The organism is Pararoseomonas baculiformis (assembly GCF_017813395.1).
GTDB lineage: Bacteria > Pseudomonadota > Alphaproteobacteria > Acetobacterales > Acetobacteraceae > Roseomonas > Roseomonas baculiformis.
The window spans coordinates 114,653-169,088 of record NZ_JAGIZB010000008.1; the positions used below are offsets into that span (position 1 = coordinate 114,653).

The window sequence follows — 54,436 nt, forward strand, 5'->3', positions numbered from 1 at the left end:
CGGCCCCTCCATGGAGAGGTCCGAAACCTTGTGAACCGGCACCAGCCGGTCGAGCTGCGCCTTGATCTGCTCGATGATCATGTCCGTCCCGGTGGTGACGACGGTGATGCGCGACAGGCGCCGCTCCTCGTCCACCGGGGCCACGGTCAGGCTCTCGATATTGTAGCCCCGGCCGGAGAAGAGGCCGATCACGCGCGCGAGCACGCCCGCCTCATTCTCCACCAGCACGGCGATCGTCGCCGTGCGCTGCATCAGGTCGGACATGCTCAGACCAGCACCTTGCCTTCATCGGTCACGCCCGCGACGCCGCCCGCCTGGCCCGGCCCGAGGATCATCTCATTATGCGCCGCGCCCGAGGGGATCATCGGGAAGACATTCTCCTTCTGGTCCACCGCGATATCGGCGATCACCGGCCCGGGATGCGCGATCATCTCGCGGATCACCTCGTCCAGATGGCTTGCATCCGTCGCGCGCAGGCCGCGGGCGTGGAAGCTCTCGGCCAGCTTCACGAAATCGGGCAGCGCGGCGGAATAGCTCTCGGAATAGCGGGAGCCATGCAGCAGCTCCTGCCACTGGCGCACCATGCCCATGTATTCGTTGTTCAGGATGAAGACCTTCACGGGCAGGCGGTACTGCGCCAGCGTGCCCATCTCCTGGATATTCATCAGGATCGAGGCCTCGCCGGCGATATCGATCACCAGCGCATCTGGATGGGCGATCTGCACGCCGGCGGCGGCAGGCAGGCCATAGCCCATGGTGCCCAGCCCGCCCGAGGTCATCCAGCGGTTCGGCTTCTCGAAGCCGAAATACTGGGCGGCCCACATCTGGTGCTGGCCCACCTCGGTGCTGATGAAGGTATCGCGGCCGCTCTCACGGGTCAGCTCGTACAGGCGCTTCACGGCATGCTGCGGCTTGATGATGCTGCCGCTCTGCTCGTAGCGAAGGCAGTCCCGCGTCCGCCAGCTGTCGATCTCGCGCCACCAGCCGGCCAGCGCCTCGCGGTCCTGCTCGGCGCCATCGGCCTGCCAGGCCTCGATCAGGGCGCGCAGCACCTCGGCGGCGTCCCCGACGACGGGAACATCGACCTTGACGTTCTTGTTGATGTTGGACGGGTCGATATCGGCATGGATCTTCTTCGATCCCGGGGAGAAGGCATTCAGCCGCCCGGTCACGCGATCATCGAAACGCGCGCCGATGTTGAACATCACGTCGCAGCCATGCATGGCGAGGTTCGCCTCGACCGTGCCGTGCATCCCAAGCATGCCGATGAAGCGGGGATCGCTCGCAGGGAACACGCCGAGCCCCATGAGGGTGTTCGTGCAGGGCATGTTCGCCATGCGCACGAACTTCGCCAGAAGCTCGCTCGCCTCGGGGCCCGCATTGATCACGCCGCCGCCCGCATAGACCACGGGCCGCTTGGCGCCCTTCAGCAACGCGACGGCCTGGCGGATGGACTCCGCATCCGGGCGGGTCTGGGGCCGGTAGGAGCGGTGCTCCTCCTTCGGCGCCTCCTCATACCCGCCCTTCGCCAGGAGAATGTCCTTGGGCAGGTCGATCACCACCGGGCCCGGACGGCCGGACCGGGCCACGTAGAAGGCGTCATGCACCGTACGAGCGAGGTCGCCGATCTTCTTGACGAGGTAGTTGTGCTTGGTCGCGGGGCGCGTGATGCCGGTCGTGTCCGCCTCCTGGAAGGCGTCGTTGCCGATCAGATGGGTCGGCACCTGCCCGGTAAGGCAGACGATGGGGATGCTGTCGAGCAGCGCGTCCACCAGCCCCGTCACCGCATTGGTGGCGCCGGGACCTGATGTTACCAGCACGCAGCCCACCTTGCCGGTCGAGCGGGCATAGCCTTCCGCGGCATGCACGGCGGCCTGCTCGTGCCGCACCAGGATGTGGCGGATGGCGTTCTGTTGGAACAGCGCATCGTAGATCGGAAGTACCGCGCCGCCCGGATAGCCGAAGATTACCTCTACGCCTTGATCCTTCAGCGCACGAAGGACGATCTCGGCGCCCGTCAGGGTGCTCTGATCAGTCTGGGCAGGAAGGGTCGCGGACATGCGGCTTTTCCTCGGAGAGGGTTGCGCGGGCCGGTGGTCTACGGGTCTGCTCTGCCGGGGTCAATGCATGTTTTTCAGAAATGATAAGATTTCCCCGTTTTGACTTTCCGAAAATTGCGCGAGACCACCGATTCGCGCATTGATGATATGCGTGGCGCTCGGGTCAGCGAGCGGCTGGTTCCGGAACCACGTGGCCTGGCGCTTCGTGTACTGGCCGATGGCCAGGCAGGCGCGCCGCCCTGCCTCGGTCAGCGCCATGCGGCCATCCAGCACCGCCGAAAGCTCCGGCACCCCATGGGCGCGCATGGCCGGCAGCGAGGGATCCAGCTCCTGGGCGCGGAGGGCGCGCACCTCCTCCATCGCGCCGGCGTCCAGCATGGCCTGCCAGCGCGCGCCGATCGCGGCCCGCAAGGCATCCCGCGGCGGATCGATCAGGATCGCCCGGAAGGCATAGGGCGCCGGGCCGGTTGCCGGCGCCACCGCCTGCCATTCGGCCAGTCCGCGCCCCGTGCCGCGCCACACCTCCCAGGCGCGCGCCAGGCGCTGGCTGTCCCCGGGGCGCAGCTTGGCGGCGCTGCGGGGATCCGCGGCCTGCAGCCGGGCATGCAGGGCGACGGGTCCTTCCTCCGCTAGCAAGCGCCGCGCCTCCTCCCGCACCTCCCGGGGTATGGGCGGCATCTCGGAAAGGCCCCGGGTCAGGCTGCTGAAATAAAGCCCGGTCCCGCCGCACAGGATCGGCAGCCGGCCGGCCGCACGGGCACGCCCCATGGCCTGCAGCGCGGCGTCCCGCCACCAGGCGACGGATGCGGCCTGGGCCGCCGGATGCACGCCATAGAGGTCATGCGGCACCATGGCCTCCTCTTCCGGAGAAGGCCTGGCCGTCAGGACGCGGAGCTCGCGATAGACCTGCATGGAATCGGCATTGATCACCACCCCGCCCAGGTGCTGTGCGAGATTGAGGGCAAGGGCGGATTTGCCGGAAGCGGTCGGTCCGGCAATCAGGAGGGCAGGCGGTTGCTCCATTTCGGGTCCAGGGGCATGAACCGCGCCCATGTCGCATGTCCTCACCCTTATCGCACCCCCAGGCCAGATCTCGCCGGGCATGATCACCCGCATCCGCGATGCCCTCGCGGCGCTCGGGGCCGACCCGAGCGCGCCGGACTGGCTGGCCGAGGGCGAGGCCGTGGACCTGCCCTTCTCGGGGCTGGATCCTGATCAGGCCGCCGCCGCCGCCCGCGCCGCCCTGCAGGCCGCGCCGGTGGATACCATCGCCCAGCCTGTTGAGGGACGCCGCAAGCGCCTTCTGATCGCGGACATGGACAGCACCATCGTCACCAGCGAGACGCTGGACGAGCTGGCTGCCTATGCGGGGCTGAAGGAGCGTGTGGCCGAGATCACCCGCCGCAGCATGAATGGCGAGCTCGACTTCTCCGCCGCGCTGCGGGAACGCGTTGCCATGCTCAAGGGCCTCGCGCTGGATGCGCTGGAGGCGACCTGGAGGGAAACCCACCTCATGCCGGGTGCCCGCGCCCTGGTTCGGACCATGTCGGCCAATGGCGCCCATTGCGCCCTTGCCTCAGGCGGATTCACCTTCTTCACCGGGCGGGTCGCGGAACTCTGCGGTTTCCAGAGCCACCATTCCAACACGCTGATCGATGACGGAAAGGTCCTGTCCGGCACCGTGGCCGAGCCGATCTTCGACCGGGACGCGAAGCTGGCCACCCTCACCCGCCTCGCCGCCGAGAAGGGACTTTCGATGTCCGCGACGATTGCGGTGGGCGATGGCGCGAATGACCTTGCCATGATCGGCGCGGCCGGGCTGGGCGTGGCGTACCGGGCCAAGCCCGTGGTCGCCAGCGCGGCCCGCGCCAGGGTGGACCATGCCGATCTCCGCGCCCTGCTCTATGCCCAGGGCTACCGCGCCACCGAGATCCTGGCGGACTGAACCCCGAATCCAGCCCCCTCGCTCACGGGGCAGGCGCCGGGACCAGACCGAAGGCTTCCCGCAGCCCGAGGCGCCCGGCGGGGGTGATGCTGAGCGCGCGCGAACCCTCCAGCCGCCGGATCCATCCCAGTTCGAGGCAGCGCCGGCACAGCGCCGCGCCCAGCGCCCCCGCCAGATGCGGGTGGCGCTCGCTCCAGTCCAGGCACGGGCGGCAGAAGGGGCGGCTCCTCGTGGCCGGCACGGCGACGCCCAGCCTCGCCAGGAAGCGTCCGCCCTCCTCCGTCAGCACCCCGCCATCGGGGGAGAGGTCCAGATGGCCCCGCTGCACCATCGCGTCGGCCATGCCCACCGCCACGCGCCCGGCCAGGTGGTCGTAACAGGTGCGGGCCTCACGCAGGGCCGAGTCCCGCGGCCCCGTGCGTGGCTGCGGCCGGGGCCGGGTGGCCGAAAGGGCCATCAATCCTTCCAGCACCCGCGCCACATCCGGCGATGCCAGCCGGTGATACCGATGCCGCCCCTGCTTTTCCACCGCCAGCAGCCCGGCATCGAGCAACCGCGCCAGATGCCCGCTGGCCGTCGTCGGCGCCACGCCGGCCACGCCCGCCAACTCTCCCGCCGTCAGGGCCCGTCCGTCCATCAGCGCCGCCAGCATGTTCAGCCGGGCGGGGTCGCCCAGGGCGGCAGCGGTCTCGGCAAGGGCGGCGGTGCTGACCATAATGCATCCGCATAGCCCGGCCCGGGCAGCCCATGCTACGGCACGCACCGCAGCATCGCCCGGGCGAGCCCTTCCAGGATGGGCGGCATCGCACCGTCCCCGGAGAACACATGGACCCCGCGCTGATCGCCGCCATTGCCGCCGTCTTTACCCTGGCCGGCTTCGTGAAGGGTGTTATCGGGCTCGGCCTGCCCACCGTCGCCATGGGCGTCCTCGGTTCGCTCATGGCGCCTGCGGCGGCGGCGGCCCTGCTCGTCTTCCCTTCGGTCGTCACGAATATCTGGCAGATGGCCGGCGGGCCCGGTCTGCCCGCCCTCCTGCGCCGGCTCTGGCCCATGCTCGCCGGGGTTTGCCTCGGAAGCTGGGCCGGTGCCGGGCTGCTGACCGGTGACAACACCCGCGCTGCCATGGCGGGCCTCGGCGCCGCGCTGCTGGCCTATGCCGCGATCGGGCTCCTGCCCTGGAAGCTCCCCCGGATCCCGCCCCGGCATGAGGGCTGGGCCGGGCCGCTCACCGGGGCCGCCACGGGGCTGGTCACCGGCGCGACCGGCGTCTTCGTGATCCCCGCCGTGCCCTATCTCGGCGCCCTCGGCCTTACGCGGGACGAGCTTGTCCAGGCCCTCGGCCTTTCCTTCACTGTCTCCACACTGGCGCTTGCGGTGGCGCTCGGCGGTGCGGGCGTGTTCAACGCGGATCTCGCCTGGGGGTCCCTCGTCGCCCTCATCCCTGCCCTGGTCGGGATGTGGCTCGGCACGGCGCTGCGGCGGCGCGTGAGCCCGGAGGCCTTCCGGCGCTGGTTCTTCCTTGGGCTTCTCGTGCTGGGGGTGCAGCTCGTGGCGCGCGGACTGGGCTAGCCAGCGCGGGACCGGGGGAAGCCCGCTTCCCCCGGTCGGCCGGCATCACAGCATCCGCAACGCGGAGCAGACCTTCTCCAGCTGCGCGTCGGTCATCTCCGGGAAAACCGGAAGGCTCATCACCTCCCGCGCCGCGCGGGAGGTCTCCACACAGCCCGAGGGGCCCGTCGCCACCCGCCCGGTATAGGCGCCCTGCTCATGCACCGGCACGGGGTAATGGATGGCGGTCATCACGCCCAGGGCGCGCAGCCGCTCCATCACCGCCTCGCGGTTCGGCACGCGCACCACATACTGGTGGAACACATGCTCCACCCCCGGGGCACGATAGGGCACGGCAAAGGGGCTATTCGCCAGAGCGGCGTCATAGGCCGCGGCGATCTCCCGGCGGCGGGCATTGCCCTGGTCCAGAAGCGGCAGGCGCACCCGCAGGATGGCAGCCTGGATCTCGTCCAGCCGGGTGTTCACGCCCACCTCGTCCGAGATGTAGCGCTTGTGCCAGCCATACTGGCGAATGGCGGACATGCGCTTGGCCAGCTGCGCATCCGGCGTGGCGGTGATGCCGGCATCGCCCAGGGCGCCGAGATTCTTGGTGGGATAGAGGCTGAAGGCCGCGGCATCGCCGATGGTGCCGAGCATCCGCCCGTTCAGCCGGCCGCCATGCGCCTGGGCCACATCCTCCACCACCGCGATCCCGGCCTCGCGGCAGGGGCCGAGGATGGCATCCATGTCGCAGGCATGGCCATAGATATGCACGGGGATCACCGCGCGGATCGGCGGCAGCCCCGGCGGCGGGTTGCGGATCGCTTCCAGCAGCTCGGCCGGATCGATGCAGAAGGTCTTCGGGTCGATATCGATCAGCAGCGGCGTCGCGCCGGTCATCTCGATGGCGGCCACGGTCGCGACGGCGGTGTGGGACACGGTCGCGACCGTGCAGCCCGGCCCGATGCCCAGTCCCCGCAGCACCAGCGCGATGGCATCGGTGCCATTGGCGCAGCCCACCGCATGCATGGCGGGCGCATCGCCGCCGGCAGCGAGCCAGGCCGCGTATTCCGCCTCGAAAGCCGCGCCCTCCTGGCCCAGGATGTACCAGCCGCTGTTCAGCACGCGGCTGACGGCGGCGTCGATCGCATCCTTCTGGGCGCGGTAGGCGGCGCCCAGATCGGCCTGCGGCACGGTGATGTCCTGTGCGTTCATCGGACGGCGGTCCTTAGGTCTCGTCGGAGAGATAGGCGGGAAGGCGGGGGCGGAACCAGTCCACGGTGCGGCGCAGCCCGTCCCCCAGCGTGACGCGCGGCGCCCAGCCCGTCACGGCCCGGAACGAACGGTCATCCGCGTGGTAGGAGCCGATATCGATGGCGGCGCGCTCTGCGGGGAAGGATTTGAGCACATAACGCCCCTCCCCCGCCGCGGCCACCATGGCGTCGCCCAGGTCCTGCAGGCTGATCGGGGCATCGCCGCCCAGGTTGAAGGCGCGGCCGGCCACCTGGTCCGGCTTCGCCGCCAACGCCTCGGCCGCGGCGATGAAGGCCGCCACGACGTCATCGACATAGGAGAAGTCGCGCAGCTGCGCGCCGCCCCAGATCTCGAAGGGGTCGCCCTCCAGCACGCGGCGCACCCAGATGCCCAGGAAGGTCTGCCTGGCATCCACCACCCGCATGCGCGGGCCGTAGCAATTCGTCAGGCGCAGCGCGGCCACGGGCCGCCCGTGCACGCGGTGCTCCAGCAGCCAGTACTGCTCAGCCGCGAACTTCGAGACGCCGTTGTTGTCCGGCGGCACGATCGGGTGGCTCTCCGGCACAGGCAGGACCTGCGGCCGGCCGTAGAACTGGCGGGTGGAGGCATGCACCACCCGCGCCCCCGGGGCCACGCGCTGCAGCGCCGCGATCAGCCGCAGCTGCGCATGGCCGTTGATGGCCAGGTCGGTGAAGGGGTCTGCCTGGCTGCCCGCATGGCTGGTCTGGCCGGCCATGTTGAACACGACCTCCACCCCTTCGGCGAGGGGATGAAGATCCGCGTCCCGCAGGTCGTCCTCCACCAGCCGGGCGCCGCTGCCCTCCAGATTGGCCCGGCGCGCGCCTGTTCCCGGAAGCAGTGCGTCCAGCGCGATCACCTCGGCGCCCGCCGCCCCCAGCGCATGGCACAGCGCCGAGCCGAGGAACCCCGCCCCGCCCGTGACCAGCACCCGCCTGCCACGCCAATCACCCACCATGCCGCGCACCTCGTCCTGCCAGGATTCCAGGGTTCCCGAATGCCGTCATCCCGGCTGGCCCGTCCTCATCTCAAACTGGCCCTGCCCAAGGGCGGAACCGGGACCGAATTACGGCGCTCCCTGGGCGCCTGCCCTGGGCGCCCTCCTCAACGCGTCTCGTCGTCGCGGCCAGGCAACTCCTTCGCGGAGAGGCGGCTGCGCGTGATCTCGTAGAAGCCGAACAGCAGAAGGATCTGCCCCGCCAGCACCTCGGCCGCGCCGAGAAGGCGGACGCCGTCATCGACCGGCCATATATCGCCATAGCCGACGGTGGAAAGGGTCACGACCGAGAAATGGAGCGCATCGCGGAAGGTGAGCTCGATCGCCCCTCCCGGACCGGCGAAGAGCGGCGCGCGGGAAAGCCCGTCCGCGATCCGGAAAAGGCAGGCAAAGACCACCGCGATCAGCGAGAACAGGGCCGCATAGGTCGCGATGGGCACCATCAGCGCCACGGCGCGCCGGCTGATCGCATCCATGACCTGCGCCATGTCCACCAGCAGCCGCACCAGTTCCCGAACGGAACGGGCGGCGAGCAGGCTGATCACCGCTGAGCCCGCGACCATGGCCACGCCCTGCATCGAGGGGCCGAGCCGGTTTGCAGGCAAGGAAAGGCTGGCCACCGCGACCAGGGCCGTGAGCAGCAGGAACCGGCCGATGCGGCGCAGATGCTCCGTGTCCGGCGGCTCCCCTCCCGCCACGATGTAGCGCAGCCGTGCCCTGTTCCGCCGGACCGCCCAGAGGAAGGCCAGCACCGGCAGCAGGAAGGCCGTGCCCTCCGCCAGCTCCGACGCATCGGGGTAGGCGGACTGCCCCACCACCGTGAACAGGGCGGCATAGGTCGCGAAGCCCACGGCGGTGCCCAGCGCGAAGTCCAGCCCCTCCGGGAAGAGGCGGAACAACATCCCGAAGCCAAGCGCGGCCGCGGCCAGCACCACCAGCGGGAAGAAGAGCCCGCCATCCCCCACCCCACCGGCCACCACCACCGCCAGGCCCATGGTCGCCAGAAAGGGGCGGAGCCAGGCCCGGTCCCCAGCAAAGAGCCTCATCGCCGCGCTACGGCGCCCGGGCGATCCCGGTGATCTCCACCTTCCATTGCGGGTTCACCAGCGCCGCCTGGATGGTCATGCGGGCCGGCTTGGCCGAACGGTCGAGCCAGGCATCCCAGGCGCGGTTCATGGCCGGGGCGTCATTGATATCCGCGAGGATGATCTGCACGGACAGGAGGGCGCGCTTGTCCGTGCCCGCATCCTCCAGCAGCGTGTCGATCTGGGCGAGGATGTCGGCCGTCTGCCCCTCGGCGTCCAGGCTCGGGTCGTCGGCCACCTGCCCGGCCAGGAAGATGAAGCCACCGGAGATCACGGCGCCACTCAGGCGCTCCTCCTCAGCGATGCGGCGGATGTCCATGCGAATCATTCCTCAGCTATGGCGGTCCAGGGTGGCACGGGCGCCCCGAACGGCAAGCCGTCAGCTGACCGGCGCGCCATCCGGCCCGCGCTCCTGCCGGAACCCGACCCGCATCCCGTTCGCCGGGGCACGGTCGAGCTGCGGGCGCAGCCCCTGGCGGGCGCCCACCGCTTCCGCCGCGGCGGCGATCTCGTCCTTCTCGCCCTCCAGGCAGGTGAAGGTCACCGTGCCCCTGGCGGCCAGGGCCTGTTCCAGCTGGCTATCCCATTTCGTCGCCATCACGCCGCTCCCTGCTGGCCGGTCATCTTCCGCCACAACGCACAAGGCGCATGGAAGGCGATGCCGGGAGCGCCCGGCCTAGCCTGCCAGATGGCGCCGGCGCATGACCCGGGCGAGCACTCCATCCACCGGGCCCGCGAGCACGGAGACGATCCAGGCAGCCCCGGCGGCGAGCACCACAGCCGGCCCGGTGGGCACATCCAGATGATAGGAGAGAAGGATGCCGGAGGCCGAGGCAAGCACGGCGATGCCCACCGCCGCATAGACCATCCCGCCCACGGCGCGCGCCCAGTGCCGGGCGGCGACCGCGGGAAGCATCATCAGCCCCACCGCCATCATCGTGCCCAGCGCCTGGAAGGCCGCTAGGACGTTCAGCACCACCAGCCCCATGAACAGGAGGTGCCAGGCCCCGCCCCTTGCCCCTTCGGCCGCCGCAAAGGAGGGATCGAAGCATTCCAGCACCAGGGGGCGCCAGGCGAAGGCCAGCGCGCCGAGGGTGAAGGTCGCGACCCCCGCCATCATCAGCAGCGCCGGATCATCCACGCCCAGCACGCTCCCGAAGAGGAGATGGGTCAGCTCCACGGAACCGGCCGAGGCCGAGATCATCGTCACGCCCAGCGCCAGCGCCACGAGATAGAGAGCGGCGAGGGCCGAGTCCTCCCGCCCGCCCGTGGCGCGTGACAGGGCACCGGCCCCGAGGGTGACGGCCAGCCCCGCCACTAGCCCGCCGACCGACATGGCCGTGACTGACAGCCCGGCCAGGATGAAGCCGGCGGCCACACCGGGCAGGATGCCATGGGCCAGCACATCGGCCGTCAGGCTCATCCGCCGCAGCATCAGGAACACGCCGAGCGGCGGTGCCGCGACGGACATCACGAGGCACCCGACAAGGGCGCGCCTGAGAAAGCCGAATTCGGCGAAGGGCGCGATCAGCAGTTCGTAGAGCAAGGGATCAGGCAGCGCGTTCGCAGGCGGCGGCAGCTTCGTCCCAGCCCTCGGCCATCATGCGGGCGCGCAGTCGGTTCGCGGCCGCCAGGGCCTGCTCCGTGGCGCCCCAGGCCACGGGATCACGGGCCAGCAGCAGGGTCTCCGGGAACTCCCGCCGCACCAGTTCCAGGTCATGCAGCACCGCCACGACAGTCCGCCCCTGCCCATGCCAGTCCCGGACCAGCCGCAGCAGATCAGCGGCGGTGCGGGCATCCACGGCGTTGAAGGGCTCGTCCAGCAGGATGACCGGTGCGTCCTGCACCAGCAGCCGGGCGAAAAGCAGGCGCTGGAACTGGCCGGCCGAGAGGCTGCCCACAGGCCGGCGCGCGAAGCCCCCCAGCCCCACAGCCTCCAGCGCGGCCTCCGCCTGGGCCCGGCTCGCCCGCCCGATGGCCCCCAGCGCGCCGCAGCGCCGCCAGTGGCCAAGCATCGCGACGTCGAGGCAGGCAATGGGGAAGCTGCGGTCCAGCGCGGACATCTGCGGCAGCAGCGCGATGCGCTCCACGGGGCGCTCGATCCGGCCCTCATCCACCGGATGCAGCCCGGCGATGGCGCGCAGCAGCGTCGTCTTGCCCGCGCCGTTGGGGCCGACAATGGCCGTCAGGCTCCCCGGCGCGAACTCGCCGGACAGGTGGTGCACCGCCGGATGCCGGTCATGCGACAGGGTGACGTCGCGCAGGCGGATCGCGCCGCTCATGCGGAAAGGGCCCAGAACACGGCGCCCCAGAGCGCGGCGGCGACAAGCATCGCCCAGCCCAGGCGCGGCAGCACGCCGGCTGAAAGGGCAAGGGGATCCTGCGGAAGGGCGAGGCGGCTGGTCATGGTGTTACGACATAACATACCGATGGGGCTCCGTATCTTCAACGCCCCAGGCCTGGAGAAGCCACCCGCGCATCGCCACTCTCCCCGGCACGATGCACATGTCCCCCCCTCCGGTCCCCCCTGGTTCCGACGAAGCCGAACTGCGCGCCCGCCTGGCCCGGCACAAGGCCCTGGCCACCGGCCTGCTCGCCGGCATGGCCGGCGTCACCCTGGGTTCCTATGCCCTGCCGCCGGGCTACTGGACCAACCTGCTCCAGGCCTCGGCCAAGGCCGGGCTCGTGGGTGGCCTGGCGGACTGGTTCGCCGTCACCGCCCTGTTCCGCCATCCGCTGGGCCTGCCCATCCCCCACACGGCCATCATCCCCCAGCAGAAAGCCCGGCTCGGCCAGGGCCTGGGCCGCTTCGTGGCCAACCATGTGCTGACCGAGGCGGAGGTGCGGCGGGTGGCCGGGCGGATCGACGCCCCCGCCCTGCTCCGCCGGTTCCTGTCCGACCCGGCGCAGGTCCGCCCCGCCGCGGAGGCGCTGGCGGCCTCCCTGCCCCGCATCCTGCGCAGCCTGGAGGATGCGCGGGCCAGGCGGATGCTTCTGCGGCTGCTGCCCCGCATGGTGTCCGGCCCCGCCGCCGCGCGCCTCGTCGCCCGCGCGCTGCGCCTGCTGGTGGAAGGCGGCCGGCACCAGGACGTGTTCGGCCTGGCGCTCTCCCAGATCAAGGTGCTGGTCGCGGCGAAGGAGGAGAGCCTGAAATCCGCCATCTCCCAGCGCGTGCGGGCCGAGGGCGGGGCGCTGGTGGGATGGGTGGCCGGCGCCGCCGTGGCACGCCGCGTCCTGACGGCGCTGAACGCCGAGCTGGACAAGATGGAGCCGGATGACAGCGAACTGCGCGCCGCGTTCGAAACCTGGGTCCATGCCGAGATCGACAAGCTGGAGACCGATCCGGCCCGCGCCGAGGCTATCGGCGCTGCGCTGCGGGGCGCCCTGGCCCATCCCGCCGTCTCGGCCTGGCTCCTTGATGCGTGGGCAAGGCTTCGCACGGCGCTGGAGGCCGATGCCGCCCGGCCCGAGGGGCGGACGGTGACCCTTCTCGCGGGCTTCCTCTCCAACCTGGGCGACCTGCTGGAGCAGGACGAGGCGGCCCGCGCGCGGGTGGACCGATTCATCGAGACCACGCTGCTCACGGTACTTCCTGCCGCCCAGGGCCGCATCGCCTCCTTCATCGGGGAGGTGGTGGCGGGATGGGACACGGCGACGGTCGTGGACAAGATCGAGCTGCGCGTGGGCCGGGACCTGCAATATGTGCGGATCAACGGCACGGTGGTCGGCGCCCTTGCCGGCGGCGTGCTCTTCGCGCTGCTTCACGCCCTGTTCGGGCATGTGGCCTTCTGAAGGGCGCGCCGCGCTCAGCCCGGGCGCGGCGCGGAGGCATCCTCCGCCACCCCGCGCGCGGCGCGGAGCTCGTCCCGGATCTCTTGCAGAAGCACCTGGTCCCGCGTGGGCCCCACCACCACTTCCGGCGCGACATAGAGCCGGCGCACGAGCCGGACGAGCCAGAAGATGGCGAAAGCCACGATGGCGAACTTGATGACCGCGTTGATAAAGCGGCCGATGGCCAGCACCGCCGCGCCGGATTGCCGCGTCGCGTCCAGCGAGGGCCCGCGCTCCCCCGAGAGCACGACGAACAGGTTCGAAAAATCAATCCCGCCCACCAGCAGACCGATCAGCGGGTTCAGCAGGTCCTCCACCACGCTGTTCACCACCGTGGTGAAGGCCGCGCCGATGACCACGCCGACCGCGAGGTCCACCACGTTGCCGCGTGCGACAAAAGCCTTGAAGTCGTTGAGCCAGCGGGGCGCTTGCAGATCCATGCTCAGGCGAGCTCCGTCTTTTGCTGGCGCAGCCAGGCGATGTGGCGCCGCAGCTCATAGACCCGGTCGGCATAGCTGTCGGGCAGGTTGAGCTCGGCCGCCTCCTTGTCCAGCGCATCGAGCTTCGCCGCGGTCTGGATGGAAAGGCCCGTCGCGCTCTCCTCCTCCACCTTCCGCACCTTGCTGTAGACATTCCAGATCCGGCGCTCGATCTGCCATGTGTAGATGGGCGGCGCGATGCGGGCGAGCGGCAGCAGCAGGGTGACGAGCGGGATCAGCAGCACCCAGAGCCGCTCCACCGTTACCGCCGCCCAGAAGGGCAGATAGGTCTGCAGGAAGGGCACGCCGGAGTCGTAGAAGCGTTGCGCGTCCTGCTGCAGCGGAACCTCGGGATTCAGGCCGGAGGGGAAGCGCCCTTCCGGGGCAAAGAGCGTGCGGCCCTTATGCGTGTCCCGCAGGATCCGCATCATCAGCGCCGCGACCTGCGGGTTCAGGTCATCCCGCGCCAGCAGCGATGCCGCCGGCGCCATCAGGACCACGTCGCCCCGCGGAAGGTCCTCCTGCAGGCTGATGCTGCCATTGGGCAGGCGCACCGGGGTGAGATAGGGGATATGCGTGGCATAGGCATCGGCGCGCGACGCGAAGTTCAGCAAATCGAATCCAGGGGTCCGGATCAGCCGGTTGATCGCCTCGTTGGGGCGGGCGGCGACAAGGATCGCGGCCTGGATCTGCCCGGCCGCCAGCGCCTCCGCCGCCTCGTTCCCGGCCAGGGGGACGGGCTGGATGGCCTCCGCGCCCAGGCCGTTCGCCTGCAGCAGCGCCAGGGCCAGGACCCGCGTGCCGCTGCCCTCCGGCCCGACCGCCACGCGCTGCCCGCGCAACGCCTGTACGGGGCTGCCGCCTTCTGGCAGGCGCCGCACGAACACCCAGGCCGGCTCGAAGAAAACCTGTCCCAGCGAGACGAGTCGTTCCTTCCCGGCCGCGCTGGGCACGCCGCCCTGCACGAGCGCAAGATCCACCCGGCCCTCACGCAGCAGGCGGATGTTCTCGACCGAGCCCTGGGTGGGCACGCGCTCCACCTTGAAGTCTTCCGCCTCCAGGCCCTTCGCATATGCCTCCACGGCAAGGGTGTAGGCGGCGCGCGGGTTGTCCGAAACGGCGAAGCGCACCGTGTCGGGCGGTGCGGGGGAGACGAAGCGCCACGCGATGGCGAGTCCCACGAGGGTCGCGATGAGCACGAGGCCCCAGGAGCGCAGAAGGGCTTTGATGGCTTGCCACATGCCTTCGCAACGACGCGCCCCGGAGAGGGTTGCCGCTGCCGAGGAGGACGCCTGCAACCGATGCGGCGGCGCCACGTTGCGTTTCCGATCCGCATGTCGGCCGCGCCGGCCCACACCGGACCCAGACCGAACAGGAGACATCGATGTCCCGCAAATTCGCGCTTCTTGCGGCGGCCTTCGCCTTCACGGCGTTCATGGGCGCCGGCTCGGTGGCGCATGCCCAGGCGCAAAGCGACATGATCCCGCCGGGCGCCTCGCTGCCGGGCGGCTCCACGCAGCGTGGCGCGGTGGAGAACAGCAGCGTCATGCCGAACGGGCGCACTGCCTATTCCGGCTCCTCCACCCGCTCCGGTGCCCGCATGGGCCAGCACCACCGTATGCACAGCGGCCGCCACGCCACGCGCGGCGAGCGCCGGGCAATGCGCCGCGACATGCGCCAGCAGCGCCGCGCGAGCGCCTCCTCCGAAAGCGTCTACATGGGCGGCGGCGGCGTGTTCGAGCGCATGCCGGACGGCTCGCTGCGCGCCGTTCAGTAAACGGAAGCCGGCTGCGGCTTCGACGATGAGCGCCGCCGGAGAGATCCGGCGGCGCTCCCCGTGAGATGGGCGGGCTTTGCGCCGCACCTCAACGGTTCAGCAAGGCATCCGGCAGCCAGGTCGCGATCTGCGGCCAGACCGTGATGATGGCCACCGCTGCCACCAGCATGAGGAAGAAAGGCAGGGCCGCCCAGGCCACTGCCGTCTGCTCCCGCCCAGTCTGCGCCTGCATGACGAACAGGTTGAACCCCACAGGCGGCGTCACCTGCGCAATCTCCACCAGCAGCACGATGAAGATGCCGAACCATACGAGATCGAACCCGGCCTGCTGCACCATGGGCACGACGATCGAAGTGGTCAGGACGATCATGGAGACGCCGTCCAGGGCCGTGCCGAGCATGATGTAGATCACCGTCAGCATGGCAATCAGCCCGAAGGGACCCAGATCCAGCGCCGCGACTCCCGCGGCGAGCGCGCCCGGGATTCCGGTCAGCGCCATCGCCTTCGTCAGGTAGGCCGCTCCGGCCAGGATGAACATGATCATGCAGGACAGGCGCGTGGCGCCGGTAAGGCTGTCGCGGAAGCTCTCCCAGGTCAGGCAGCGCGTGATCGCCGCGAGCGCCAGGGAGCCCAGCACCCCGAAACCCGCCGCTTCCGTCGCCGTGGCCCAGCCGAAGATCATGGAGCCGACTACGGCCATGATCAGCAGCGCGCAGGGAACGAGCTGCGAGGAACGCCGCAGCTTCTCCGCCATGCTCAGGCGAGGCTCCGGCATCGGCTGCTTGCGCGGATTCAGCAATGCCCAGGTTGCGATGTAGAGGCTGAACAGGCCCATCACCAGCAGGCCCGGGATACAGCCCGCGAGGAAGACGCGGATGATCGAGACCTCGGCCGAGACGGCGTAAACCACCATGATGATGGATGGTGGGATGAGGATGCCCAGCGTGCCCGCGGTGGCGAGGCTTCCGATCGCGACATCCTGGTCATAGCCGCGACGCTGTAGCTCCGGCAGCGCGATCTTGGAAACCGTGGCGCAGGTGGCCGCGGATGAGCCCGAGACGGAGCCGAAGATGCCGCAGGCCAGGATGTTCACATGCAGCAGCTGCCCGGGGATGCGCCGCACCCACGGCGACAGCCCGTTGAACAGCTCCTGCGAAAGGCGCGTGCGGAACAGGATCTCGCCCATCCACACGAACATCGGCAGCGCGGCAAGCGTCCATGATCCCGTCGATTCCCAGAGCGCGGATGCCAGGAAGGTGCCGGGCTGGGGATGCACGAAGGTGATGGCGACGAAGCCAACCGCGGCGAGGCTCATCCCGATCCAGAGACCGCCCGCCAGGAAGAGGACGAGCAGGAGGAAGAGGAGGCCCGAAAGTTCCAGCATGCCCATGGGCCTATCCCTCGACCGAGTAGTCACCGCGCGCCGCCCGGGCCTGGGCGGCGAGCACATAGCTCGGCGTGCCGCCGCGCAGCACGGTGACCAGTTCCTCCAGCACGGCGATCAGCAGGATGGAGGCGCCGATAGGCATGGCGAGCTTCGGTATCCAGAGCGGGACCGGCAGCTCCCCCTGCGCAACATCCTCGATTTCCAGCGAGAAGAGGACATCATCCACCAGCCACCAGAGCGCATAGGCACAGGCCATGGCGGCCGCGGAGAGCGCCATCACCTCCAGCACACGCCGCGGCCCCGCCGGCACGTTCTCCACCAGCAGCCCCACCCGGATCAGCTCGCCCCGGCGGAAGGTGAGGGCGAGGGCGAGGAAGGCCGTGGAGACGCACAGATAGGCGCTGATGTCGTCCGCACCCGGCAGATGCAGCCCGAAGAAACGCAGGCCGACCTGCGCGATCATGACCAGAAAGATCCCGAGAAGGGAGAGCGCGGCCATGGCCGCGCCCAGCTTGTAAAGGGCGTCCAGCCCACGCCTGAGCAACACCGGGCGCTCAGCCGGCGCGGTAGGATTCGACCAGCTTCTTCCCGTCCTCGCCAGCCTTCGCGGCCCATTCATCGGTCATGGTGGCGCTGATCCGGTTCAGCCCTTCCTTCAAAGCCTGGCTCGGCTGCTCGATCTTCAGCCCGCGCGCGGCCAGCGTGTCCTGCGCCTCCTTCTCGGCGGCGCGCGCCATCTCCAGCCCGCGCGCCTGGGCGGCGTTCGCGGCCTCGGTCACGGCGCTGCGCTGGGCTGCCGGCAGCGCCTCGAAATCGCGCCGGCGGACGAAGACGATGTTGTTGGTGTAGGTGAAGTTCACCGGGGTGAAGACCTTGCAGTAGTCCCAGGCCTGGGTGTCCACACCCGTGGCGGCGCTCGTGACCATCGCGTTGATGACGCCCGTCGCGAAGGCCTGCGGCACTTCGCTCGCCTGCACCAGCGTCGGGCTTGCGCCGATCAGCGTGGCGAAGCGGTTGGTCATGGTGTTGAAGGTGCGGAAGCGCGAGCCGCGCAGCGCCTCAAGGTTCTCGACCGGGGCATTGGTGTAGAAGCCGCCGGGCGGCCAGGGCACGTTGTAGAGGATGGAAAGCCCCGTGCGCTGGAAGCGCGCCTCCACATAGGGGCGGGCGAGCTGCGCAAGCTTCACCGCGGCCTCGAAGCTCGGTGCCAGCAGGGGCACCCCGTCCACCTCGAAGAAGGGGTCCTCGTTCCCGTAGGCGGAGAGCAGGATCTCCCCCAGCTGCACCTGGCCCTGCTGCACGCCGCGCTTGATCTGCGGCATGGGGAGAAGCGAGCCATTGGTGTGGAGCTGCACCTGGAGCGCGCCGTTGGTGGCCTTCTGGATGTCCTCCACGAAGGCCCGGACGTTCTTGGTGTGGAAATTCGTATCCTGGTAGGGCGTGGCGAATTGCCAGCGCGCGCCCTGGGCGCGGGCAGGGCCCATGCCCGCCAGCCCTGCCGTGCCGGCGGCTCCGGCCGCGAAGAGGTTCCGTCGGGTGAAGACCATAGCCCTGCTCCGCCTCGTCTGATGCGATTCCAGGGGCATCATCGGCACCAGCGAAGGCCGGGCGCAAGGGCGGAACGGCGCCCTGCCCCTGCCGCACTGGCCACCACTGCACCCTATCGCGCCACCTGGGCGAGACGCAGGGCGGATTCTGCCACCGGATCGGGCGCAAGCGCCGCAAGCGGATCATGCCGCAGAACTTCCACCACCGCGCCGCGCGGGCCGCAAAGCGCAGGGTCGCTCTCGGGGCCGAAGAGCGCGAGGGTGGGGCAGCCCGCCGCAGCCGCGAGATGAGTGGGCCCTGTGTCATTCCCCACGGCCAGGGCCGCCCGGCGGGCGATCGCGGCAAGCTGGAACAGGCTGGTGCGCCCCGTCAGGTCCAGCGCGTCGGGCGCCGCCTCGCGGATGGCCCGGGCCAGCGGCGCCTCCGAGGGTCCGCCAGCGATGACGCAGGGCATCCCGAGCCGGCTTGCGAGGGCCGGAAAGCCAGGCCAGCGCTTGCCGGGGCGGGAGGGGCTGGCGCCCGGCACCAGCAGGGCGAAGCGGGCTGGCAGCCCGAACGCCGCCAGATCGGCATCCAGCCATGAGAGATCCGGCTGGGGGAAAGCCGCGATCCCCGCCATGCGAAGCTGGTCCCGCTGGCGCTCCACCGTGTGCATGCTGTCCCGCTCCGGATTGGCATGCGGGTGGCTCGCGCCCCAGGCGATGCCGGACCACTCCGGCCGGCTCCCGGTGAACAGCCGGTAGCGGGAGGATCGGGAGGAGGTCTGCAGGTCATAGACACGGTCGAAGCGCGCGGTCCGCAATTGCCGCAGCAGGGAAAGGCCGGCCCACCAGTCAAGCCGGCGCGGGCGGCCATTCTCCCAGACCCGGTCGAACCATGGGCTCCGCCGCGCCAGTTCGGCGAAAGGCGGCGTGGTGAGCAGCGTGATCTCCGCCTCCGGGTGATGCGCGCGGATCGCGGCGAAGGGCCCGAAGGCCTGCACGAAATCACCGAGCGCCGCGAGCTTGATGACAAGGATCCGCGCCGTCATGCCAATTCCCGGTACACGGCCAGCGTGGCGTCCTGCATGGCGCGGGTGGTGTAGCGCGCGAGCACGGCGGCGCGTGCCGCCTCCCCCATCGCCGCCCTGGCATCGGCCGGCAGGGAAAGGGCGTGGGTGATCGCCCGGGCCAGCCCGGCGGCATCCCCCGGCGGCACGCGCCATCCCGTCACCCCCTCCTCCACCGTCTCCCGCGGGGCGCCGAGATCGGAGGCGATCACGGGGCGGCGCATGGCCTGTGCCTCCACGATGGTCCGGCCGAAGGCCTCGGCATCGGTGCTGGCATGCACCACCAGGTCGGCGAGGGCGAGCGCGGCCGGCATATCCGCCACGGGGCCTGGCATGCGCAGCGTCGTGCCCGTCATGTCGGCCAGGGCTTCCAACTCGGCGCGGTAGGCCTCGCGTCCCTGCGCATCGCCGGCCAGGACGACCACCGGGCGCGGCCCATCCAGCATCCCGGCAGCCTGCAGCAGCACCGCCTGGCCTTTCCAGCGCGTCAGCCGCCCCGGCAGCAGCAGCACCGGGCGGCCCTCGGGCAGATCCCAGGCCCGCCGAAGCGCCTCCAGGTGCGCAGGCTCGATAATCTCCGGGTCGAAGCGCGCCGGATCGACCCCGCGCGGGATCACGCGCAGCCGCGCTGGCGCCACACCGTGCCGCTCCCGCACCAGCGCGGCGATGTGCTCGCTGATCGCGATCACGCGCTCGCCACGCGCCATGACGGAGTTGTAGAGGCGCTTGCCTGGGAAGTCCTCGTTGTAGCTGCCGTGATAGGTGGTCACGAAGCGGGTGCCGGCCCGCCGGGCCGCCATGAGCGCGGACCAGGCGGGAAAGCGGCTGCGGGCATGGATGATCCGCACGTCCTCGGCCCGCGCCAGCCGCGCGAGCGCCCCTGCATTGGACAGCAGGGCGGAAGGGGTCTTCCGGTCCAGCGGCAGAGTGACGTGCCGTGCCCCGGCGGCCTCCAGCTCCGCCACCATCGGCCCACCGGCTGAGGCGACAAGGGCCTTCCCGCCAGCATCCACCAGGGCACGGGCAATCTCGACGGTTCCGCGCTCCACCCCGCCCTGGCCGAGGGCGGGCAGCACCTGCAGGATGGTGGGAGGCGGATGAGACATGGGCCGCCCCTTACAGGGCGCGGCCGGACTCGTCACGCCGGGGCCGGCCGGCTTGCGCAGGTGGCCTCCAGCCGCTCCCGCAGATAGGCCGTGGCCGTGACGGCGGGCCGGGTGGTCCAGCTTGTGCCGGCCCGGCGGAAGCGGCTAGGCCAGCCCCCATGAACGAGATCCGCGGCACCCTCCCCCGCCCCGATGGCGTGGCCCTCGCCTGGGCCGCCCTGCCCGGCACCGGCCCCACCATCGTCTTCCTCGGCGGCTTCCGCTCGGACATGGAGGGATCCAAGGCCCTTCACCTGCGCGACCATTGCGCCGGAACGGGCCGCGCCTTCCTGCGGCTGGATTACTCCGGCCACGGCGCCAGCGGCGGCGAGTTCGAGGCGGGAACGATCGGCGCCTGGGCCGATGACGCGGCCCTGGTGATCGAGGCCAGGGCACCGGGCCCCGTGGTGCTGGTCGGGTCCTCCATGGGCGGCTGGATCGCCCTTCTTCTCGCCCGGCGCTGGGGCGCCGGGCGCGTGCGCGCGTTCATCGGCATCGCCGCCGCGCCCGACTTCACCGAGGCATTGATGCCGCAGGAATTCACCGAGGCGGATCGCGCCATCCTCGCCCGCGACGGCGTGCTCCGCCGCCCTTCCGAATATGGCGAGCCCATCCCCATCACCCTGCGCCTGCTGACCGAAGGCCGGAACCAGCTGCTCCTGCCCGGCCCCATCCCCTATGGGGGCCCGGTGCGGCTGCTGCAGGGCATGGCGGACCCGGACGTGCCCTGGCGCCATGCGCTGCGCATCATGGAGGCCCTGCCCGGCCCGGATGCCGAGCTCACGCTTATCAAGGACGGCGACCACCGCCTCTCCCGGCCGCAGGACCTGGGATTGCTGACCCGCACCCTCGAGGCACTTCCGCTCTAGTCCCTGGCGGTCCCTGTGCGAAGGCGCGGTTCATTCGCCGCGCAACAGCCGCGCCAGCGCCGGGGAGAGGCCCGTGGAGTCCCGCCCCCGCAGCGGGGCGGCGGGGCCGGTGGCGGGCTTGGGCGGCTTCAGCCCGGCCAGCATTTCGGCCATGCGGATGCCGCAGACGATCCCGTCAAGCAGCGGCACCGGGGCAGCGCCGCGAAGTTCCGGCTCCATCCCCGCCAGCGCCGCGCCGCCGAGCACGACGCTGTCGGCGCCCCCCTCCACCAGCCGCGCCACGCCCTGCGCCACCACGCGAAGCGCGCCCTCGGGGTCCGCCAGCGCGCACTGCGGGGTGAAATCCACGCCCAGCAGCCCGGAGCAGCGCCCGGCAAGCCCGTGATGCGCGACCAGCTGCCGATAGCCCTCGGTCTGGCCAAAGGTCACCAGCCCGAAGCGGTTGCCGAGCATGCAGGCGGTGAGGCAGGCCGCCTCGGTCATCCCCACCACCGGGCAGGGCATGAGTTGGCGGGCCGCCTCCAGCGCGGTGTCGAGCGAAACGGCGAGAAGCACCGCGTCCACCTGCCCCGCATGCTCCGCGAGCAGGTCCAGCAGGCCATGGGCCGCCACCGCGTTCTCGAGAACCGATGAGATCACCGCCGGGCCGAAACGCGGCGTGCCCGGCACGATCTCCACCCCCGGGGAGGCCGCTCCGCGCGCCGCATCCGCGCAGCGCCCGGTGATGGCCTCGGTGGTGTTCGCGTTCGCGACCAGGATTCGCATAGGGCTACCGAAGCGCGGCCAAGGCGCCGCTGTCCAGGCGCGAGGGTGTCTCGCGGACGGCCACTGCGACCACGGCCGGAATGCGGTCCGCCCAGACGAGGAAGGGATTGAGGGCGAGAATGTCGCCGGGCCGGAGACTCAGCGTCAGCGCCTCGCCCATCGCCTCCTCCAGCGCGGCCGGTATCCGGTCCGGCGGCAGGGCCGCATCATCCCAGCGCGCGGCGAAGATGCCGCCCTCATGCGAGAAGACCGGCACGGCGGGCTCGCCCCGGCCCTCATACAAGGCAGCCAGCCCCGCCCGGTCCGACCGCAGCAGCGCATTATGGATGGCGGCAGCGGAGCGCAGCCGCGCCGTGCCGGGCGCCGCCACGCGCAGGAGAAGCGCGTCGCAGGCCTCCACATGCCGGCTGCCGGAATCCGGCAGGGCGGGCACGATGGTGCCGAGGCGCCGCGCCAGCACCTCCGCCGCCGCCCCCGGCTCCTCCCCGGGCGGCAGGCCGCGCATCAGCGCGAAGCCCCGCCCATGGTCCAGCCGGGACCGCAACTCCCCGACCAGGGTGTCCAGCCGCGGCATCGGATCGCAGGGCAGGCCGGCCGCATCGGCGCGCCGCGCCGCCTCCAGCTCCGCCGCATGCTCCGCGCCGAGCGGGATCATCTGGTCGCTCGGCGCCAGCTCCCCGGGAAGCCAGAGGATCGGGCCGATCAGGGGCACGAGGCGGCGCGGGGTAATATTCAGGGGATCGCTCATCCCGCCCGGCATAGCCCAGGGGCGCAGGCGCCGCCAAAGCGCATCGGGTTCATCACCAAGCCTTCACCAGCCCGGCCCGATCGCGCAGGCTGTCCGGGCCGATCATTGCCGAGGAACGCGCCCATGGATGCCCTGCCCGCCATTCCCGCCCTGGACCTGCCCTTCGACACGGACACGATCCTGTCCCGCCTGCGGCCCTGGGTGGAATGCGAGAGCCCTACCTTCGATGCCGCCGCGGTGGACAGGATGATGGACCTGGCCGCGCGGGACCTGGCCATGATGGGCGCACGGATCGAGCGCATCCCGGGCCGCATGGGCTTCGGCGGCTGCGTGCGCGCCCGCTTCCCCCACCCGGCCGGGGAGGTGCCGGGCATCCTGGTGCTGGCCCATCTGGACACGGTGCACCCCGTGGGAACCCTTCAGGCCCTGCCCTTCCGGCGCGAGGACGGGCGCTGCTACGGCCCCGGCATCTGCGACATGAAGGGCGGCACGCTGCTGGCCATCGAGGCGATCCGCGAACTGGCCAGGGCCGGCATCGCCACATCCCGCCCGGTCACCGTGCTGCTGACCCCGGACGAGGAGGTCGGCACCCCCTCCACCCGCGACCTGATCGAGGCGGAGGCATCCCGCCATGCCGTGGTGCTGGTGCCCGAGCCCGGCCGGCCGGAGGGCGATTCGCCCATGGGTGGCGTGGTGACGGGGCGCTACGCCATCGCGCGCTTCAACCTGCGCACCACCGGCCGGCCCAGCCATGCGGGCGCACGGCTTTCCGATGGCCGCTCCGCGATCCGCGAGATGTGCCGCCAGATCCTCGCCATCGAGGGCATGACGACCGAGGCCGCCACCTATTCCGTCGGGGTGATCCATGGCGGCCAGTGGGTGAACTGCGTCGCCACGCATTGCGACGCGGAGGCGCTGAGCATGGCCAAGCGCCAGTCCGACCTGGACGAGGCGGTGCGGCGGATGCTCGCCCTCGGCTCCTCCGCCACCGATGTTTCCCTGGAGGTCCGGCGCGGCGTCACACGCCCGGTCTGGGAAGCCGATGCGCCCGTCATGGCGCTCTATGAACAGGCGCGCGCCCTTGCCGCCCGGATCGGCTTCACGATGGGGCATGAAAGCGCCGGCGGCGGCTCGGACGGCAACTTCACCGGCGCCATGGGGGTGCCGACCCTGGATGGGCTCGGCGTGCTCGGCGGGGGCTATCACACGCTCGGGGAGTATATCCGCGAGGATTCGCTGGTGCCCCGCGCCAGGCTTCTCGCCGGACTCCTGGCGCGCGTCTAGAAAAGCGCGACAGAGCTTGCATCGGGCGGCGCGGCGCATGACTCATGGGCCGCTCCCACCCGATGGATTCGCCCATGAAACAGCGCCTCGCCCTTACCCTTTTCGCAATCAGCGGCATGCTGGGGGCGACCCAGGCCCTTGCCCAGGCGCCGGTGAGTGCCGCGCCCGTGGGCGGCACCTCCGGCGCGGTATCGCGGCCCGGCTGGTCCGCCGGACAGGCCACGAGCTCGGAATTCTCCCAGATGGGCCGCCCGATGACACGGAGCGAGGCGATCCGCCGCCGTTCCGCCGCCGCCCAGGTGCAGGGCGCCACGGGTCAGCCGCGCCAGCCTCCGCGCCGGCGCTCCAGCGCCGGGCGCTGAGCCGGCCTAGCCCAGGAAGGGAAAAGCCGCGGCTTCTTCCCAGGGGCCACCGCGATAGTGCCAGAGAAGCAGGGCCTCGCCCCGCGCCTCCCATGGGGTGAAGTCCTGGGCCAGCTCGTCCAGCAGGGATCGCGCCGCCTCGGGCGCGACCTTGTTCTGGATGGTGACATGCGGCCGCCAGCCCTGCGCATCCTGCCGCGTCAGCCAGCCCGCCCAGTGCTGCGCCAGCAGGCGGCGCAGGGCAGCCAAGGCCGGGGCTTCCACCTCGATCGCCACCCCACGCCCGAGCGGGCGCAGCCCCGCCATGCGCAAGGCCACGGGCGCGGTCCCCGCGGTGGCGGTAGCGAGATTCGCCTCGATCTCCTCCCGCGCCTCGCCTGGAAGGGCGTGGAACAGGGTCAGGTGGGCGGGGATCAGGTTGCGATCGGCGGGGAAATGTGCCCGCCGCAATCCATCGAGCCGTGCGAAGGATGCGGGATCGAAGCCAAGGCTCAGGATCAGCGGCGCCGTCATCGCACGGGCAGGTCCAGCAAGGCGTCCAGCCCTGTCGGGTCGGCCAGCAGGGCCGCCTTCTCCGCGCGGGAGAGGGAGGCCAGCGCCTGGCCGAGATCCGCCGAGGCCCGGACCCGCGCCAGGCCGAGCACGAGATTCACGTCCAGCCGATCTGGGCTGGAGGGCGCCGGGGCCGGCAGCATGGCGCGATGGGCGCCGAGCAGCGCGGGATTGGCGCGCAAACGTGCCACGGCCTCGCCTTCCGGTGCCATCGCGTCCCATTCGGCACGCAGTTCCAGCGTGCGACGGAGGATGGAGGGTGGGCTGCGCTCCTCCGGGATCAGCAGGAGGCCCGCCCGGCGAAGCGCCTGCCCGGCGCCGCGCCGCGCCGTCCAGGCGGCCAGGGGGATGGCCATTGCAAGGCCGATGACCACGGGCGACATCCAGGCCGCGAGGTAGGGCGAGACAAGGAAGGCGGCGATGCCGAAGGCAATGCCGAAGGCCGTGTGCCGCCAGTAGAGCCGCGCCACGGCGCGCAGCGGCAGGCTGCCATCGTCCCGTGTCTGCGCCGACCAGCCCGAATCCTTGCCGCGGAGGATGGAAACCACGTCCACCGACTGCGTCAGCATCGTCACCGGCGCCAACAGCCCTGCCAGCACCGTTTCGACCAGCACGCTGACGAGCGAGGGAAGCGCGCCGCCATGCCCGCGGCGCCAGCTCCGGTCCAGCAGCATGGCGCCCCAGGCGAGCACCTTGGGCAGGAGCAGAAGCCCCATGGTGGCGATGAACACCCATTTCGCGCGCACCGGATCCACCACCGGCCAATCCGGGAACAGGGTCGGCCCCTGCGGGAAATACACGGGAAGCACGAAGCGCGCCTGCAACGCGAGCAGCACGCCGCAGATCAGGAAGGCCAGCCACATCGGAGCGGTGATGTAGGAGCCGATGCCGACAAGCAGGTGCGAGCGGGAAATCGGGTGCAGCCCACGTGCCGGCAGCACGGCCAGGTGCTGGAGATTGCCCTGGCACCAGCGCCGGTCCCGGATCGCCAGATCCGAAAGGGCGGGTGGGCTTTCCTCATAGCTTCCGGGCAGGGCGGGGATGAAATGGATGGCCCAGCCACGCCGGCGCATCAGCGCCGCCTCGACAAAGTCATGGCTCATGACCGTACCGCCGAAGGGCTTGCGGCCGGGGAGATGCGGCAGCCCGGCGGCGGAGGCAAAGGCCTCCGTGCGGATCATCGCGTTGTGGCCCCAGTAATTGCCCTCCGCGCCATGCCAGAAGGCGATCCCATGCGCGATCACCGGGCCGTAGAGCCGTCCGGCGAATTGCTGCATCCGCGCGAAGAGGGAGCGGCCATTGACGATCACCGGCAGGCTCTGGATCAGCCCGACGCGCGGATGGGCCTCCATGGCCGCGGCCATGCGGATCAGCGCCTCGGCCGACATCACGCTATCCGCGTCCAGGATGAGGAAGCAGGGATAGGCGGCGCCATGGCGGCGCACCCAGTCGGCGATGTTGCCGGCCTTGCGGTCCGTGTTCTTCGGGCGTCGCCGGTAAAAGATGCGTGCCTCATCCCCGGCCCGCGCCCGCAGCGCCAGGAAAGCCTCCTCCTCCCGCGCCCAGGCATCGGGATCCGTGGTGTCGCTCAGGATGAAAACGTCGAAATGCCGCGCCGCCCCCGCCTCGCGCAGCGCCTCATGCATCGCCTCCAGCCCGGCGAGCACGCGGCGCGGGTCCTCGTTGTACACAGGCATCAGCAGGGCGGAGCGCGTGGCGAGCCGCGGCAGGGGAGCCGCCGGGTCGATGCCCAGCCCCCTTCCACCGCGCGCCACCACGCTTGCTACGCCGCAGAGGCTGCTCACGAAGGAGAGCGCGATCCAGGCGAAGAGCGGCACGAAGAGCACCAGCACCACCATGCCGGGCTGCAACACCGAATCCACATCCAGCACCAGCGCCATCTCACGCGCGCCGATGATCGTCAGGAGGAGAGCCGCGCCGAACACCAGGGCGCGGCGCAACCAGATCAGCCGCGGCGAGGTTCCGGGGCGGGGCGCGCGGCCCGGCTTCTCCCTGAAATCCTGCACGGGCATGGCCAGCGGCGCCTCCTCCGGCATGGCCGGGAGGAAGACGCCATGGGGCGGAATCAAGGTGTCCAGCGGAAAAGCCATGTCTCGGACAACGGCCCTCCCTCGTCGCGCAGCAGCGCGCGCAGCTCGATCAGCCGCTCATTGCCGGGCACCAGCTCGAAGCTCGCGCGCCAGGCGCCCGTTTCCTCGTTGCGCTGGAGCAGCGGGTTCAGCACGCGACCCACGCTGGCGGAGACGTCCAGCACGGGCTTTGCGCCTTCGGGCAGGGCACCCAGGCGGCCGCCCTTCGCCTCCAGCACGAAGAGCCGTGCGCCCGCCGTTCCGAGCTTAGCGCCCTGGCTTGCCTCCTCGAACTGCGCCGGCGGCGGGCGGCCGCCTCCGGGGAATGCGGCAGCGCTCGCCCAGTGCAGGCGATAGACGAAGCTGTATTCCTGCCCAGCGCGCAGCGGGGTGCGTGGCCGCCAGAAGGCGGCGATGTTGTCGTGGATTTCCTCCTTCGTCGGGATCTCCACGAGGTGCACCGCGCCCTCGCCCCAATCGCCGATCGGCTCCACCCAGCAACCCGGGCGGCGGTCATAGCGCGCCTCCAGGTCGTTGTAGTCGCGGAAGGAGCGCCGGCGCTGCATCAGCCCGAAGCCGCGCGGATTGGCATCCGCGAAGACGCTGACCTGCAATTCGCGCGGATTGGCCAGCGGGCGCCACACCGCCTCGCCACGCCCCGTGGAGAGCATCAGCCCGTCGGAGTCATGCACGGCGGTGCGGTAGTCGTCCGTCCCCAGCCGGTCGAGAGGGGAGAGCAGGAACATGCTGGTCAGCGGCGCGATCCCCGCCGTCGGCATGTCCACGCGGGGATAGAGGACGGATTCCACGTCGAAGACCGTGTCCGCGCCGGGGCGGATGGTGAAACGGTAGGCTCCCGTGGTGCTCGGGCTGTCGAGCAGCGCGTGCACCACCATGGAATTGCCCTGCGCCTGCGGGCGCTGCAGCCAGAAGGCACGGAAGATCGGGAATTCCTCCCCGCCGCGCTCCGCCGTGGCGATGGCCAGCCCGCGGGCCGAAAGGCCATAGACATGCCCCTGCCCGATGGCCCGGAAATAGGAGGCGCCGACGAAGGCCGCCACCTCGTCGAAATGATCCGGGCGGTTCAGCGGGTGGGTAAGCCGGAAGCCGGCGAAGCCGAGGTCGTCGGGGACGGACACCCCGAGATCACCCAGTGAGAAGGCCGAGGCGTCGTAGCGGATAGGCGCCGCCCGGCCATTCGCCACCTCGAACAGGGGCACGCGGGGCCGGAACAGGAAACCCCGGTGGAAGGGCTGCATCTGGAAAGGCAGCCCCTCCGGGCGCCAAAGGGAGCGCCCCGCATCGTACTGGATGCGCCGGTAGGCGTCGTAGCTGAGATCTGACAGCGGGCCAGGCAGCCGCTCGTCCGGCGGGGAGAAGGGCTTCGTTGCCATCTCGCGGGCCATGCGGCGCACGGTGGTGTCGTCGAAGGGGCGCACGGGATCATCCGCCGCCTCAGCGCGGTCGGAGAGGCTGCCGGGAATGGTTGGCATAAGCCCGGCCATCATCAACCCGGTGATCAGGGCGCGGCGCTTCACGGGATTCTCCATCGGGTCGCCTTAACCTGTGTAAGGCGTCGGGCGTAGAACGGGCCGCGGCTGAATGGTTGCGTATTGCATCGCAAAATGGGCACGCCGTGTCGCGCCAGGCACCGGCGAAGGGGTTAAGCGACCACCTATGGACACCTTCCTGCAGGCCCTGCCGCTGCTGCTGCTGCTGACCCTGCTCGGCTCGGGACGGGTGGCGCCGGCGCCGGCCTGCCTCATTGCCCTGACCGCCTCGCTTCCAGGAATTGCCACGGTCCTGCCGCCAGAGCTCACCCTGTCCCGGTTCCTGGCCAGTGAGACGGCGCGCGCTGCCTATCTCGGTGCGCTTCCGGTCGCCATCCTCTCGGGCGGGCTGCTTTTCAGCCTCGTGGCGGCGCCGCGGGCAGGCGGGCCGGTGCCGCCCTCGCCGCGGCGCGCCTATCTCACCATTCTCGCCGGCTCCTTCGTGGAAAGCGTCACAGGCTTCGGTGTCGGGGCAGTGGTCACGCTGGGCGGGCTGCGCAGCATGGGCATCACGGGGGTGCCGGCGGGGGGCATGGCCGTCCTTTCCATGTGGCTGGCGCCCTGGGGCGGGCTGGGGCCTGGCCTGGCGCTGGGTGCGGCCCTGGCCGGGCGGCCTCTGGCGGAAACTTCCCTCGTCACGGCGATCCCGCATTCCGCGTGGCTTCTTGTCGCGCCGCCCGTCCTCTGGTCGCTGCTGCGCCGCGCCGGCCTGCCCGTTCCCGCGCGGGAGCGGCTGGTGCAGTTTGGCCTGCAGCTGGCGCTGGCGGCGCTGGTTCTGCTCGGCGCTCGCTTCCTGCCGGCCGAGACGGTCGGCCTTGTCGCCTCGGGCGCCGTGCTGCTGCCAGCGCTCTGGTGGTTCGCCCCGCCGCGGGATGCGCAGGGATGGGAACGCGCCCTCTCCATGATCGGCCCCTGGGCGCTGCTTACCCTGTGCCTGCTCCTCGCCCGCTCCTGGCACGCCGCGCCGGCCTGGCAGCCCTTTCCCGGGCTGCCGGCACTGCCGGTCACCCATGTGGCGGTCGTGCTCTGGGCCGTCTCCCTTCTCTTCCTGGCCTTCCGCGCCGACGCCCTGGCCCGGCTGCACGAGACATTGACGCGGATGCGCCGCCCCGGGATGGCGATGATGCTCTATGTGCTGCTCGGCCGGTGGATTGCGGGCTCGGGAGTCGCGGCCGCCCTGGCCCATGCGATCGCGGCAGGGCTGGGGCCGCTGGCTCCCTATGCCATCCCGCCGCTGGGCATGCTGGGCGGCGTGGTCACGGGCAGCAATGTCGGCGCGGCCTCGGCCATGATGCCGCTCCAGGCGAGCCTCGGCATCGCGGCGGGGCTGCCGCCCTGGCTCGCCCCGGGGCTGAACAACTCCGCCGGCAGCGCGGGGGCCAGCTTCTCCTTCGCAGCCACGGCACTGATCTGCGGCCTGCTCGCCGATGGCACGCGCCCGCCCGCGATCTGGCGCGCCGTTCTGCCGCTGATCATCGCGGTGCCGCTGATCGGCTGGGCGACCGTGGCGGTCCTGCGCGGCCTGGCGTAATGCCATGGGCATGAGCGCCCGCGCCGCCCGCCAGCATCTCGCCGCCGATCCCGTCCTCGGTCCCGTCATCGCCCAGGTCGGCCCGATGCGGCTGAAGCCGGTGAAGGACCGCGAACCCTATGAGGCGCTGCTGCGCGCCATCGCGCACCAGCAGGTGCATGGGCGCGCGGCGGAGGCGATGCTGAACCGCCTCATCGCGCAGGTGCCCCACGCCCCCTTCCCCTCCCCGACTCAGGTGCTCGCCCTGCCCGAGGGCGCGTTGCGGGCCTGCGGATTCTCCGGGGCCAAGCAGGCCGCCATCCTCGATATCGCGCAGAAGGCGGCGGCGGGCTGGGTGCCCACGCGCCGCGCCGCCGCCCGGCTTTCGGACGAGGCGCTGATCGAGCGGCTGGTGGCGCTGCGCGGCGTGGGCCGCTGGACCGTGGAGATGCTGCTGATCTTCACCCTGGGGAGGCCGGACATCCTGCCGGTGGATGATTTCGGCGTGCGCGAGGGCTATCGCATCGCCGCGGGGCTGGAGGCGCAGCCGAAGCCAAAGGAACTGGCCGCCATCGGCCAGGCCTGGGCCCCGTTCCGCTCCGCCGCCGCATGGTATCTCTGGCGCGCGGCCGACCTGAGCAAGGAGGGCCGCTTCAAGGCTCCGGCCGCACTTTGAGGTGCGGCCGAGGCAGCCCTCCCTCCCAGCTTGCCCCCGGCGCCCCCCGGTGGGCGGCGCCCGCTCAGTCCGCGGGCAGGGTGACCACGAAGCACGTGCCGGGTGAGGTCCTCTCGAAACGCAACTCCGCGCCGAGCGCCTGGGTGAGGACGTTCACGAGCCGCATCCCCAGACCGGCGCTCTTCGTCGGGTCGAAAGAGTCCGAGATCCCCGTCCCATGATCGGCGACCGAGAGCGCGAAGCTATCCTCCGAAATCCTGGCGAAGCCCACCTCGATGTCTCCCCCTTCGGCGGAACAGCCGTGCTTGAGGGCATTGGTGACAAGCTCGCTCGCGATCAGCCCCAGGCGGATCGCCCTCTCGTCGGGGATATGGCCCTCCTCGGCCGTCACGCGGATCCGCTGCCCCGGAAGCAGTGCCATGGAGTCCTCCAGATCGGCGCAGAGCGAGCGGAGATAGGCCCCGAACTCGATATGCGTGCCCCTGGTTGAGCGGTGCAGCGAGTCGTGCACCAGCGCCACGGACTTGATGCGTTGGCTTGCGCGGATCAGGTAGTCGGCCTCGTCGCGCTGAGCCGTGCAGCGCGAGGCCTGCATGCGCAGCGCGCTGACGAGGAGATGAAGGCTGTTCTTCACGCGGTGGCTCGCCTCGCGCATGAGCAGGTCATGCTCGGCCAGCACCGCGTCCCGTTCCGCCAGCATCCTGCACAGCTCCGCCTTGCTGCGCTTCGAGTAGGCGGCCGGCTCGGCCGGAGCTTCCGCGCCGCGCGCGTCGGGACGGTTCGCCCGGTCCCCGCTCATCGGCAGGTTCGCCAGCAGCGCGGGGAAGCTCCGGGGCGGCTCATACTCAATGAACCAGGGCATGCTTTCCGCTCCCCTCCTTAGGCTGGCGGTCCAACCGGATTTCGGCGAGCCGCGCGGCCTGCTCCTCGCAGAGCGCGGCACGGGCGTTCAGGTAGCGCGCTGCGAAGCTCCAGATCTGGCCGGCATCGATGACGGCCGGCTGATGCTTGCGGCTCAGGGCCTTGCACCGCTCCCGCTCGGCCTTGGCTTGCTCGCGGCGCAGCCAGCATGCACGGGCATCGGGATCATCTTTCAGTTTCATCGCACCTTTCCCTGCTGCATGCCGTCCTGCGCCGCGCCGGACGGCATGGTGGATGCTCGATCAGGCACGGGTCCCGCAGGGGGGCCCGCATTCGAAGATGCCGGCGGCCAGGAATTCGTCGCCGGTGTCGTGGAAACCGGACCGTCCGTAAGGCGCATCTCCCAACGACTGGTGCCGCGCCGCCTTGGCTTCCACCTCGATGGCGATCTGCACCCGGGAGCGACCGAAGGCCGGTATCAGTCCCCGCACGCGCGCCGAGGCAATGGCACCCTGGCCGAGCAGCTCCGCGACCAGCTGGGCATCCTCTGAGGGCAGCCGTCCGAGCGGGCGCCCGTCCTGCGCGCGCACCTCTACGCCGCTCCGGCCATTCGGGTGCAGGTCGAGCAGGGCACCGACGCGGAGCCCTTCGGATGCAAGAGGATCCCGGCCGGTTCCGCCTGCACCCAGCAGAAAGCTCTCGATCACGGGTTCTGCGCCTCCGTACGCCCGCCATTCGCCTCGTCGGGTGCGGCGTTCAGCGAGTTCAAGGCGGCTTCGGCGACAGCCCGGCCAGCCGCCAGGCCCTGGTTACAGGCCTGGGTGTAGCCCTTCATCATCTTCGTCCAGGACGCCTGCTGGGCATCCAGACCGAGATCCGCGGTCGTGCGGGGAAGAGCATCGAGCGCTGCCCGGGCCAGGCCGAAGGTGATCTCCTGCTGCCGCAGGAGGGTATCGCCCATGGCGGCGGCCGCGGCTTGGTTGGCCTTCACGACCGAGTGGCAGGCATCGAGCGCCTGCTCCATCATCCCGGGCATAGGAACGGCGACACCGGGCCAAGCCTTCGTCACCCACGGACGATTAACCCATGTTATAAACAAATCGTGGGAGCCATGGACCGCAGGGGTGGATGTGGCAGCAACCGTTACTTTGACTTCTTCCCTATTCGCCTCGGAATTGATCCTCATCAGTCCAGATCCCTTTGCCAGACGCAGCACGCAACAGTTTCAGCGCCAGCTGGTAACTTCGCGCTGATACGGCGTTACCTCACGCGTCTTTGTAGGCGGGTTCGTTCAGAATGAACAAGAACTTTCGACCATGACGCTGTGGAAATGGATAGGTTGTAATCACGCCGTGCGCGCCAACGAGCTTGAAAGATTTCAGGTTGTACAGGTGCGCCCCAGACCGGCGGTAAGTGCTTGGGCTACCTTTCCTTTCTTCGTGAGCCGCCCTATCTGCGCCTTGATATGTGTGAATCCGATTCCCCTCCTGAAAGCCAGGGTGCCAGCGCCGGCCGTGCCGTTGAGGCAGTGGCCGCGCTTCACCTGCTTGCTCTCAGGCGCCAGTTCTCGGCATTGCGGGAAATCTTCGGCGAGGATCCGCCCCATCGTGCTCGCGAGGCATTCTGGGTGACGCTGGAGGTGATCCAGGCGGAGTTTCGTGGCGAGCGGATCGCTTTGCGTGACCTCGTGACGCTTGCGGAGGGCTTGCTGAGCGGCCCCACCCTGTCACGGATCGTCTCCGACCTTGAGCGGGACGGCTTCCTGACGACGGAGCTGGCCGCCTCCGAACGCGGACGGCTGAAGCTGCTGCGCCCTACACCCCGCGCGATGGAGCTCCTCAGTTCGCGGGCGGACGATGCATTCTCCGAATTCGCGCAGATCGTGCACGCGGCGGAGGTGAAAACCTGATCCGCGTTGCCCCGGCCGCGCGGCGGCTTGCCCCGCACGCCTGCCCTAGCCGGCTCGGATAGCCTTGCGGGGCCCTCTCGCCCCGCTATGCGGCGGCGGGAAAGAAGCTCTCCAGCACTGCCGCGAAGCGATCAGGCTGCTCGGCATGGAGCCAGTGCCCCGCATCCTTGATGCTGACGAAGCGCACCGCGGGGAAGATTTCGCGGATGGCCGGCCGGTTCTCCGGCCGGACATAGGTTGAGAGCTCTCCCGTGACGAAGAGGGTGGGTCCTTCAAAGGACGCTCCCTGCGGCGGCGACCACCCCATGATCTCGGCCATGGAGGCCGCGATCCCCTCCAGCCCGATGCGCCAGCCCGAGCCATCCGGCATGCGACTGGTGAGGATGAAGGCGCGCACGCCGGCATCTTCTTCCACCGGAGCCAGCAAGGCATCCGCCTCGGCCCGGCTGGCGCCGGCCGGCACGGCGCGCATGGCTTCGATCAGCGCCGTCCAGCGCGGCGGATAGGCATAGGGGGCGATGTCCGCGATCACCAGCCGCGCGATGCTCTGCGGCATGGTGAGGGCCAGCATCATCGCAGTCTTTCCGCCCATGGAGTGGCCCACCACATCGGCCTGCGTGATCCCCCGCGCGGCCAGCGCCTCCGCGACGGTCTGCGCCATGAAGCGGTAGTCGAGGACCGGCACATGGGGGCTGGAGCCGTGATTCGGCAAGTCGAGGGCGATCACGCGGCGCCCGCCCGCGGCCAGCCGCCGCTGCAGCGCGCCGAAGTTCCGCGCCTGGCCAAAGAGGCCGTGCAGCAGCACCAGCGGCCGCCCCTCGCCCATTTCCACCGCGTTGAGGATCATCACCTCTTCCCTATCCGCGCACGGCGAGGGTGACGCTTGCCGCGATCAGCGCCCCGCCCAGCCAAAGATCCCAACTCAGTGGCTCTCCCAGCCAGATTGCCCCGCCCGCGACGCCAAGCACGGGCACGAACATGAACCCAACCGAGGCCACGGTGGAGGGCAGGCGCCGCCCGGCCTCGATCACGCTCCAGGTGCCGATCGGGGCCGCCACAAGGCCGATGAAGGCGGCATGCGGCCAGGCACCCGATCCGATCCCCCCAGCCGGCTCCCGCAAAAGCGCGAGCGGCAGGAGCAGCATGGTGCCGATCCCGAAGCAGAAGGGCAGCAGCTCCATCATGGGCCGCGAAGGCGGCAGGCGGCGGGTGACGATGATGGCAATGCTCCAGAGCAGCGCCGCGCCCATCAGCATCGCGTTTCCGGCCAGCACGCCGGGCCGCGACCATTCCATGGACCAGGGCCCGACCAGCACCACCGCGCCGGCCAGCCCCAGCCCCGCCGCCGCCCAGCGGCTGGCCGACACCCGTTCCCCGAGCACGAGCACGGAAAGCGGCACGAGCCAGAAGATCGTCACGTTGGACAGGACAGCGATCCGCCCCGCCGGCAGCACGGCCAGGGCGAGGTGCGTGAGCGCGAAGAAGCCGCCGAGCTGCAGCAGGCCGACCGCGAGCACGGTGGGCCAGTCCCGCGCCCCCGGAAGCCTCAGTCGCCTCAGGGCCATGAGGGCCAGGGCCGTTGTGATGGCGGCCAGCCCGGCGCGGCTCACCGCGAACCAAGCCGGCGTGGCGTGCTGAAGCGCATCCTTCGTGATCGGCCAGACGCCGCCGAAGAGAATGACCGCCGTGGCGAGCAGCCGGAGGTCGCGCGGGTTCACCCGCCGGGCCTCAGCCCAGCGTCAGCACGATCTTGCCGATATGGGCGCTGCTCTCCATCAGCCGGTGCGCCTCGGCCGCCTGATGCAGCGGGAAGGTGGCGTGGACATGCGGACCGCATCGCCCGGCCGAGAGGACCGGCCAGACCCTGGATTCCAGCGCCTGGGCGATCTCTCCCTTCTCCGCCGTGCTCCGCGGGCGCATCGTGCTGCCCGTCACCACCAGGCGCTTCAGCATGATCGGGCGAATATCCGCCTTCTCCACCTCGTTCCCGCTCATCGTCGCGATGATCACCAGCCGCCCGTCCATCCCCAGCACCCGCAGGTTCCGCTGGAAATAGGCGGCGCCGACCATGTCGAGCACGACATCGGCGCCCTTGCCGCCTGTCGCGCGCTTCATTTCCTCGGCGAAGTCCTGGGTCTTGTAGTCGAAGGCCTCCTCGGCGCCGAAGTCCAGGCATGCCTTCACCTTCTCCGGGCTGCCCGCCGTGGCATAGGCCTGCGCGCCGAACTCACGCGCGAGCTGGAGCGCGGTGGAGCCGATGCCGGAGGTGCCGCCATGCACGAGCACCGTCTCGCCCCTCGCCAGCCGTCCATGGCCGAAGAGATTGGCCCAGACGGTGAAATAGGTTTCGGGCAGGGCGGCCGCGCGCACGGCGTCATAGCCCTCCGGCCAGGGCAGGCATTGCGCCGCGGGGGCGGCGGCGAATTCGGCATAGGCGCCGCCATTGGTCAGGGCGCAGACCCGGTCGCCGGCGCGGTAGCGCGTGACCTCGGCGCCGGTGGCCACCACCTCCCCGGCCACCTCCAGCCCGATCACGGCGCTGGCGCCCTTCGGCGGGGGATAGAGGCCCTTGCGCTGCTGGACATCAGGCCGGTTCACCCCGGCGGCCATCACCCGGATCAGCACCTCATCCGCCGCAGGGCGCGGCACAGGGCCGTTGGCCGGCACCAGCACCTCCGGCCCGCCGCCCTGGCCATGGGCGACATAGGTCATGGTTTCGGGCAGTTGCGGCATGGGTCGGGCCTCCTCAGCGGCGCGGAAGGTCGGCGCCGGGGCTTCCCCCGTCAAGCTGGCCCGTCCCGGCCTGGCCCGCCCCGAATGGAACATGAGACGATCTGTTGCCCGCGCGGCCTTGCGCGCCGGCGCCCCAGGCGCGACGATCGGGCATCCCATGGAGCGCGAGAGGAAGACAGGCATCATGCGCCCGGCCGCGCCGCGCCGCAGCCTCCTCGCCGCGATCGCACCACTCATCGCCGGCAATCTTTCCCCGCGCGCCGCCGCGGCGCAGAGCTCGGTCGCGCCCGCGGCCGCGGCGGAATGGCGCTTCGGCGCGCTCTACCCGCTTTCCGGCGCCCTCGCCCTGCTCGGGGACGAATCCTACCGGGGCCTGGAGATGGCGGTGGAGGAGCGGAACGCCGCCGGGGGTCTTCTCGGCCGGCCCATCCGCCTGATCCGCGCCGATGCCAATGACCAGGCGGCCGCGGTGAACGAGGCCCGCCGCCTGATGGGGCAGGAACGCGTCTCCGTCCTGTTCGGCACCTATGGTTCCACCCTGTCCTTCGCGGCCACGCAGGTGAGCGAGGCGCAGGGCATCCCCTTCTTCGAGCTCGGCGCGATCGCGGACAGCATCACCGAGCGCGGCTTCCGCAACCTGTACCGCACCTGTCCCCGCGCCAGCGACTTCGCCCGTGTCTCGGCCGAGGCCGTGGCCGAAATCCTGCCCGGCTTGCTCGGCATCCCACGTGCCACCCTGCGCGTGGCCATCCTGCACGAGGACGGGCTCTACGGCACATCCGTCGCCGAGTTCCAGGCGGCGCGGCTGCGGGAAGCCAATATCCAGCTGGTGGAGGGCGTGGCCTACCCGACCCGCACGGCCGATCTCGGCCCGGCCGTCCAGCGCCTGCGGGAGGCCTCGGCCGATGTGCTGCTGCACACGGCCGGGCAGAACGACGTCGTCCTGCTCTTCCGCACCCTGCGCGAGGCCGGGTGGCGCCCGCGCATGATCATGGGCTCCGGCGCCGGCTACAGCCTCACCGACACAGCCCGCACCCTCGGCCGCGCGATGGACGGGGTGATGAACGTCGATTTCACGCAATATGCCATTGCCGAGCGGCTGGCACCGGGGAACGCCGCCTTCGCGGAAGCCTATAAGCGCCGCTACGGCTCCGACCCGCGCTCCGGCCATTCGCTGGCCAATCATTTTGGCGCCCGCATCGCCTTCGATGCCATCCAGCGCGCCGGCGGCACGGAGAAGGACCGGCTGCGCGCCGCCGTGCTGGCCACCACCCTGCCCGAGGGCGACAGCCCCACGGGGTGGGGCGCCGCCTTCGACGAGCGTGGCCAGAACATGCGCGCCCGCCCCTGGCTTGCCCAGTGGCAGGACGGGCGCCTCGTGACCATCCATCCTGAGGCAGCCGCCGTGGCACCGCCGCGCTCCCGCCTCGGGAACGACTGAGGAGAGGAAAGAACCATGCGGAACGACGAACGCGTCTGGCGCGCCGTGGATGAGCGGAAGGAGGATTACGCCACCTTCTCCGACCGGGTCTGGGAAATGCCCGAGATCGCCTATACCGAGCAGCGCTCCGTTGCCGAGCACATCGCGATGCTCGAGAAGGAAGGCGCCCGCATCACCCGCAACCTGGCCGATATCCCGACGGCGGTGATGGGCGAATGGGGCGAAGGTGGCCCGGTCATCGCCATCCTGGGCGAGTATGACGCGCTGCCCGGCCTGTCGCAGGTCGCCGGCATTGCTGAGAAGCAGGAGGTCGAGGCAGGCGGCCACGGCCATGGCTGCGGCCACAACCTGCTCGGCGCCGCCTCCCTTCTCGCCGCCGCGGCGGTGAAGGACTGGCTGAAGGAGAACAACATCCCGGGCCGCGTGCGCTATTATGGCTGCCCCGCGGAGGAAGGCGGCGCCGCCAAGGGCTTCATGGCGCGGGACGGCGTGTTCGACGACGTGGACATCGCCATTTCCTGGCACCCCGCCTCTTTCTCCGGCGTGAACGAGGCCGTCTCCCTCGCCAATACCCGCATCGACTTCACCTTCCACGGCCGCTCCTCCCATGCCGCCGCCGCGCCGGAGCTGGGCCGTTCCGCGCTGGATGCCGTGGAGCTGATGAATGTCGGCGTGAACTACATGCGCGAGCACATGCCGGACCATGCGCGCATCCACTACGCCATGCTGGATGGCGGCGGCATCGCGCCGAATGTCGTGCAGTCCCGCGCGAAGGTCCGCTACCTCATCCGCGCGCGCGACCTGCCCGAGCTGAACATGCTGGTGGGCCGCGTGAAGAAGATCGCCGAGGGCGCCGCGCTGATGACCGAGACGCGGGTTGAGACCGCGGTGGTCAGCGCCGTTTCCAACCTCCTCGGCAATACGCCGCTGGAGAAGGCGATGTATGACAACTTCCTTCGCCTCGGCCCGCCTCAGTGGGATGACGAGGACCGGAAGTACGCCGCCGAGATCCAGGGCACGCTGACCGAAGCGGATATCGCCGCCGCGCATCGTCGCCACGGGCTGAAGGTGGAGCCGGGCAAGTCGCTCTGCGACATCATCGTGCCGCTGGAGAACCGGGGCGAGGGTGGCGTCGGCTCCACCGATGTGGGCGATGTCTCCTGGGCCGTGCCCACGGTACAGGCGCGTGGCGCCACCTGCGCCATCGGCACGCCCTTCCATTCCTGGCAGCTCACCGCGCAGGGCAAGGCGCCCCACGCCCATAAGGGCATGGTCCATGTGGCGAAGGTGATGGCGGGCACGGCCGTGGACGCCATCCGCGATCCCGCACTGATCGAGCGTGCCAAGGCGGAGTTCAAGGAGAGGACGGGCGGGAAGCCTTATGAGTCCCCGCTGCCGAAGGATCTGGCGCCGCCGATCAAGGCGATGGGCCAGGGCGTGTGAAACGGATCGGGGCGGGAGGCCTTGCCTCCCGCCCCGGCGCTCTCAGTCCGCCTTGATGCCGGCGGACTGGATGATCGGCTCCCACTTCGCGATCTCGTCGTCCAGCCACTTCTTGGCCGTGGCCGGCGTCGTGTCGGACCGGGTCTCCATCGTCAGCGCGGAGAGGCGCTGCTGCACGCTTTCCATGGCCATGACCTTGTTGAAGGCCTGGTTGATCGTGCTGACCGTGGCTTCCGGCGTGCCCGCGGGGGCGAAGACCATGTGCCAGGTATAGGCCTCGTAGCCCGGCACGCCCGCCTCGTTGAAGGTGGGGATGTCCGGCACCTGCGGGATGCGCTTGCCGCCCGAGATCGCCAGCCCCTTCACCTCGCCGCGCTGCACGAAGGGCAGCGCGGAATTGGCGACGTCCAGCATCATGGCGACCGTGCCGTTCAGCAGGTCGGGCATGGCGGCGGCCGAGCCGCGATAGGGCACATGCGCCACCTTGAGGCCGCCGGCCTGGCGCAGGAAGAGCTCCGTGGCCAGGTGCAGCGCGGCGCCGTTCCCGGTGGAGGCGTAGTCATACTTGCCCGGGTTCTTCCTGAGGAGCTCGATCAGCTCCGGCAGGGAATTCACCGGCAGGTCCTTGTTCACCATCATCAGCATCGGGATGACACCGGTAAGGGCGACCGGGGTGAAATCCGCCAGCGGGTCGAAGGGCAGGCGCGGGAAGATCGCACGCAGCGCCGCATGGGCGATGGTGGTGTAGAGCAGCGTTTGCCCGTCCTTGGACGCCTTGGCCACCATGTCCGAGCCGACGACCACGCCCGCGCCGGTCCGGTTTTCCACGATCACCCGCTGCGGGAGCATCTTGGACAGCTCATCGGCGATGAGACGGGCCGGCACGTCGGTGGGGCCACCCGCGGCGAAGGGCACGACCAGCCGCACGGGCGCGTTGGGCCAGCTTCCCTGGGCGCGGACGGCGGGTGCGGCGAGAGGCGCGGCGGCAAGGCCGGCGGCCCCGGCGATGAGATGACGACGCTGGATCATGAAAGGCAGTTCCCTGGCGTATGGAAGTTTCGTCACCCCAAAAGGGGCGCCAGGGGGGTGGTGTCAACGCCTGGACGGGTCACGAGGCTCTCATAAACGTCTCGGTCCGTTGCACCCTCCGTGCCGAAAAGAAGCACCTGGCTGCCGGCGGACAGCCCCAGCGCGGCGCGGGCCTGCGGGTCCTGTGCCACAAGGGCAAGCCCGGCCAGCCCGGCCACGCCGCTCTCCCCGGCCTCCAGCGGCGGGTCGCGCCGCGCCAGCAGGCGCATGGCGGCAATGGCGGCCGAATCGGGGATCGCCATGAAGGCGAAGGCGGCGCGCTCCAGTTCCTGCCAGGCCAGCAGGCTGGGCTCGCCGCAGGCCAGGCCCGCCATGATCGTGTCCAGCTCTCCCGGAACCGTGCGGGCCTCCCCGGCCTCGGCACTGGCCAGGAGGCAGGCGGCACGCTCCGGTTCGACCACCACCAGCTTCGCTGCCTGCCCGTACCGGGCCCGCAGCGCCACGGAAACAGCGGCGGCCACGCCCCCTACCCCGCCCTGGATGAAGACATGGCTGGGTGGCGCGGGCATGGCATCCAGCGCCTCCTCCGCCATCAGCCGGTAGCCCTGCATCACCTCGCGCGGCGTCTCGGTATAGCCGGGCCAGGAGGTGTCGGAGACGAGGTGCCAGCCACCTGCGCGCGCGGCTTCCTCGGAAGCACGGACGGAATCGTCATAGGTGCCGGGCACCTCCCGCACCTCCGCGCCATAGGCGGCGATCGCGTCCCGCCGCCCCTGGCTGACGCCGGGATGGACGAAGATGACGCAGCGTGCCCCGAAGCGCCGGGCTCCCCAGGCGACGCTGCGGCCATGATTGCCGTCGGTGGCGCATGTGATGGTGACAGCCGCGGTGACGTCGGCGAAGCGCCCGGATTCGAGGTCCGCGACCGTGGCGGCATTGGCCACGCCCATCCGGGCCAGCTCCCGCGCGATCACGCCCGCCACAGCATGGGCACCGCCCAGGGCCTTGAAGGAGCCAAGGCCGAAGCGCGAGGCTTCCTGCTTGTAGAACACCGCGCCCAGGCCGAGCGGCGCCACGAGCTCGGGCAACGTAACCAAGGGGGTCGGCACGTAGCCCGGCCAGGCGGTGATGGCAGCCCTCGCGCGCCGCCACCCGCCCTCGGGCAGGACGACGACGCCGGGCACGCCATGGCGGGGATTGATGAAGAGGCGGAAGGGATGGTCCGTCATGCCGCGAAGAAGGTCACGCCGCGCGCCACCGGGCAACCTCCCCTCACCAGCAGAGCAGCAGGTCGATCAACATCAGCAGGTAGCCCAGGGCGATCACCACCAGCCCCAGGAACACCAGCACGATCCCGACGCCGTAGCGCAGTGTGTCCATGCCGTAGTCCAGCAGCATCCGGCCGAACGCCACCGTCTCCCGCCCGCCATAGCAGCTCCGCTTGGGCGGCTCCGGCCGCATCTGCACCAGGGGCGCGGCGCAGGCCGGGGCCGGGGCCTCGCCCGCCGCCGCGAAAAGCAGCAGCGGCAGGACGAGGAGGCGCCCCTTGCCGGCCACCGGCGGCTAGAGCCCCGCCCGGTCCAGGCGCAGGATGGCGCGTGCCAGGGCCTGGGCGCGGGGAACGAGGCTGGCCACCTCCAGATACTCCTCCGGGCTATGGGCCTTGCCGCCCACCGGGCCGACGGCGCAGAGGGTGGGCGCGCCCACCGCGGCGGTGAAGCCGCTATCGGCGCATCCGCCGGAAAACTCCCCCTTGATCTGCAGCCCGCTCTCGGACGCGGCGCCACGATACATCTCGAACATGCGCGCGGCGGCAGGGGTCTGGGTCAGGGGCAGGAACTCACCGCGAATGGTGAGCACCGCCTTCGTGCCGGGCACGAAGGACTTCGCCACGATGTCGTGGATCTTGCCCATGACCTCCTCCCGGTCCGCCGGCTCCACATAGCGCAGGTCGATCTGCATCTGTGCGGAGGGCGCCACCGTGTTCACGCTCTGCCCGCCGCTGACCAGCCCGACATTCAGCGTGATGCCGCGCTTGAGATCCGTCAGCGCATGGATGGCGGTCACCTTCTGCGCCAGCTCGCCGATCGCGCTGATCCCCGCTTCGAAATTGCCGCCCGAATGCGCGGCGCGCCCTTCGATATCCATCACCATGAAGACGCCGCCCTTGCGGCCCGTCACCACGCCGCCGCCGGGGCGCCCGGGCTCGGAGTTGAACACCACGCGGGCGCGGCGCGCCTCATCCTCGATCACCGGGCGGCCCTCGGGGGAGCCGATCTCCTCATCGCCGGTGAAAAGCCCGACCAGCGGGCCGGGCGCCCCGCCCATCTCCTTGAAGGCGGCGATGACGAACATGTTCATCACCAACCCCGCCTTCATGTCGGCCACGCCCGGGCCATAGGCGATGCCGTCCTCCACGCGGAAGGGCCGCCGCTCCGGCTCGCCCTTGGGGAAAACCGTGTCCCGGTGGCCCATCAGCACGATGTTGCGCTGGGCGTTGCCCTGGGCGGCCGCGTCGCCCTCGGCCGCAAGCGTCGCACGCAGGCAGTCGCCGAAGCGCTCGCCCGTCACCGTCTCCACGGGGATGCCGCGCGCACTGAAAAAGGCGCGGACCTGCTCGCCCACGGCATCCACGCCCGCCTTGTCATAGGAACCGCCATCGGTGTTCACCATGGCTTCCAGCGTGGCGAGCATCTCGCCCTGCCTGCCGGCCAGCCATTCCAGGACGCGGCTCTCTGTATCGGCACTCATTCGGGTCACTCCAGGAGGGATGACAGGGCGCAGGGCGGCGGCCCTCACGCCATCGGGTTGGCTTCCGGCATGGCCAGCGCGCGCTCAAGCGCCCGGGCGCCGCGAAGGCAGAGATCGTCCCGGCCCTGCGCCGCCACGATCTGCACGGCGCGCGGCATGCCCTCGGCGTCCAACCCGGCGGCCAGCGCGATGGCCGGCTGGCGCGTCAGGTTCTGCGTGAAGGTCCAGGGCGCCCAGTCCCGCCACAGCGCCTCGGTGGGCCGGATGGTGGGTTGGTCCGCTGCGAAGGCCGCCGTAGGCGTCGCGGCGGTGAGAATGAGGTCGTAGCGCAGGTGGAAAAGGCCCATCCGGTGCGCCGCCTCCACCCGCATCGCATCGGCGGCCAGGAAGTCGATGGCCGAGAGCCCGCCCTCGCGCCGCGCCACATCGGCCAGGCCATCATCGAGGTCGGAGCGCTTCTCCTCCGGCGTGGCGGCCACCAGCTTGGCCAGGGCCACGCCCCAGACCCGCCCGAAGATCTGGCGCGTATCGGGCAGTTCGGGATCGGTCTCCTCCACCAGCGCGCCCTCGGCGCGCAGCGTGTCGGCGGCGCGCTGCAGCGCGGCCTCGCCATCGGCGTCCAGCGGCGGCTCATAGCCCCAGCGGCGCACGAGCGCGACGCGCATGCCGCGCACACCTTCCTCGATACCCATCCGCCACTCGCGCGGGTCATCGGGCAAGCAGAGCGGGTCGCGCGCATCGGCCCGGGCGATAGCGTTCATCATCAGCGCGGCATCCCGCACCGTGCGGGTCATCGGCCCGGCGCAGGCCACGGCGGAAAAGGCGCCATGCGGCCATTGCGGCACGCGCCCATAGCTCGGCTTGTAGCCGACGATGCCGCAATAGGCGGCGGGGATGCGGATGGAGCCGCCCGCATCCGTTCCGATATGCAAGGCCCCGAAGGCTGCCGCCGCCGCCGCCCCGGCGCCGGAGGAGGACCCACCGGTGGTGCGCTGGAAATCCCAGGGGTTGCGGGTAATGCCGTGCAGCGGGCAGTCGCCCGGCGTCTTCCAGCCGAACTCCGTGGTGGTGGTCTTGCCGATGATGACGGCACCGGCCGCCTTCAGCCCGAGCACGGCGGGCGCGTCCTCGCCTTGCGGGCGCGGGTCGGTGGTGCGGCTGCCCCGGCGCGTGGGGAAGCCGGCCATGTGCAGCAGGTCCTTCACCGTGCAGGGCACGCCGTCCAGCGGGCCCAGGGGGCGCCCGGCCATCCAGCGCGCCTCGCTCTCCCCGGCTTGGCGTAGGGCGTGGGGGTTCATCACCGCAAAGGCGTTCACCGCCGGGTTATGGCGCGCCACCCGCTCCATCACCGCCTTCAAGGCCTCCACGGGGCTCAGGGCACGGCGGGAATAAAGGGCGAGCAGCGTTTCCGCGTTCATCAGCGCGGGATCAATGGCGGGCATCTGGAACCTGGAATGGGAGGGGCAGTGGCGATCTTGGGGCGCCAGGATGGACCCAGCGGGCCGGCGAAGGAACCCCGGCTCCTAATGCCCCGCCGCCAGCCGGTCCCGGGTTTCGGCAACCAGTGACCGGCTCATCTCCTCCAGCCCCGCCACGGCGGCCAGGCGCGGCGCGGCCGCCTCGGCCTCGGTTTCGGAAAGGATCACGGGGAGCAGCCCCGTCGCGCTGCAAAGCCCCGCCATCAGGGTGTCCCGCGCCTCCGGGATCTCGCCTTCGAGCAGAACCGCCCGCAGCCGGGCGCGGGTGGCGTTCATCGCACTGCCATCGGCCTTCGGGTAGCGCCGGTCCGGCAGCAGCAGCAGGCGGCGCCCCTTGTCCAGGCGCAGGACCCCGCGCTGCACCAGCCGGTCCAACAGGGCTTGGCGAAGCGAGGCGCCCTGGGGGGCGAGATGGCCCATCCACCACCGGCTGTCCTGGCCCTCAGGGCCGGCGGAGACACGGGCCAGGATGCCGTCCAGCACGGGATCGCCGGTCGGGGCCGAATTCTCGACGAAAAGCCGGTCGATATCGCTGTCCAGCCGCCCCGCAAGGGCGAGCTCCATCAGCACCGCCCCGACCAGGGCCAGGGAGACGGCTTGGTCGGGCACGCCAAGCGGGCGGCCCGTCTCGTCATCCAGGGTGAGGAGGACGACCTCCTCGGGCATGGTCAGGGCGATGCTCATGATGGGCGGGAGCATAGCGCCCCGCGCCCCCGGGAAGGAGGGGCCTTCAGGCGGCAGCAATACCTACCCCCTGTGCACCGCCGCTCACTCGGCCGCGAATGCCGCGGCCCCTGACGGTCCCCGGTTCAGGCCCTCGCCGCCAGGGCCGCCGACCAGGGCGACATCACATCGGTGATGCCGGTCGCCACACCCTCCCCGTCCCGCGCGATGAAGTTGGGGCAGGCGAAGTTCACGGGGAGCACGGCGTGCTCCACCACCTCCAGTTCGCCATCCTCCGCCAGCCCGTCCAGCACATCCGGCCCCAGGCGCCGGTCGGCAGTCACGGAATCGGGGCCGGAAACATCGATGCGGGGCATATGCGCCGCCTCTTCGGGGCCCATGCCGAAATCCAGCTGGAAGGCGAGCATCTGGCACACGCTGGCCAGGATGCGCCGCCCGCCCGAGGCACCGCCGGCCAGGATCGGGCGCGTCTCCTCCCCCACCCGCGTCACCACGACGGGGCTCATGTTGCACAGGGGGCGGGCACCGGGGCGGATGGCGTTGGCGCTGCCGGGCTGCGGGTCGAACCACATCATCCCGTTGTTCATCAGCACGCCCGTGCGGGGCAGCACCACGCGGCTGCCCATGGAGGAAAGCAGCGTGGTGGTGACCGAAACCATCATCCCGTCCTTGTCGCAGACCGTCAGATGCGTGGTGCAGGTTTCCGCGGCTTCCTTGGCGCCGGTTTCGGCTCCGAGCCCCGCCAGGCGGTCGGCATAGGCCCGGCGCATCGCAGCGGCGAGGCCGCGGTACCAGCCCGCGCCAGCCCCGCCACCGACGGAGACGCCGTCCATCGCGGCCACCACCGCCGCCATGGTCGGGGCGGCCGTCAGCCCGCCCGCCGTGTGGATGGTGTGGGTGCCGCGCCAGGCAATGGGCATGGCCTCCCGCACCGAGGCATGGCAGCCCGACAGATCCGCCGCGCTGATCACGCCGCCCATCGCCTGGATATCGGCAACGAGATCACCGGCCAGCCCGCCCTCGTAGAAATCCCGCAGCCCGTGCTGGCGCAGCCGCTCCAGCGTCTCGGCGAGGCGTCCCTGGGGCAGGTAGCCCGGCTTGCCCTGGTAGGGCGGGTTGGGCGGCAGGCCATCGGGCAGGTAGATCCGCGCGCTCTCCTCATAGAGGCGCAGCACCTTGGCCGAGGCCGATACCTTCAGCGTGGTGAACCAGTCCTGGGCCAATCCGCGCCGGGCGAGCGCGATGGCAGGCCCCAGCAGCGCGTCCAGCCCCAGGCCGGTGCCGAAGCGCTCCCGCAGCAGGTCGTAGCCCGCGACGGCGGAGGGAATCACGAAGGAGAGCGGGCCGTGGATGTTCACGTCGCCCACCACCTCCGGCCAGGCGAAAAGGTCCTGCTTCCATTTGCCGGTCAGGGGATAGGCGGAGGGGTCCACCCCCGCGGACGCGACCGGGCCGAAATCCACCACCTGGGGCGCCGATCCGGGCCGGTGGACCAGGGCGAAGCCGATGCCGCCCAGCCCGCTGTTCCAAGGCTCGGCCGTGGCCAGGGCGAAGGCGGCGGCGACCGCCGCATCCGCCGCGTTCCCGCCCGCCTCCAGCACCGCGACTCCCGCCTCGGCCGCGGCGCGGGACTGGGAGGCCACCACACCACCCCGGCCAGACGCGGCCGGCTTCGTTAGCACCCAGTGCTGGCTGGCATGGGGCGGCGGGGCATAGGCGGTGAGTTCGGACATCGGGACACCTGGTTTGACTGCCGCCGGGAGCCTCGCGCCGCGGGGGCACTTCGGCAAGGTCCCGCGGGCGCCGTGGTTTGCCCCCTTGGCCCGCCCCCTTGGCCCGGGGCCTGCGCCCGGCTTATCTGGCCGCCGCTGAGTTCTCAGGAGGAAGACGCCCATGGCCGGTACGACGCAGGGATTGGAGGTTGCCCCGGTCCTCCGGCGCTTCATCGAGGAGGAAGCGATCCCCGGCACGGGCGTCGAGGCCCCGGCCTTCTGGACCGCGATGGAGAAGACCCTGCGCGGGCTGGGCCCGAAGAACGCCGCCCTGCTGGCCGAGCGCGACGCGCTGCAGGCGAAGATCGATGCCTGGCACCGCGCCAACCCCGCGCGCCCGGTGGACCGCGCCGCCTACGAGGCCTTCTTGCGCGAGATCGGCTACCTTCTGGACCCGCCGGCGCCCTTCCAGGTGGAGACGGCGAATGTGGATGACGAGATCGCGCGCCTCGCCGGCCCGCAGCTCGTGGTGCCGGTCAACAACGCCCGCTACGCGCTGAACGCCGCCAATGCGCGCTGGGGCAGCCTCTACGACGCCCTCTACGGCACCGATGCCATCCCGCAGGAGGGCCCGAAGACCCGGGGCTATGATCCCAGGCGCGGCGCCGCCGTGATCGAGCGCGCCCGCGCCGTGCTGGACGGCGCCGCCCCGCTGGAGTCCGGCAGCCATGCCGAGGCGACTGCCTATCGCGTGGAGGGTGGTGCCCTTCGCGTGATGACCGCCGGCGGCCGCTCCACCGGGCTGAAGGATCCCGCGCAGTTCCGCGGCTACAATGGCAGCGAGGCCGAGCCCACCGCCATATTGCTCGCCAAGAACGGCATCCATCTGGAGATCGTCATCGACCGCAGCCACTCGATCGGCAGCACGGACCAGGCGGGGGTTGCGGATCTGGTGCTGGAGGCTGCGCTCTCCACCATCATGGATGCCGAGGACTCCGTCGCGGCGGTGGATGCCGAGGACAAGGTCGGCGTGTATCGCAACTGGCTCGGGCTGATGCGCGGCGACCTCTCCGCCAGCTTTGAGAAGGGCGGGCAGGTGATGGAGCGCCGGATGAACCCGGACCGGCGCTTCAAGGCACCCGATGGTGGCGAACTCGTGCTGCGCGGGCGCTCGCTGATGCTGGTGCGCAATGTCGGCCACCACATGATGACGGATGCTGTCACGCTAGACGGCGCCGAGACGCCCGAGACCATCCTGGACGCCTATGTCACCTCCCTCGTCGCGCTGCATGACCTGCGCGGCAAGCGGCTGAACAGCCGCGCGGGCAGCGTCTATATCGTCAAGCCCAAGATGCATGGCCCGGCCGAGGTGCAGTGGGCCGTCTCCCTCTTCGGCGAGGTGGAGGACGCGCTGGGGCTGCCGCGCAACACGCTGAAGATGGGCATCATGGACGAGGAGCGGCGCACCAGCGTCAACCTCGCCCGCTGCATCGAGGCGGCGAAGTCCCGCGTGTTCTTCATCAACACGGGCTTCCTCGACCGCACCGGAGACGAGATCCACACCTCCATGGAGGCGGGCGCCGTCGTGCGGAAGAACGACATGCGCAAGGCGGCCTGGATCAGCGCCTATGAGGACAACAATGTCGATGTCGGCCTGGCCTGCGGGCTGCTCGGCCATGCGCAGATCGGCAAGGGCATGTGGGCCGCGCCCGATGCCATGGCGGCGATGCTGGAGCAGAAGGTCGGCCATCCCAGGGCAGGCGCCAGCACGGCCTGGGTTCCCTCCCCCACCGGCGCCACGCTGCATGCGCTGCACTACCATCAGGTGGATGTCGCGGCGCGCCAGGCCGAGATCGCCGGGGGCGGCGCACGCGCCCGGCTTTCCGACCTGCTGACCATCCCCCTGGCCGAGAACACGAATTTCTCGCCCGAGGACATCCAGTCCGAGCTGGACAACAACGCCCAGGGCATCCTCGGCTATGTGGTGCGCTGGATCGACCAGGGCGTGGGCTGCTCCAAGGTGCCGGACATCCATGATGTCGGGCTGATGGAGGACCGCGCGACGCTGCGCATCTCCGCCCAGCATATCGCCAACTGGCTCCGCCACGGCATCGTGGACCGGGCGAAGGTGGAGGAAACCATGCGCCGCATGGCCGCCGTGGTGGACAAGCAGAATGCGGGCGACCCGGCCTACACGCCCATGGCGCCGGATTTCGGCGGCGTGGCCTTCAAGGCGGCCTGCGACCTGGTGTTCGAGGGCGCGGCGCAGCCCAACGGCTACACGGAGTTCGTGCTGCATCGCCGGCGGCGGGAAGCCAAGGGAAGCTGATCGCGCATCCGGTCGTCCGGACCGCGATCTCATACGGGGGAAGCGGGCCGGCCGGGAACCGGATCTGAGTGCGGAGCGGGGATGGCCTGCGCTGAACCGCAGGCCCTCCCCGCGAAAGGGACCGGGGTAGGCAGCCCCGCACCGGGACTTCCTTGCCCGTGGCGAGAGCCACAACAAAAAGCCGGCCGCCCCAGGGGGGCGACCGGCCTTGCGGACCCGATAGGGCCAGCGCCTATTTCGGCGCCAGCACCATGATCATCTGCCGGTTCTCAAGGCGCGGCATGGACTCGACCTTCACGGTCTCAGCCATTTCGTTCCGGATGCGCTCCAGAACCTTGGCGCCGAGATCCTGGTGGGCCATCTCGCGGCCGCGGAAGCGCAGGGTGACCTTCACCTTGTCGCCTTCCTCGATGAAGCTCTTCATCTGCCTCATCTTCACTTCGTAGTCATGGTCGTCGATATTCGGACGGACCTTGATTTCCTTGATCTCGACCACCTTCTGTCGCTTGCGCGCCTCGTTGGCCTTCTTCTGCTGCTCATACTTGAACTTGCCGAAGTCGGTGATCTTGCACACCGGCGGCTCGGCGTTCGGGCTGATCTCCAGAAGATCCATGCCGACGTCGTAGGCGCGGGCCAGGGCCTCACGCGCGCTCATCACGCCGATCATCTCGCCGTCCTGGTCGATCAGCCGGACCTGGGGCGCGCGAATCTCCTCGTTCACCCGCGGTCCGTCGCGGGTCGGGAGCGTATTGGGCATTGGGCCTCGGGCCAGGGTAGTCTCCTATCGTGGTGGTAGCGATGCAGTTATGGTGCGGGGCGGCCGCGTCTGCAACCGCCACGCGCTCAGGTCAAGCGGGATTCAGTGAAAACCCGCTTTCGTCATGGTCACGCCGCCACATCGGTGGTGGCGAAGCTGCCCTGCTGGTCGGGCGCCGCCGCCTCAGCCACCAGGCGGGCGACGGCTTCGGCCAGGGGCAGGGTTTCCTGCTCGCGGCCCGGCAGCCGGCGGAGCACGAGGTTGCGCTCCTCGGCCTCACGCCGGCCAACCACGGCCAGGACGGGCACGCGGGCCTCGATATGCTCGGCGACTTTGCGGTTGATCTTCTCGTTCCGGATATCGACCGAAACCGCAAGCCCTGCCGCACGCATGGCCTCGGCCACCTCCTCTGCATAGGGGGCGGCGTCGTCCACGATGCTGGCGACCACGACCTGGGTGGGAGCCAGCCAGAGCGGGAAGCGCCCGGCATGCTCCTCGATCAGTATGCCAAGGAAGCGCTCGAAGCTGCCGAGGATGGCGCGATGCAGCATCACCGGGCGGTGCTTGGCGCCGTCCTCGCCGACATATTCGGCATCCAGCCGCTCCGGCAGGACGAAATCCACCTGCAGCGTGCCGCACTGCCAGTCGCGGCCGATGGCGTCGCGGAGGACGAATTCCAGCTTGGGGCCGTAGAAGGCGCCCTCCCCCGGGTTCAGCTCGAACTCCACGCCGGCCGTTGCACAGGCCTCGCGCAGGGCGCCCTCCGCGCGGTCCCAGGTCTCGTCCGTGCCGGCCCGGGTGGCGGGGCGGTCGCTGAACTTCACGCGGAAGGACTGGAAGCCGAAGTCCCGGTAGATCGAGGAGAGCAGCGCCACGAAGCGCACCGTCTCCGGGGCGATCTGGTCCTCTGTGCAGAAGATGTGCGCGTCGTCCTGGGTGAAGGCGCGGACCCGCATGATGCCGTGCAGCGCGCCCGAGGGCTCGTAGCGGTGGCAGGAACCGAACTCCGCCATGCGCCACGGCAGCTGGCGGTAGCTGCGGATGCCCTGGTTGAAGATCTGCACATGGCAGGGGCAGTTCATCGGCTTGAGCGCGAGCACCCGGTCCTTCTCGGACTCGTCCTCGACGGTGGCGATGAACATGCTCTCCCGGAACTTCTCCCAGTGGCCGGAGGCCTCCCAGAGCTTGCGGTCCAGCAGCTGCGGCGTCTTCACCTCGTCATAGCCCGCGGCGTCCAGGCGGCGGCGCATATAGCCCTCCACCGTCCGGTAGAGGCGCCAGCCCTTCGGGTGCCAGAAGATCGAGCCCGTGGCCTCCTCCTGCAGGTGGAAGAGGTCCATCTCCCGGCCGATCTTGCGGTGGTCGCGCTTCTCCGCCTCCTCCAGCTGGTGGAGATAGGCGTCCAGCTCCTTCTGGTCCCGCCACGCGGTGGCATAGATGCGGGAGAGAACGGGGTTGCGGTGGTCGCCACGCCAATAGGCGCCCGCCACCTTCTGCAGCTTGAAGGCGGAACCGACATCGCCCGTGCCGCGCATATGGGGACCGCGGCAGAGATCGAGCCAGTCGCCCTGCCGGTAGATGCTGATCGTTTCGCTTTCCGGCAGGTCGCGAATCAGCTCCGCCTTGAAGCGCTCGCCCTTTTCCTCGAAGTGGCGGATCGCCTCGTCGCGGGGCCATTCCTCGCGCACGAAGGTGGCGTTGCGGGCGATGATCTCCCGCATCTTCGCCTCGATCGCCGGGAAGTCCTCGGGCGTGAAGGGCTGGTTGCGGTGGAAGTCGTAGTAGAAGCCGTTCTCGATCGCCGGGCCGATTGTCACCTGCGTGCCCGGAAACAGCTCCTGCACCGCCTCGGCAAGCACATGGGCGGCGTCGTGGCGGATCATCCCGAGGGCCTCGGGATCCTTCCGCGTGATGAAGCGCAGCCGCGCGTCATGCGCGATGGGAACGGAAAGATCCCTGAGCGCGCCGTCCACCTCCATGGCCAGCGCCGCCTTGGCAAGGCCGGGGCCGATGGACGCGGCCACGGTAGTGCCCGTCACCGGACCGTCGAAGGATCGAACGGAACCGTCGGGCAGCGTGATCGCGGGCATGGGGGCTTTGAGGCCTTCCTGTGCAGGGGAAACGGGCCGGGAGCGATGGCACCCCCCTCCCCTCAGGTCAAGCGCGGCCTGGGCAGGTCTGCCCCCCGGCTGTCCACTCCGGGCCCGGATTCCGCCACCCGCCCGGGCGCGATTCAGGCGAAGGGATTGCGGACCTCGTCCGTCCGGTCGCCGGTTGTAACCTGCTCGGGAAGGGAATCGCCCTCCGCCTCCAGGGCAGCCACCGTCGCCTGGAGCACGGCAAGAAGGCGGCGGGCGCGGAGAAGGCCGGCACGGTCACGCGTGAGGTCGAGGCTGCCATGGAGCGAGACGCGGTCGAGCCGGTTCTCGACCATCATCCCCCCGATCCGCAGGACCGTGGCTTCCTCGGCAAAGGGCTTGAGCGGCACGGTTTCCTCCTGTCAGCGCCGGCCGAGGACGCGCAGCAGCGCGGCGACCATCACGGCCGCGAAGATCCCGGCCAGGATGAGGGTTGTGCTGACGCCATCCCCGTCGTCCGGGCCGGCGGGCGGCTGGGGCCGCGGGGCCGGGGCGGCATCGGGCAGGTTGTCGCAGCTTCCACGGACATTGCTCGGGCGCGGCTCGGGCAGGGCCATGGCCCGCGCCTTCACGGCGGGGGAAAGCTGGGGAAACACGTCGATCCCGGCAATGTCGCGCAGCTCGTCCAGCGAGACGGCGCGCCAGGCGAGGCCGGGCTCGTTCGGCGCCAGATAGGCCGCGGCCTGGCCCCGGCGGGGCAGGTACACCGCCTTGTAAAGTGAGGTTGGAACGAGGACGCGGCCATTGAGGCGGAGGAGGTTTCCGCCCTCGAAGACCGGGCCGGTGACGACGAAGACCTCGCCCTCCTCCATGGCTAGCTCCCGAACCGTGCTCTCGACCCCCTCCCACAGGCAGCGGTTCATGCCGGGATTCTGCGGGACGATGTTGGCCAGGCTGAAGCTCTCGGCCTGGGCGCTGGGCGTGGGCATGTTGCCCGAGGGCGCCATATGGCCTCGGTCATAGCCGGAGCGGGCATAGTCGGAGAGGCGGGAACGCTCGTCCTCGGGGAGGGCGTCCTCGGCGTGGAAGCGGTCGTCGCGCTCGACCTGGCGGGCGCGCTGGATGCTGGCACGTGTCAGGCGCTCCGCGGCCGCGAGGGGCGTGCGGGAGATGCCGCTGTGAATGACGGCGAAGGCCTCGTAGCAGAGGGTGCGCGTCTGGGCGGCAAGCTGCGGGCGGGTGATGGCCGGGGGTACGCCGCCGGGGTGGTGGGGCCGGCAGTTGGAATCCTGCGCCCCGGCGGGCACGGGCGGAAGGGCAAGAGAAGCGGCCGCGAGCGCGACGGCCGCGGCCGCCACGCGCCCCCACCCCGTCGCACAGGCCGCCCGGCCCTTCCTCCACCGCCTCATCCGTCTCAGTCCCGGAAGACCACGGTGCGGGCGCCGTTGAGCAGGATCCGGTCCTCCAGCTGCCAGAGCAGGGCACGGGAGAGCACGCGGCGCTCGATGTCCCGTCCCTGGCGGACCAGGTCGTCCGGCGTGTCGTTATGGCTGCAGCGCTCCACGTCCTGCTCGATGATGGGGCCCTCATCCAGGTCCGCGGTCACGAAATGGGCGGTCGCGCCGATCAGCTTCACGCCGCGCGCATGGGCCTGGTGATAGGGGCGCGCGCCCTTGAAGCCCGGCAGGAAGGAGTGATGGATATTGATGCAGCGCCCGGCCAGCTTGGCGGCCAGCCCGTCCGAGAGCACCTGCATGTAGCGGGCCAGGATCACCAGCTCCGCCCCGGTCTCGCGGATCACCCGCCAGACCTCGGCCTCCTGCTCCAGCTTGGTCTGCTTGGTGACCGGCAGGTAGTGGAAGGGCACCCCGGTGAAATCCAGGTGCTGGTAAGTCTCGCGCCCGTGGTTGGAGATGATCCCGACGAGATCCATGGGCAGCTCGCCCAGGCGCCAGCGATAGAGGATGTCCGCCAGGCAGTGATCGAATTTTGAAACGAGAACGATCACCTTCCGCCGCTCGGCCCGGTCGCGCAGGGCGAATTGCATGGAGAAGCGGTCGGCCACCGCGTCCAGCCCGGCCCGCAGGGCCGGCACGTCCAGCGCATCCTCCGGGTGGTCCAGCGTGATGCGGGCGAAGAAGCGGCGCGTTTCCACGTCGTCGTATTGCTGGGCCTCACGGATATTACCGCCATGCTCGAAGATGGTGGTGGCCACGGCGGCCACGATGCCCGGGCGGTTCGGGCAGGACAGGGTAAGGACGTGCTCGGGGCGGGGCATGCAGGACTCACGGGATGGCAGCGCGCCGGGACCCGGCACGCGCATCCTGCCCTTGCCACCAAGGGCCGCTTCGGGCCAGCCCCCGGGCCGGGCGCTCAGCCCGTCGCCACGTAGTCGCGCAGCGCGGCCGCCTCGCCCACCGCCGCCTCGATCCGGGCCTTCACCAGATCCCCGATCGAGATGATCCCGTGGAGCTTCCCCCCTTCCAGCACGGGCAGGTGGCGGACGCGGCGATCGGTCATCATCTCAAGCGCCTGCTCGATCGTGGTTTCGGGCGTGACCGTATAGAGGATGCGGGTCATGGCATCCGCGGCGGTCAGGGTCTCGGTCATCCCCTCCTCCTCGGCGAAGACGCGGACGATGTCCCGTTCGGAGATGATGCCCACCGGCGGGGCGTCCCCCTCGCAGACCAGGGCGGCGCCGAT

57 protein-coding genes (2 of these 57 cut by a window edge) are annotated in these 54,436 nt (G+C 70.6%); 13 read left to right on the plus strand and 44 right to left on the minus strand.

Features of this window, described 5'->3' with window-relative positions; genetic code table 11:
• The 3 genes in view from ilvN to miaA are tightly spaced (at most 60 nt apart) and all read right to left on the minus strand, a layout consistent with a single transcriptional unit that may run on beyond the window.
• Positions 1–264 carry the 5' portion of an acetolactate synthase small subunit gene (gene ilvN / locus J8J14_RS10270; protein ID WP_209379407.1) on the minus strand. 252 nt of this gene lie to the left of the window's left edge, so 264 of the gene's 516 nt are visible here — the first part of the coding sequence; the start codon lies at positions 262–264; its stop codon lies beyond the left edge, outside the window.
• 2 nt (positions 265–266) lie between these two features.
• On the minus strand, positions 267–2,060 hold the full coding sequence (locus tag J8J14_RS10275) for an acetolactate synthase 3 large subunit (RefSeq protein WP_209379408.1): 1,794 nt from the start codon (positions 2,058–2,060) through the stop codon (positions 267–269).
• A 60-nt stretch (positions 2,061–2,120) separates the two neighbouring features.
• Complete coding sequence (miaA, locus tag J8J14_RS10280; RefSeq protein WP_209379409.1) at positions 2,121–3,083, minus strand: tRNA (adenosine(37)-N6)-dimethylallyltransferase MiaA; 963 nt, start codon at positions 3,081–3,083, stop codon at positions 2,121–2,123.
• A 28-nt stretch (positions 3,084–3,111) separates the two neighbouring features.
• Between miaA and serB the strand changes: the two genes are divergently transcribed.
• Positions 3,112–4,005, plus strand: a complete 894-nt coding sequence (serB, locus tag J8J14_RS10285) for a phosphoserine phosphatase SerB (protein WP_209379410.1) — start codon at positions 3,112–3,114, stop codon at positions 4,003–4,005.
• Positions 4,006–4,027: 22 nt separating this feature from the next.
• Here serB and J8J14_RS10290 read toward each other — a convergent pair whose 3' ends face one another.
• On the minus strand, positions 4,028–4,720 hold the full coding sequence (locus J8J14_RS10290; RefSeq protein ID WP_209379411.1) for an ArsR/SmtB family transcription factor: 693 nt from the start codon (positions 4,718–4,720) through the stop codon (positions 4,028–4,030).
• Between the two features lie 110 nt (positions 4,721–4,830).
• On the opposite strand from J8J14_RS10290, the gene J8J14_RS10295 reads away from it, so the two are divergent.
• Entirely contained in the window at positions 4,831–5,574 is a 744-nt protein-coding gene (locus tag J8J14_RS10295) for a sulfite exporter TauE/SafE family protein (protein ID WP_209379412.1), read from the plus strand.
• 45 nt (positions 5,575–5,619) lie between these two features.
• On the opposite strand, the gene J8J14_RS10300 is transcribed toward J8J14_RS10295, so the two are convergent.
• The 8 genes from J8J14_RS10300 to J8J14_RS25425 form a co-directional block, all read right to left on the minus strand.
• A complete protein-coding gene (locus J8J14_RS10300; protein ID WP_209379413.1) occupies positions 5,620–6,768 on the minus strand; it encodes a DegT/DnrJ/EryC1/StrS family aminotransferase in 1,149 nt (382 codons plus the stop codon).
• 13 nt (positions 6,769–6,781) lie between these two features.
• Positions 6,782–7,783, minus strand: coding sequence for an NAD-dependent epimerase/dehydratase family protein (locus J8J14_RS10305; protein WP_209379414.1), 1,002 nt, complete (start codon positions 7,781–7,783; stop codon positions 6,782–6,784).
• A 146-nt stretch (positions 7,784–7,929) separates the two neighbouring features.
• Entirely contained in the window at positions 7,930–8,868 is a 939-nt protein-coding gene (locus tag J8J14_RS10310) for a potassium channel family protein (protein ID WP_209379415.1), read from the minus strand.
• Between the two features lie 7 nt (positions 8,869–8,875).
• Positions 8,876–9,226 carry a RidA family protein gene (locus J8J14_RS10315; protein ID WP_209379416.1) on the minus strand — a complete coding sequence of 117 codons (351 nt, stop codon included), beginning with the start codon at positions 9,224–9,226 and terminating at the stop codon, positions 8,876–8,878.
• Positions 9,227–9,286: 60 nt separating this feature from the next.
• The gene (locus tag J8J14_RS10320) at positions 9,287–9,505 is read right to left on the minus strand and encodes a hypothetical protein (RefSeq protein WP_209379417.1); all 219 of its coding nucleotides are present in this window, start codon (positions 9,503–9,505) and stop codon (positions 9,287–9,289) included.
• A gap of 78 nt (positions 9,506–9,583) precedes the next feature.
• Positions 9,584–10,453: a metal ABC transporter permease gene (locus tag J8J14_RS10325; protein WP_245215634.1), complete on the minus strand. Its 870-nt coding sequence runs from the start codon at positions 10,451–10,453 to the stop codon at positions 9,584–9,586.
• A gap of 4 nt (positions 10,454–10,457) precedes the next feature.
• Complete coding sequence (locus tag J8J14_RS10330; protein WP_209379418.1) at positions 10,458–11,189, minus strand: metal ABC transporter ATP-binding protein; 732 nt, start codon at positions 11,187–11,189, stop codon at positions 10,458–10,460.
• Positions 11,186–11,314: a hypothetical protein gene (locus J8J14_RS25425; protein WP_280842920.1), complete on the minus strand. Its 129-nt coding sequence runs from the start codon at positions 11,312–11,314 to the stop codon at positions 11,186–11,188. The genes J8J14_RS10330 and J8J14_RS25425 overlap by 4 nt, the downstream gene beginning before the upstream one ends.
• A gap of 98 nt (positions 11,315–11,412) precedes the next feature.
• On the opposite strand from J8J14_RS25425, the gene J8J14_RS10335 reads away from it, so the two are divergent.
• Positions 11,413–12,699 carry a DUF445 domain-containing protein gene (locus J8J14_RS10335; protein ID WP_245215635.1) on the plus strand — a complete coding sequence of 429 codons (1,287 nt, stop codon included), beginning with the start codon at positions 11,413–11,415 and terminating at the stop codon, positions 12,697–12,699.
• A gap of 14 nt (positions 12,700–12,713) precedes the next feature.
• Here the strand turns inward: J8J14_RS10335 and mscL are convergent, their stop codons facing one another.
• Both mscL and J8J14_RS10345 read right to left on the minus strand, forming a co-directional pair.
• Complete coding sequence (gene mscL, locus J8J14_RS10340; protein WP_209379420.1) at positions 12,714–13,178, minus strand: large conductance mechanosensitive channel protein MscL; 465 nt, start codon at positions 13,176–13,178, stop codon at positions 12,714–12,716.
• Positions 13,179–13,180: 2 nt separating this feature from the next.
• On the minus strand, positions 13,181–14,458 hold the full coding sequence (locus tag J8J14_RS10345) for a TAXI family TRAP transporter solute-binding subunit (protein WP_209379421.1): 1,278 nt from the start codon (positions 14,456–14,458) through the stop codon (positions 13,181–13,183).
• A gap of 143 nt (positions 14,459–14,601) precedes the next feature.
• Here J8J14_RS10345 and J8J14_RS10350 point away from each other — a divergent pair, with 143 nt between their 5' ends.
• The gene (locus J8J14_RS10350) at positions 14,602–14,994 is read left to right on the plus strand and encodes a hypothetical protein (RefSeq protein WP_209379422.1); all 393 of its coding nucleotides are present in this window, start codon (positions 14,602–14,604) and stop codon (positions 14,992–14,994) included.
• A gap of 88 nt (positions 14,995–15,082) precedes the next feature.
• On the opposite strand, the gene J8J14_RS10355 is transcribed toward J8J14_RS10350, so the two are convergent.
• The 5 genes from J8J14_RS10355 to J8J14_RS10375 all read right to left on the minus strand — a co-directional run bounded on the left by J8J14_RS10355 (position 15,083) and on the right by J8J14_RS10375 (position 20,083).
• Positions 15,083–16,384 carry a TRAP transporter large permease gene (locus J8J14_RS10355; protein ID WP_209379423.1) on the minus strand — a complete coding sequence of 434 codons (1,302 nt, stop codon included), beginning with the start codon at positions 16,382–16,384 and terminating at the stop codon, positions 15,083–15,085.
• A gap of 4 nt (positions 16,385–16,388) precedes the next feature.
• Positions 16,389–16,928: a TRAP transporter small permease gene (locus tag J8J14_RS10360; RefSeq protein ID WP_209379424.1), complete on the minus strand. Its 540-nt coding sequence runs from the start codon at positions 16,926–16,928 to the stop codon at positions 16,389–16,391.
• A gap of 7 nt (positions 16,929–16,935) precedes the next feature.
• Positions 16,936–17,928: a TRAP transporter substrate-binding protein gene (locus J8J14_RS10365; RefSeq protein WP_209379425.1), complete on the minus strand. Its 993-nt coding sequence runs from the start codon at positions 17,926–17,928 to the stop codon at positions 16,936–16,938.
• A 113-nt stretch (positions 17,929–18,041) separates the two neighbouring features.
• Positions 18,042–18,959 (minus strand): glycosyltransferase family 9 protein, encoded by a 918-nt coding sequence (locus J8J14_RS10370; RefSeq protein WP_209379426.1) that lies wholly within the window; start codon positions 18,957–18,959, stop codon positions 18,042–18,044.
• Positions 18,956–20,083, minus strand: coding sequence for a glycosyltransferase family 4 protein (locus J8J14_RS10375; RefSeq protein ID WP_209379427.1), 1,128 nt, complete (start codon positions 20,081–20,083; stop codon positions 18,956–18,958). Before J8J14_RS10375 ends, J8J14_RS10370 begins: the two co-directional genes overlap by 4 nt.
• Before the next feature lie 158 nt (positions 20,084–20,241).
• Here J8J14_RS10375 and J8J14_RS10380 point away from each other — a divergent pair, with 158 nt between their 5' ends.
• Positions 20,242–20,991 carry an alpha/beta hydrolase gene (locus tag J8J14_RS10380; protein WP_209379428.1) on the plus strand — a complete coding sequence of 250 codons (750 nt, stop codon included), beginning with the start codon at positions 20,242–20,244 and terminating at the stop codon, positions 20,989–20,991.
• Positions 20,992–21,021: 30 nt separating this feature from the next.
• Here the strand turns inward: J8J14_RS10380 and J8J14_RS10385 are convergent, their stop codons facing one another.
• Together J8J14_RS10385 and J8J14_RS10390 are read right to left on the minus strand one after the other, a co-directional pair.
• Entirely contained in the window at positions 21,022–21,756 is a 735-nt protein-coding gene (locus J8J14_RS10385; protein ID WP_209379429.1) for an aspartate/glutamate racemase family protein, read from the minus strand.
• Between the two features lie 4 nt (positions 21,757–21,760).
• The gene (locus tag J8J14_RS10390) at positions 21,761–22,504 is read right to left on the minus strand and encodes a hypothetical protein (RefSeq protein WP_209379430.1); all 744 of its coding nucleotides are present in this window, start codon (positions 22,502–22,504) and stop codon (positions 21,761–21,763) included.
• A gap of 123 nt (positions 22,505–22,627) precedes the next feature.
• Here J8J14_RS10390 and J8J14_RS10395 point away from each other — a divergent pair, with 123 nt between their 5' ends.
• Together J8J14_RS10395 and J8J14_RS10400 are read left to right on the plus strand one after the other, a co-directional pair.
• Positions 22,628–23,788, plus strand: coding sequence for a M20/M25/M40 family metallo-hydrolase (locus J8J14_RS10395; RefSeq protein WP_209379431.1), 1,161 nt, complete (start codon positions 22,628–22,630; stop codon positions 23,786–23,788).
• 74 nt (positions 23,789–23,862) lie between these two features.
• A complete protein-coding gene (locus J8J14_RS10400) occupies positions 23,863–24,150 on the plus strand; it encodes a hypothetical protein (RefSeq protein ID WP_209379432.1) in 288 nt (95 codons plus the stop codon).
• A 6-nt stretch (positions 24,151–24,156) separates the two neighbouring features.
• Here J8J14_RS10400 and J8J14_RS10405 read toward each other — a convergent pair whose 3' ends face one another.
• Genes J8J14_RS10405 through J8J14_RS10415 form a run of 3 tightly spaced genes read right to left on the minus strand, consistent with a single transcriptional unit; the run spans position 24,157 to position 28,330 of the window.
• On the minus strand, positions 24,157–24,663 hold the full coding sequence (locus J8J14_RS10405; protein WP_209379433.1) for a 2'-5' RNA ligase family protein: 507 nt from the start codon (positions 24,661–24,663) through the stop codon (positions 24,157–24,159).
• Positions 24,660–26,813, minus strand: a complete 2,154-nt coding sequence (gene mdoH, locus J8J14_RS10410) for a glucans biosynthesis glucosyltransferase MdoH (protein ID WP_209379434.1) — start codon at positions 26,811–26,813, stop codon at positions 24,660–24,662. Before mdoH ends, J8J14_RS10405 begins: the two co-directional genes overlap by 4 nt.
• On the minus strand, positions 26,789–28,330 hold the full coding sequence (locus J8J14_RS10415; protein WP_342452429.1) for a glucan biosynthesis protein: 1,542 nt from the start codon (positions 28,328–28,330) through the stop codon (positions 26,789–26,791). Before J8J14_RS10415 ends, mdoH begins: the two co-directional genes overlap by 25 nt.
• 139 nt (positions 28,331–28,469) lie before the next feature.
• Here J8J14_RS10415 and J8J14_RS10420 point away from each other — a divergent pair, with 139 nt between their 5' ends.
• On the plus strand, positions 28,470–29,873 hold the full coding sequence (locus J8J14_RS10420; RefSeq protein WP_209379435.1) for an L-lactate permease: 1,404 nt from the start codon (positions 28,470–28,472) through the stop codon (positions 29,871–29,873).
• Between the two features lie 10 nt (positions 29,874–29,883).
• Positions 29,884–30,528, plus strand: a complete 645-nt coding sequence (locus J8J14_RS10425; protein WP_209379436.1) for a DNA-3-methyladenine glycosylase family protein — start codon at positions 29,884–29,886, stop codon at positions 30,526–30,528.
• A 64-nt stretch (positions 30,529–30,592) separates the two neighbouring features.
• Here J8J14_RS10425 and J8J14_RS10430 read toward each other — a convergent pair whose 3' ends face one another.
• From J8J14_RS10430 to J8J14_RS10445, 4 genes are read right to left on the minus strand one after another with little or no spacing between them, the layout of a single operon-like run.
• Positions 30,593–31,390 (minus strand): sensor histidine kinase, encoded by a 798-nt coding sequence (locus J8J14_RS10430; protein WP_209379437.1) that lies wholly within the window; start codon positions 31,388–31,390, stop codon positions 30,593–30,595.
• Positions 31,374–31,631, minus strand: coding sequence for a hypothetical protein (locus J8J14_RS10435; RefSeq protein ID WP_209379438.1), 258 nt, complete (start codon positions 31,629–31,631; stop codon positions 31,374–31,376). The genes J8J14_RS10430 and J8J14_RS10435 overlap by 17 nt, the downstream gene beginning before the upstream one ends.
• Before the next feature lie 60 nt (positions 31,632–31,691).
• Positions 31,692–32,096 carry a hypothetical protein gene (locus tag J8J14_RS10440; RefSeq protein WP_209379439.1) on the minus strand — a complete coding sequence of 135 codons (405 nt, stop codon included), beginning with the start codon at positions 32,094–32,096 and terminating at the stop codon, positions 31,692–31,694.
• A complete protein-coding gene (locus J8J14_RS10445; protein WP_209379440.1) occupies positions 32,093–32,575 on the minus strand; it encodes a hypothetical protein in 483 nt (160 codons plus the stop codon). The genes J8J14_RS10440 and J8J14_RS10445 overlap by 4 nt, the downstream gene beginning before the upstream one ends.
• A 342-nt stretch (positions 32,576–32,917) precedes the next feature.
• Between J8J14_RS10445 and J8J14_RS10450 the strand changes: the two genes are divergently transcribed.
• The gene (locus J8J14_RS10450; protein WP_209379441.1) at positions 32,918–33,298 is read left to right on the plus strand and encodes a hypothetical protein; all 381 of its coding nucleotides are present in this window, start codon (positions 32,918–32,920) and stop codon (positions 33,296–33,298) included.
• 85 nt (positions 33,299–33,383) lie between these two features.
• On the opposite strand, the gene J8J14_RS10455 is transcribed toward J8J14_RS10450, so the two are convergent.
• From J8J14_RS10455 to J8J14_RS10465, 3 genes are read right to left on the minus strand one after another with little or no spacing between them, the layout of a single operon-like run.
• Positions 33,384–34,145, minus strand: coding sequence for an alpha/beta fold hydrolase (locus tag J8J14_RS10455; protein WP_209379442.1), 762 nt, complete (start codon positions 34,143–34,145; stop codon positions 33,384–33,386).
• Between the two features lie 10 nt (positions 34,146–34,155).
• Entirely contained in the window at positions 34,156–35,016 is an 861-nt protein-coding gene (locus J8J14_RS10460) for a DMT family transporter (RefSeq protein WP_209379443.1), read from the minus strand.
• 10 nt (positions 35,017–35,026) lie between these two features.
• Positions 35,027–36,031 carry an NAD(P)H-quinone oxidoreductase gene (locus J8J14_RS10465; protein ID WP_209379444.1) on the minus strand — a complete coding sequence of 335 codons (1,005 nt, stop codon included), beginning with the start codon at positions 36,029–36,031 and terminating at the stop codon, positions 35,027–35,029.
• Between the two features lie 91 nt (positions 36,032–36,122).
• Here J8J14_RS10465 and J8J14_RS10470 point away from each other — a divergent pair, with 91 nt between their 5' ends.
• Entirely contained in the window at positions 36,123–37,472 is a 1,350-nt protein-coding gene (locus J8J14_RS10470; protein ID WP_209379445.1) for an ABC transporter substrate-binding protein, read from the plus strand.
• A 15-nt stretch (positions 37,473–37,487) separates the two neighbouring features.
• Entirely contained in the window at positions 37,488–38,915 is a 1,428-nt protein-coding gene (locus tag J8J14_RS10475; RefSeq protein ID WP_209379446.1) for a M20 family metallopeptidase, read from the plus strand.
• Between the two features lie 42 nt (positions 38,916–38,957).
• Here J8J14_RS10475 and J8J14_RS10480 read toward each other — a convergent pair whose 3' ends face one another.
• The 7 genes from J8J14_RS10480 to J8J14_RS10510 form a co-directional block, all read right to left on the minus strand.
• Positions 38,958–39,944, minus strand: a complete 987-nt coding sequence (locus tag J8J14_RS10480) for a Bug family tripartite tricarboxylate transporter substrate binding protein (RefSeq protein WP_209379447.1) — start codon at positions 39,942–39,944, stop codon at positions 38,958–38,960.
• 32 nt (positions 39,945–39,976) lie between these two features.
• On the minus strand, positions 39,977–41,173 hold the full coding sequence (locus tag J8J14_RS10485) for a diaminopropionate ammonia-lyase (protein ID WP_209379448.1): 1,197 nt from the start codon (positions 41,171–41,173) through the stop codon (positions 39,977–39,979).
• Between the two features lie 43 nt (positions 41,174–41,216).
• Positions 41,217–41,501 (minus strand): hypothetical protein, encoded by a 285-nt coding sequence (locus J8J14_RS10490; RefSeq protein ID WP_209379449.1) that lies wholly within the window; start codon positions 41,499–41,501, stop codon positions 41,217–41,219.
• A gap of 6 nt (positions 41,502–41,507) precedes the next feature.
• Positions 41,508–42,695, minus strand: a complete 1,188-nt coding sequence (locus tag J8J14_RS10495) for a M20 family metallopeptidase (RefSeq protein WP_209379450.1) — start codon at positions 42,693–42,695, stop codon at positions 41,508–41,510.
• Between the two features lie 44 nt (positions 42,696–42,739).
• A complete protein-coding gene (locus J8J14_RS10500; RefSeq protein ID WP_209379451.1) occupies positions 42,740–44,137 on the minus strand; it encodes an amidase in 1,398 nt (465 codons plus the stop codon).
• 81 nt (positions 44,138–44,218) lie between these two features.
• Entirely contained in the window at positions 44,219–44,872 is a 654-nt protein-coding gene (locus J8J14_RS10505; protein WP_209379452.1) for a GOLPH3/VPS74 family protein, read from the minus strand.
• Positions 44,873–44,982: 110 nt separating this feature from the next.
• Positions 44,983–46,590, minus strand: a complete 1,608-nt coding sequence (locus tag J8J14_RS10510; RefSeq protein ID WP_209379453.1) for a gamma-glutamyltransferase — start codon at positions 46,588–46,590, stop codon at positions 44,983–44,985.
• A gap of 160 nt (positions 46,591–46,750) precedes the next feature.
• On the opposite strand from J8J14_RS10510, the gene J8J14_RS10515 reads away from it, so the two are divergent.
• Positions 46,751–48,898 (plus strand): malate synthase G, encoded by a 2,148-nt coding sequence (locus J8J14_RS10515; RefSeq protein ID WP_209379454.1) that lies wholly within the window; start codon positions 46,751–46,753, stop codon positions 48,896–48,898.
• A gap of 232 nt (positions 48,899–49,130) precedes the next feature.
• Here J8J14_RS10515 and infC read toward each other — a convergent pair whose 3' ends face one another.
• From infC to J8J14_RS10545, 6 genes are all read right to left on the minus strand, one after another.
• Complete coding sequence (gene infC, locus J8J14_RS10520) at positions 49,131–49,655, minus strand: translation initiation factor IF-3 (RefSeq protein ID WP_209379455.1); 525 nt, start codon at positions 49,653–49,655, stop codon at positions 49,131–49,133.
• Between the two features lie 128 nt (positions 49,656–49,783).
• Entirely contained in the window at positions 49,784–51,745 is a 1,962-nt protein-coding gene (gene thrS, locus J8J14_RS10525) for a threonine--tRNA ligase (RefSeq protein ID WP_209379456.1), read from the minus strand.
• 143 nt (positions 51,746–51,888) lie between these two features.
• Positions 51,889–52,143, minus strand: coding sequence for a hypothetical protein (locus J8J14_RS10530; protein WP_209379457.1), 255 nt, complete (start codon positions 52,141–52,143; stop codon positions 51,889–51,891).
• Between the two features lie 12 nt (positions 52,144–52,155).
• Positions 52,156–53,091: a DNA/RNA non-specific endonuclease gene (locus J8J14_RS10535; RefSeq protein WP_209379458.1), complete on the minus strand. Its 936-nt coding sequence runs from the start codon at positions 53,089–53,091 to the stop codon at positions 52,156–52,158.
• Between the two features lie 56 nt (positions 53,092–53,147).
• A complete protein-coding gene (gene purU / locus J8J14_RS10540) occupies positions 53,148–54,011 on the minus strand; it encodes a formyltetrahydrofolate deformylase (RefSeq protein ID WP_209379459.1) in 864 nt (287 codons plus the stop codon).
• 95 nt (positions 54,012–54,106) lie between these two features.
• Positions 54,107–54,436: the 3' portion of a CBS domain-containing protein gene (locus tag J8J14_RS10545; RefSeq protein WP_209379460.1), read on the minus strand. Its footprint extends 102 nt past the window's final position; only the last 330 of its 432 coding nucleotides appear in the window; the start codon falls outside the window, past its right edge — the gene reads right to left on this strand; it ends in the stop codon at positions 54,107–54,109.

Bases quoted from the DNA above. Each gene is read 5' to 3' on its own strand.
- J8J14_RS10275 (WP_209379408.1), bottom strand. From the start codon at position 2,060: ATGTCCGCGACCCTTCCTGCCCAGACTGATCAGAGCACCCTGACGGGC.
- miaA (WP_209379409.1), bottom strand. From the start codon at position 3,083: ATGGAGCAACCGCCTGCCCTCCTGATTGCCGGACCGACCGCTTCCGGC.
- serB (WP_209379410.1), top strand. From the start codon at position 3,112: ATGTCGCATGTCCTCACCCTTATCGCACCCCCAGGCCAGATCTCGCCG.
- J8J14_RS10290 (WP_209379411.1), bottom strand. From the start codon at position 4,720: ATGGTCAGCACCGCCGCCCTTGCCGAGACCGCTGCCGCCCTGGGCGAC.
- J8J14_RS10295 (WP_209379412.1), top strand. From the start codon at position 4,831: ATGGACCCCGCGCTGATCGCCGCCATTGCCGCCGTCTTTACCCTGGCC.
- J8J14_RS10300 (WP_209379413.1), bottom strand. From the start codon at position 6,768: ATGAACGCACAGGACATCACCGTGCCGCAGGCCGATCTGGGCGCCGCC.
- J8J14_RS10305 (WP_209379414.1), bottom strand. From the start codon at position 7,783: ATGGTGGGTGATTGGCGTGGCAGGCGGGTGCTGGTCACGGGCGGGGCG.
- J8J14_RS10310 (WP_209379415.1), bottom strand. From the start codon at position 8,868: ATGAGGCTCTTTGCTGGGGACCGGGCCTGGCTCCGCCCCTTTCTGGCG.
- J8J14_RS10315 (WP_209379416.1), bottom strand. From the start codon at position 9,226: ATGGACATCCGCCGCATCGCTGAGGAGGAGCGCCTGAGTGGCGCCGTG.
- J8J14_RS10320 (WP_209379417.1), bottom strand. From the start codon at position 9,505: ATGGCGACGAAATGGGATAGCCAGCTGGAACAGGCCCTGGCCGCCAGG.
- J8J14_RS10330 (WP_209379418.1), bottom strand. From the start codon at position 11,189: ATGAGCGGCGCGATCCGCCTGCGCGACGTCACCCTGTCGCATGACCGG.
- J8J14_RS25425 (WP_280842920.1), bottom strand. From the start codon at position 11,314: ATGACCAGCCGCCTCGCCCTTCCGCAGGATCCCCTTGCCCTTTCAGCC.
- J8J14_RS10335 (WP_245215635.1), top strand. From the start codon at position 11,413: ATGTCCCCCCCTCCGGTCCCCCCTGGTTCCGACGAAGCCGAACTGCGC.
- mscL (WP_209379420.1), bottom strand. From the start codon at position 13,178: ATGGATCTGCAAGCGCCCCGCTGGCTCAACGACTTCAAGGCTTTTGTC.
- J8J14_RS10345 (WP_209379421.1), bottom strand. From the start codon at position 14,458: ATGTGGCAAGCCATCAAAGCCCTTCTGCGCTCCTGGGGCCTCGTGCTC.
- J8J14_RS10350 (WP_209379422.1), top strand. From the start codon at position 14,602: ATGTCCCGCAAATTCGCGCTTCTTGCGGCGGCCTTCGCCTTCACGGCG.
- J8J14_RS10355 (WP_209379423.1), bottom strand. From the start codon at position 16,384: ATGGGCATGCTGGAACTTTCGGGCCTCCTCTTCCTCCTGCTCGTCCTC.
- J8J14_RS10365 (WP_209379425.1), bottom strand. From the start codon at position 17,928: ATGGTCTTCACCCGACGGAACCTCTTCGCGGCCGGAGCCGCCGGCACG.
- J8J14_RS10370 (WP_209379426.1), bottom strand. From the start codon at position 18,959: ATGACGGCGCGGATCCTTGTCATCAAGCTCGCGGCGCTCGGTGATTTC.
- J8J14_RS10375 (WP_209379427.1), bottom strand. From the start codon at position 20,083: ATGTCTCATCCGCCTCCCACCATCCTGCAGGTGCTGCCCGCCCTCGGC.
- J8J14_RS10380 (WP_209379428.1), top strand. From the start codon at position 20,242: ATGAACGAGATCCGCGGCACCCTCCCCCGCCCCGATGGCGTGGCCCTC.
- J8J14_RS10385 (WP_209379429.1), bottom strand. From the start codon at position 21,756: ATGCGAATCCTGGTCGCGAACGCGAACACCACCGAGGCCATCACCGGG.
- J8J14_RS10390 (WP_209379430.1), bottom strand. From the start codon at position 22,504: ATGAGCGATCCCCTGAATATTACCCCGCGCCGCCTCGTGCCCCTGATC.
- J8J14_RS10395 (WP_209379431.1), top strand. From the start codon at position 22,628: ATGGATGCCCTGCCCGCCATTCCCGCCCTGGACCTGCCCTTCGACACG.
- J8J14_RS10400 (WP_209379432.1), top strand. From the start codon at position 23,863: ATGAAACAGCGCCTCGCCCTTACCCTTTTCGCAATCAGCGGCATGCTG.
- J8J14_RS10405 (WP_209379433.1), bottom strand. From the start codon at position 24,663: ATGACGGCGCCGCTGATCCTGAGCCTTGGCTTCGATCCCGCATCCTTC.
- mdoH (WP_209379434.1), bottom strand. From the start codon at position 26,813: ATGGCTTTTCCGCTGGACACCTTGATTCCGCCCCATGGCGTCTTCCTC.
- J8J14_RS10420 (WP_209379435.1), top strand. From the start codon at position 28,470: ATGGACACCTTCCTGCAGGCCCTGCCGCTGCTGCTGCTGCTGACCCTG.
- J8J14_RS10425 (WP_209379436.1), top strand. From the start codon at position 29,884: ATGAGCGCCCGCGCCGCCCGCCAGCATCTCGCCGCCGATCCCGTCCTC.
- J8J14_RS10430 (WP_209379437.1), bottom strand. From the start codon at position 31,390: ATGCCCTGGTTCATTGAGTATGAGCCGCCCCGGAGCTTCCCCGCGCTG.
- J8J14_RS10435 (WP_209379438.1), bottom strand. From the start codon at position 31,631: ATGAAACTGAAAGATGATCCCGATGCCCGTGCATGCTGGCTGCGCCGC.
- J8J14_RS10445 (WP_209379440.1), bottom strand. From the start codon at position 32,575: ATGAGGATCAATTCCGAGGCGAATAGGGAAGAAGTCAAAGTAACGGTT.
- J8J14_RS10455 (WP_209379442.1), bottom strand. From the start codon at position 34,145: ATGATCCTCAACGCGGTGGAAATGGGCGAGGGGCGGCCGCTGGTGCTG.
- J8J14_RS10465 (WP_209379444.1), bottom strand. From the start codon at position 36,031: ATGCCGCAACTGCCCGAAACCATGACCTATGTCGCCCATGGCCAGGGC.
- J8J14_RS10470 (WP_209379445.1), top strand. From the start codon at position 36,123: ATGAGACGATCTGTTGCCCGCGCGGCCTTGCGCGCCGGCGCCCCAGGC.
- J8J14_RS10475 (WP_209379446.1), top strand. From the start codon at position 37,488: ATGCGGAACGACGAACGCGTCTGGCGCGCCGTGGATGAGCGGAAGGAG.
- J8J14_RS10480 (WP_209379447.1), bottom strand. From the start codon at position 39,944: ATGATCCAGCGTCGTCATCTCATCGCCGGGGCCGCCGGCCTTGCCGCC.
- J8J14_RS10485 (WP_209379448.1), bottom strand. From the start codon at position 41,173: ATGACGGACCATCCCTTCCGCCTCTTCATCAATCCCCGCCATGGCGTG.
- J8J14_RS10495 (WP_209379450.1), bottom strand. From the start codon at position 42,695: ATGAGTGCCGATACAGAGAGCCGCGTCCTGGAATGGCTGGCCGGCAGG.
- J8J14_RS10500 (WP_209379451.1), bottom strand. From the start codon at position 44,137: ATGCCCGCCATTGATCCCGCGCTGATGAACGCGGAAACGCTGCTCGCC.
- J8J14_RS10505 (WP_209379452.1), bottom strand. From the start codon at position 44,872: ATGCTCCCGCCCATCATGAGCATCGCCCTGACCATGCCCGAGGAGGTC.
- J8J14_RS10510 (WP_209379453.1), bottom strand. From the start codon at position 46,590: ATGTCCGAACTCACCGCCTATGCCCCGCCGCCCCATGCCAGCCAGCAC.
- J8J14_RS10515 (WP_209379454.1), top strand. From the start codon at position 46,751: ATGGCCGGTACGACGCAGGGATTGGAGGTTGCCCCGGTCCTCCGGCGC.
- infC (WP_209379455.1), bottom strand. From the start codon at position 49,655: ATGCCCAATACGCTCCCGACCCGCGACGGACCGCGGGTGAACGAGGAG.
- thrS (WP_209379456.1), bottom strand. From the start codon at position 51,745: ATGCCCGCGATCACGCTGCCCGACGGTTCCGTTCGATCCTTCGACGGT.
- purU (WP_209379459.1), bottom strand. From the start codon at position 54,011: ATGCCCCGCCCCGAGCACGTCCTTACCCTGTCCTGCCCGAACCGCCCG.